The sequence below is a fragment of the Paenibacillus sp. plas6 genome (assembly GCF_057221655.1).
Map to the genome: position 1 here is coordinate 1,296,029 of NZ_CM170151.1, position 57,671 is coordinate 1,353,699.

General features: G+C 39.1%; 44 protein-coding genes and 1 riboswitch (2 of these 45 running past the window's edge). Of the genes, 11 read left to right on the plus strand and 33 right to left on the minus strand.

All coding sequences use genetic code 11. The features are described 5' to 3' along the window. Positions 1-316, minus strand: partial view of a LamB/YcsF family protein gene (locus AC2TDL_RS05835; protein ID WP_484699254.1) — the 5' end (the start) only. Its footprint begins 458 nt before the window's first position; the window shows 316 of its 774 coding nt (coding positions 1-316); the start codon lies at positions 314-316; its stop codon lies off the left edge, out of view. 213 nt (positions 317-529) lie between these two features. Between AC2TDL_RS05835 and AC2TDL_RS05840 the strand changes: the two genes are divergently transcribed. Beyond that, entirely contained in the window at positions 530-958 is a 429-nt protein-coding gene (locus AC2TDL_RS05840; protein ID WP_484701066.1) for a VOC family protein, read from the plus strand. 80 nt (positions 959-1,038) lie between these two features. On the opposite strand, the gene AC2TDL_RS05845 is transcribed toward AC2TDL_RS05840, so the two are convergent. The 3 genes from AC2TDL_RS05845 to AC2TDL_RS05855 all read right to left on the minus strand — a co-directional run bounded on the left by AC2TDL_RS05845 (position 1,039) and on the right by AC2TDL_RS05855 (position 4,194). Next, positions 1,039-2,388, minus strand: coding sequence for an NCS2 family permease (locus AC2TDL_RS05845; protein ID WP_484699255.1), 1,350 nt, complete (start codon positions 2,386-2,388; stop codon positions 1,039-1,041). A 107-nt stretch (positions 2,389-2,495) separates the two neighbouring features. Beyond that, a riboswitch (purine riboswitch) is annotated at positions 2,496-2,596 on the minus strand. A 60-nt stretch (positions 2,597-2,656) separates the two neighbouring features. Next, positions 2,657-3,772: a DUF1648 domain-containing protein gene (locus tag AC2TDL_RS05850; RefSeq protein WP_484699256.1), complete on the minus strand. Its 1,116-nt coding sequence runs from the start codon at positions 3,770-3,772 to the stop codon at positions 2,657-2,659. Positions 3,773-3,804: 32 nt separating this feature from the next. Continuing rightward, on the minus strand, positions 3,805-4,194 hold the full coding sequence (locus AC2TDL_RS05855; RefSeq protein ID WP_484699257.1) for a GntR family transcriptional regulator: 390 nt from the start codon (positions 4,192-4,194) through the stop codon (positions 3,805-3,807). Positions 4,195-4,476: 282 nt separating this feature from the next. Between AC2TDL_RS05855 and AC2TDL_RS05860 the strand changes: the two genes are divergently transcribed. Then, a complete protein-coding gene (locus tag AC2TDL_RS05860) occupies positions 4,477-6,591 on the plus strand; it encodes a stalk domain-containing protein (RefSeq protein WP_484699258.1) in 2,115 nt (704 codons plus the stop codon). Positions 6,592-6,681: 90 nt separating this feature from the next. On the opposite strand, the gene AC2TDL_RS05865 is transcribed toward AC2TDL_RS05860, so the two are convergent. Further along, the gene (locus AC2TDL_RS05865) at positions 6,682-7,017 is read right to left on the minus strand and encodes a DUF4363 family protein (protein ID WP_484699259.1); all 336 of its coding nucleotides are present in this window, start codon (positions 7,015-7,017) and stop codon (positions 6,682-6,684) included. 99 nt (positions 7,018-7,116) lie between these two features. On the opposite strand from AC2TDL_RS05865, the gene AC2TDL_RS05870 reads away from it, so the two are divergent. Continuing rightward, positions 7,117-7,806: a DUF421 domain-containing protein gene (locus AC2TDL_RS05870; protein WP_484699260.1), complete on the plus strand. Its 690-nt coding sequence runs from the start codon at positions 7,117-7,119 to the stop codon at positions 7,804-7,806. A gap of 97 nt (positions 7,807-7,903) precedes the next feature. Here AC2TDL_RS05870 and AC2TDL_RS05875 read toward each other — a convergent pair whose 3' ends face one another. From AC2TDL_RS05875 to AC2TDL_RS05950, 16 genes are all read right to left on the minus strand, one after another. Continuing rightward, complete coding sequence (locus tag AC2TDL_RS05875; protein WP_484699261.1) at positions 7,904-8,557, minus strand: SGNH/GDSL hydrolase family protein; 654 nt, start codon at positions 8,555-8,557, stop codon at positions 7,904-7,906. A gap of 270 nt (positions 8,558-8,827) precedes the next feature. After that, positions 8,828-9,505, minus strand: coding sequence for a beta-phosphoglucomutase (gene pgmB, locus AC2TDL_RS05880; RefSeq protein WP_484699262.1), 678 nt, complete (start codon positions 9,503-9,505; stop codon positions 8,828-8,830). Positions 9,506-9,559: 54 nt separating this feature from the next. Beyond that, positions 9,560-11,839, minus strand: a complete 2,280-nt coding sequence (locus tag AC2TDL_RS05885; protein ID WP_484699263.1) for a glycoside hydrolase family 65 protein — start codon at positions 11,837-11,839, stop codon at positions 9,560-9,562. Between the two features lie 11 nt (positions 11,840-11,850). Next, entirely contained in the window at positions 11,851-13,998 is a 2,148-nt protein-coding gene (locus AC2TDL_RS05890; protein WP_484699264.1) for an amylo-alpha-1,6-glucosidase, read from the minus strand. 28 nt (positions 13,999-14,026) lie between these two features. Beyond that, complete coding sequence (locus tag AC2TDL_RS05895; protein ID WP_484699265.1) at positions 14,027-14,863, minus strand: carbohydrate ABC transporter permease; 837 nt, start codon at positions 14,861-14,863, stop codon at positions 14,027-14,029. After that, on the minus strand, positions 14,863-15,738 hold the full coding sequence (locus AC2TDL_RS05900) for a carbohydrate ABC transporter permease (protein ID WP_484699266.1): 876 nt from the start codon (positions 15,736-15,738) through the stop codon (positions 14,863-14,865). Before AC2TDL_RS05900 ends, AC2TDL_RS05895 begins: the two co-directional genes overlap by 1 nt. Before the next feature lie 93 nt (positions 15,739-15,831). Then, positions 15,832-17,091, minus strand: coding sequence for a sugar ABC transporter substrate-binding protein (locus AC2TDL_RS05905; RefSeq protein WP_484699267.1), 1,260 nt, complete (start codon positions 17,089-17,091; stop codon positions 15,832-15,834). A 212-nt stretch (positions 17,092-17,303) separates the two neighbouring features. Beyond that, the gene (locus AC2TDL_RS05910; RefSeq protein ID WP_484699268.1) at positions 17,304-18,851 is read right to left on the minus strand and encodes a response regulator transcription factor; all 1,548 of its coding nucleotides are present in this window, start codon (positions 18,849-18,851) and stop codon (positions 17,304-17,306) included. Continuing rightward, complete coding sequence (locus AC2TDL_RS05915; RefSeq protein WP_484699269.1) at positions 18,832-20,646, minus strand: sensor histidine kinase; 1,815 nt, start codon at positions 20,644-20,646, stop codon at positions 18,832-18,834. The genes AC2TDL_RS05910 and AC2TDL_RS05915 overlap by 20 nt, the downstream gene beginning before the upstream one ends. 180 nt (positions 20,647-20,826) lie before the next feature. Next, complete coding sequence (locus tag AC2TDL_RS05920) at positions 20,827-21,768, minus strand: hypothetical protein (protein WP_484699270.1); 942 nt, start codon at positions 21,766-21,768, stop codon at positions 20,827-20,829. 407 nt (positions 21,769-22,175) lie between these two features. Further along, positions 22,176-24,305, minus strand: coding sequence for a LuxR C-terminal-related transcriptional regulator (locus AC2TDL_RS05925; RefSeq protein WP_484699271.1), 2,130 nt, complete (start codon positions 24,303-24,305; stop codon positions 22,176-22,178). A 93-nt stretch (positions 24,306-24,398) separates the two neighbouring features. Continuing rightward, positions 24,399-25,448 carry a protein-glutamate methylesterase/protein-glutamine glutaminase gene (locus AC2TDL_RS05930; protein ID WP_484699272.1) on the minus strand — a complete coding sequence of 350 codons (1,050 nt, stop codon included), beginning with the start codon at positions 25,446-25,448 and terminating at the stop codon, positions 24,399-24,401. Positions 25,449-25,453: 5 nt separating this feature from the next. Beyond that, positions 25,454-26,260, minus strand: coding sequence for a CheR family methyltransferase (locus AC2TDL_RS05935; RefSeq protein ID WP_484699273.1), 807 nt, complete (start codon positions 26,258-26,260; stop codon positions 25,454-25,456). Positions 26,261-26,331: 71 nt separating this feature from the next. After that, the gene (locus AC2TDL_RS05940) at positions 26,332-30,054 is read right to left on the minus strand and encodes a methyl-accepting chemotaxis protein (protein WP_484699274.1); all 3,723 of its coding nucleotides are present in this window, start codon (positions 30,052-30,054) and stop codon (positions 26,332-26,334) included. Positions 30,055-30,102: 48 nt separating this feature from the next. Further along, positions 30,103-32,646, minus strand: coding sequence for a chemotaxis protein CheW (locus AC2TDL_RS05945; protein ID WP_484699275.1), 2,544 nt, complete (start codon positions 32,644-32,646; stop codon positions 30,103-30,105). A 25-nt stretch (positions 32,647-32,671) separates the two neighbouring features. Continuing rightward, positions 32,672-33,100: a chemotaxis protein CheW gene (locus AC2TDL_RS05950; protein WP_484701070.1), complete on the minus strand. Its 429-nt coding sequence runs from the start codon at positions 33,098-33,100 to the stop codon at positions 32,672-32,674. A 367-nt stretch (positions 33,101-33,467) separates the two neighbouring features. Here AC2TDL_RS05950 and AC2TDL_RS05955 point away from each other — a divergent pair, with 367 nt between their 5' ends. Further along, complete coding sequence (locus AC2TDL_RS05955) at positions 33,468-34,427, plus strand: IS30 family transposase (protein WP_340834498.1); 960 nt, start codon at positions 33,468-33,470, stop codon at positions 34,425-34,427. A 227-nt stretch (positions 34,428-34,654) separates the two neighbouring features. On the opposite strand, the gene AC2TDL_RS05960 is transcribed toward AC2TDL_RS05955, so the two are convergent. From AC2TDL_RS05960 to AC2TDL_RS05995, 8 genes are all read right to left on the minus strand, one after another. After that, positions 34,655-35,269: a hypothetical protein gene (locus AC2TDL_RS05960; protein ID WP_484699276.1), complete on the minus strand. Its 615-nt coding sequence runs from the start codon at positions 35,267-35,269 to the stop codon at positions 34,655-34,657. Positions 35,270-35,674: 405 nt separating this feature from the next. Then, positions 35,675-36,658 carry an aldo/keto reductase gene (locus AC2TDL_RS05965; RefSeq protein ID WP_484699277.1) on the minus strand — a complete coding sequence of 328 codons (984 nt, stop codon included), beginning with the start codon at positions 36,656-36,658 and terminating at the stop codon, positions 35,675-35,677. 611 nt (positions 36,659-37,269) lie between these two features. Beyond that, complete coding sequence (gene ptsP, locus AC2TDL_RS05970) at positions 37,270-39,012, minus strand: phosphoenolpyruvate--protein phosphotransferase (RefSeq protein ID WP_484699278.1); 1,743 nt, start codon at positions 39,010-39,012, stop codon at positions 37,270-37,272. Next, a complete protein-coding gene (locus AC2TDL_RS05975) occupies positions 39,009-39,275 on the minus strand; it encodes an HPr family phosphocarrier protein (protein WP_484699279.1) in 267 nt (88 codons plus the stop codon). The genes ptsP and AC2TDL_RS05975 overlap by 4 nt, the downstream gene beginning before the upstream one ends. Positions 39,276-39,377: 102 nt before the next feature. Further along, complete coding sequence (locus AC2TDL_RS05980) at positions 39,378-39,827, minus strand: PTS sugar transporter subunit IIA (RefSeq protein ID WP_484699280.1); 450 nt, start codon at positions 39,825-39,827, stop codon at positions 39,378-39,380. 13 nt (positions 39,828-39,840) lie between these two features. After that, the gene (locus AC2TDL_RS05985; RefSeq protein WP_484699281.1) at positions 39,841-41,202 is read right to left on the minus strand and encodes a PTS fructose transporter subunit IIC; all 1,362 of its coding nucleotides are present in this window, start codon (positions 41,200-41,202) and stop codon (positions 39,841-39,843) included. Further along, on the minus strand, positions 41,195-42,184 hold the full coding sequence (gene pfkB / locus AC2TDL_RS05990) for a 1-phosphofructokinase (RefSeq protein WP_484699282.1): 990 nt from the start codon (positions 42,182-42,184) through the stop codon (positions 41,195-41,197). The genes AC2TDL_RS05985 and pfkB overlap by 8 nt, the downstream gene beginning before the upstream one ends. A gap of 20 nt (positions 42,185-42,204) precedes the next feature. Further along, complete coding sequence (locus AC2TDL_RS05995; RefSeq protein WP_484699283.1) at positions 42,205-43,011, minus strand: DeoR/GlpR family DNA-binding transcription regulator; 807 nt, start codon at positions 43,009-43,011, stop codon at positions 42,205-42,207. 405 nt (positions 43,012-43,416) lie between these two features. On the opposite strand from AC2TDL_RS05995, the gene AC2TDL_RS06000 reads away from it, so the two are divergent. Together AC2TDL_RS06000 and AC2TDL_RS06005 are read left to right on the plus strand one after the other, a co-directional pair. Next, positions 43,417-44,220, plus strand: coding sequence for an IS256 family transposase (locus tag AC2TDL_RS06000; protein ID WP_484699284.1), 804 nt, complete (start codon positions 43,417-43,419; stop codon positions 44,218-44,220). Between the two features lie 107 nt (positions 44,221-44,327). Continuing rightward, positions 44,328-44,516, plus strand: coding sequence for a hypothetical protein (locus tag AC2TDL_RS06005; protein ID WP_484701072.1), 189 nt, complete (start codon positions 44,328-44,330; stop codon positions 44,514-44,516). A 275-nt stretch (positions 44,517-44,791) separates the two neighbouring features. Here AC2TDL_RS06005 and guaA read toward each other — a convergent pair whose 3' ends face one another. The 4 genes from guaA to AC2TDL_RS06025 all read right to left on the minus strand — a co-directional run bounded on the left by guaA (position 44,792) and on the right by AC2TDL_RS06025 (position 51,377). Further along, positions 44,792-46,330, minus strand: a complete 1,539-nt coding sequence (gene guaA / locus AC2TDL_RS06010; RefSeq protein ID WP_484699285.1) for a glutamine-hydrolyzing GMP synthase — start codon at positions 46,328-46,330, stop codon at positions 44,792-44,794. A gap of 139 nt (positions 46,331-46,469) precedes the next feature. Then, on the minus strand, positions 46,470-48,959 hold the full coding sequence (locus tag AC2TDL_RS06015) for a transglutaminase-like domain-containing protein (RefSeq protein WP_484699286.1): 2,490 nt from the start codon (positions 48,957-48,959) through the stop codon (positions 46,470-46,472). Continuing rightward, positions 48,943-50,331 (minus strand): DUF58 domain-containing protein, encoded by a 1,389-nt coding sequence (locus tag AC2TDL_RS06020; protein ID WP_484699287.1) that lies wholly within the window; start codon positions 50,329-50,331, stop codon positions 48,943-48,945. The genes AC2TDL_RS06015 and AC2TDL_RS06020 overlap by 17 nt, the downstream gene beginning before the upstream one ends. Then, complete coding sequence (locus AC2TDL_RS06025) at positions 50,328-51,377, minus strand: AAA family ATPase (RefSeq protein ID WP_484699288.1); 1,050 nt, start codon at positions 51,375-51,377, stop codon at positions 50,328-50,330. Before AC2TDL_RS06025 ends, AC2TDL_RS06020 begins: the two co-directional genes overlap by 4 nt. 447 nt (positions 51,378-51,824) lie before the next feature. On the opposite strand from AC2TDL_RS06025, the gene AC2TDL_RS06030 reads away from it, so the two are divergent. From AC2TDL_RS06030 to AC2TDL_RS06050, 5 genes are all read left to right on the plus strand, one after another. Beyond that, a complete protein-coding gene (locus AC2TDL_RS06030; RefSeq protein ID WP_484699289.1) occupies positions 51,825-52,502 on the plus strand; it encodes a response regulator transcription factor in 678 nt (225 codons plus the stop codon). Then, the gene (locus tag AC2TDL_RS06035) at positions 52,492-53,901 is read left to right on the plus strand and encodes an ATP-binding protein (RefSeq protein WP_484699290.1); all 1,410 of its coding nucleotides are present in this window, start codon (positions 52,492-52,494) and stop codon (positions 53,899-53,901) included. The genes AC2TDL_RS06030 and AC2TDL_RS06035 overlap by 11 nt, the downstream gene beginning before the upstream one ends. A gap of 12 nt (positions 53,902-53,913) precedes the next feature. Beyond that, positions 53,914-54,699 (plus strand): DUF3919 family protein, encoded by a 786-nt coding sequence (locus AC2TDL_RS06040; protein WP_484699291.1) that lies wholly within the window; start codon positions 53,914-53,916, stop codon positions 54,697-54,699. Between the two features lie 256 nt (positions 54,700-54,955). Beyond that, positions 54,956-55,990, plus strand: a complete 1,035-nt coding sequence (locus AC2TDL_RS06045) for an ABC transporter substrate-binding protein (protein ID WP_484699292.1) — start codon at positions 54,956-54,958, stop codon at positions 55,988-55,990. A 95-nt stretch (positions 55,991-56,085) separates the two neighbouring features. Further along, positions 56,086-57,671, plus strand: partial view of an ABC transporter permease gene (locus tag AC2TDL_RS06050; RefSeq protein WP_484699293.1) — the 5' portion only. Its footprint extends 73 nt past the window's final position; 1,586 of the gene's 1,659 nt are visible here — the first part of the coding sequence; the start codon lies at positions 56,086-56,088; its stop codon lies beyond the right edge, outside the window.

The window sequence follows — 57,671 nt, forward strand, 5'->3', positions numbered from 1 at the left end:
GACTACTACCTTCAGCAACGGCAAAAGCTTGCAGTGCTCCAATTTGATATAAAACAAGCCCGTATATTTCTTCTGCACTAATATCCATTTTACGGCGACCAAAGCCATGTTTATCTGGCAAACTTGGATGCGCGCCAATTGCTACATTATATTTTAAAGCCAGCTTAACTGTTTTTCTCATCGTTAAAGGATCTCCGGCATGAAAGCCGCACGCAATATTGGCGGAAGTGATATACTTCATCAGCTCTTCATCTTGACCAAACGAATAGATTCCAAAGCTTTCACCCATATCACAGTTCAAATCAACTTTATACATTGTTCTTCTCCTTATGCAATTAAAAATTTCTAACGCTGTAAAATGATTGTACTTCTTATCTACTGTTACAATCAGCAGATCATACCTATTAAATTGTAACGTTATTTTCCTAATAATTGCAATGATTACACCAATGATTGAAGGAAACTTCGAATGGAAATACTGAACATGTTGCATTTGTTATTTGAAATAAATGATGAGAAGGAGATAGTTATGGCAATCGAAGCTTATTTGATTTTTAATGGAAATTGCCGTGAGGCTGTAAAATACTATAAACATGTATTTGATACCCATGAGCCAAAGTTTATGACATTTGGAGATATTCCCGATCACGGGGAAGGCTCTCCTCCCCCAGAAGCTAAAGACTTAATTATGCATACGCGTCTTGTCATTGATGGCAGTACGCTTATGTTCTCCGATAACTATCCTGGCATGGATTATGTTGTAGGCAATAATATTACACTAGCCTACGTTACTCATGATGAAAATAAATTAAAGGATGTTTATAACAAGCTTAAAGAAGGCGGGCAAGTCGTACTCGAATTGCAGGAAACTTTCTGGAGCAAGCTATATGCACAAGTGACAGATCGCTATGGCATTCAATGGCAGCTTAATTTAAATAATGGTGAATCAGCAAACTAATTTTACTTCTCGATAGCATCAAACATAACAAAAAGCAGCGCCGGCCAAGCGCTGCTTTTGTTATATGCAATAATATTTAGTTATTCTCCGCCCATAAATAAATATTTAAAGATGATAATAACGACAAGTACCCAAATTAACCAATGAACTTTATACTTGCCTTTTTTCGTAAGATTTGCTGCTGTAGCAAGAATTGCGTAAAATACAAGACCGAAGGAAATACCATGAGCAATACTGTAAGTAAACGGCATAAATGCGATGATAAAGAAAGCAGGAATCGCATAAACCATATCAGTGAAATCAATTTCCTTAACAGATTGCATCATAAGCACACCAACAATAATTAATGCTGCGTTTGTAGCTGCTGCTGGTACTAAAAGTACTAGCGGGAATAAGAAAATTGAAAGCAAGAAGCAAATACCAGTTGTTACAGAAGTAAGGCCAGAACGTCCACCTTGAGCAATACCAGCAGAGCTTTCAACGAAAGCAGTAATTGTGCTTGTCCCAAGAACAGCACCGCCAGATACCCCAACTGCATCCACAAGCATTGCTTTACCGATACGTTTTTTTCCTTCAACAGGATCTTTCATTAAACCAGCGCGAGTAGCTGTACCAACTAGTGTACCAAATGTATCAAATAACTCGACAAATGTGAACGTTAAAATAACTGTAACTAAACCAACTTCTATTACGCCTGCAAAGTCAAAATCTGCAAAGTGCATAGATGAAAAGCTTGGAACCCAAGAGTTGTTTGAAAGTGTATCTCCAACATTCACATAGCCAGTAATAATTGCGATGATCGTTGTGGCAACAATCCCCCAAAGGAGCGCACCAGGAACGCGAACTACCATTAAGATTGCAATAATCACAAGTGCAATAACTGTATATGCAACACTTGAACTATGCAAATCGCCCAATGAAATTAGCGTACTGCCATCTTCAAAAGCAATGATAGCCATTATACCGCTGCCTTTTAATCCGATTACTGTAATAAACAAACCAATACCAACCGTAATCGCATGTTTTAAGCTGTCAGGTACTGCATCAACAAGCAATTGGCGAATGTGTGTAACTGTCAAAATAACAAAAATTAAACCTGAAATAAACACTGCAGTTAACCCCATCGCAGGGCTAATTGGCGTGTCAGTAGCCTGAGAAGCAACAACTACAGAAGCGAAATAAGCATTTAAGCCCATACCTGGAGCCAAAGCTACCGGGAAGTTGACAAAAAGTCCCATAGCAATTGTGAAAATACCTGCTGCAAGTGCTGTTGCTAAAAATACTCCTTCAAAATTCAATCCCGTACCGTTGCTTAAGATTCCCGGATTCACTGCCAGAATATAAGCCATGGTCATGAAAGTCGTTAGCCCTGCCATAATTTCAGTTCTGACATTTGTTCCTAGTTCCTTTAATCGAAAGAAACGCTCCATTTTGAATATAACCTCCCAAAATATTGATGGAACAAACAAAAAAAGCCATGGAAAATTGTTGTTTCCCTTGGCTTTGCAAAAAGGAGATATGCCGCCACTGGCCCTGTGGAGCTTCTCTCACCTTTCGTAGCCAGATCATTTACGGTGACCTTGTAGAGACTCTCAAGCCAATTCTTGAGATTATACGAAAGAATATGCTTTTGTCGTATTCCAACAACAATTTTATAGATATTGTGACAATTTTGTCAACAAATTTATTCCTTTAGCCCTAAGAACTTAATAGAAAAGCTGGGATTAAAACAATCGCAATTACACCGATAAACACAATCCAGCTTAGTGGATTTCCACAATTTATCGACCAGCCTACACCAAAACGTTTTTCGACAAATATTGCAGGATCTTGCGGATTCCAGTAAAAAATACCTAATTTCCAATACTTATCCAGGTCAGCATTGTTTACTGCGGCATTAGCTTTTTGCTTCCTTAATACAATGCGTGAGCCACCTTGGCCAAGCTTCAAGCTTAATGTTATTGCCCCTAACAATACAAGCCCAATTCCGACAGCAGCGACAAGCATAAAGTCTTTTGGCTCCCACAATTTTAGCGGAGTTAACTGACCAATACACATGATTAAGACAACAATAAAACCAGCGACACAGGTATATACTGACCATGCAAAGCGAAAAATGCGATTGCGCTCTAGTGATCCTTCTGGATCATGATTTTCTACAACCTGCTTCGACTTAATAATTCCGTAATGGTTTACTAAAAATACAATAACTATCGCTAAAGCCACAACCGATAGCATCAGTACCGATTGCAAAGATTTTTCTACTGTGCTTGTAACCGCACCTGAAAAATCGTATTTCATAGGCAATTGCTCAGGAAAATCATCATAACGAATTAAGCTATACGCTGTAGTCATCGCAATTGTTAGAAGATGCGGGATATACCATGCTGTCGAAATAACATAGCGTTTTGGCTGAAAATTCGTTTGTACAACAATCTTCTGAGAAGTTTGCTGCTCCTTAAACCAGGATTGCTGCTGCTTCCAATTTTTTATCGAACGATGTGATGTATAGTATACGACAAATGTTAAAATCATATACAGCAAAATGCCAATGAAATAACTCCAAGTAATTACCGCTTCACTTGATTGCTGTTGTAAAGTGAAATATAAGGTAACTAAAAGGATAACGCCAAGCAGTATTGAGCTAACCATATATCGCTTAATATGTGCTGCAATATATGGTTGACTCTTGACACCTTCAGGTATTGTAACCCCAAACGCTTCTGTTTTACGAGTTATTACTGGCGTAATTGACGTAATAAAAATAACTGGCAAAAGGATAGCTAACATAATCCATAATAATTCCATTGTCATTATTTTCATCTCCTAACCTTTATAATAATCAGTTATTCACTATTAACTTTAAGTTCTTCATATACTTCCTCTAAAAGCTGCATCACTTGCTCACGTTCCATCCCGCGACAGATCGCTTCTGAAATAATTGGCTTTAATCGTTGCTTCTGACGTTGCTTAAAGGTTTCATCTGCACTTGGAAATGCTACTGGCTCAATAATTACGCCTTGCTTACGATTAATTTGTACATATCCCTCTTGTTTCAATAAGTGATACGCCTTGTTAACGGTATGAAGATTTACACCTAGATCGACAGCTAATGAACGAACCGACGGTAAGCTCTCCCCTTTTACTAGCTCTCCTTTCGCGATCCCTTCAATAATTGCCTCGGCAATTTGCGTATAGATTGGAACGTCAGATTGTAGATCAATCGCTAACAGCATTTCATCACCTTCCTCATTTATCTTGTTCCATCAATGAGGCTATATTAGCACTCGTTCTATCTGTTATATATATTGTATAACAGATAGAACGAGCATTTCAACTATTTCCAAAAAAATCTTTTTGCAAAATAACGTCGATTAATAGGCAATGATTTTTGTCACAAAATGTTAACATTTTGAATTTTTTTTATAATTTATAATCTATATCGCAACTAACAAACATATATGCTCGTTAAACCATATGTTGATAAAATATAGTCATAGAAATTGAGGAGATTTATAATGAAACCAATATTTAAAGTAATAACTGTCAGTGCTGCATTGTTAAGCATAAGCACTGCACCTTTAATTAATACAACTGTAAAAGCTGAAAACTCATTACCTGTAGATGGTCATGCAGCGGTAAGCTCTGTGCAATATCAGCTTACTGGAAATGACCATTTTCAATTTACTAAAAACAGTAATATCTACTACGTTAATGGCGTTCAATTAAGCTCGGATGAAAATGTTGAACTAGTCAACGGCACAACTTATGTCCAATTCAAAACGATAGCTCATGCATACGGATTTACAATTAGCTATGATAATTCCACTAAAGAGTCAGTTGCTAAATACGGCAATTTAAAAATTTCCTTCAAGATCAATGAATCCACTATGAAAGTTAATGGAAAATCAATGAAAACAGGCGGAAAGGTCATTTCACGCAATGGCAATCTAATGATTCCGATCCGAGCATGGGCCAACGCTACTGGAAGCACGTTAGATGTGAATGGTTCGTATTTAAAGCTCAACTGGAATACGTTGCCAAAAGCAAACTTCGTTGTTAATGAAAAGAAAATTATTGCCGGTGAAACTCAAGTAACAACAACTGATCATTCTTCAACTAGCCTAGGTTTCAGTATTGTTGAGGAAGCTTGGGAGGGGCTTGAAACTCTTTATCAAGAGCCCGGACAATATACCGTTACTCGTCGTGTAAAAGACAATCGCGGTTATTGGAGTGAGCCATACAGTGTAACTATTGAGGTGAAAAAGCCTAATCAACCGCCAGTAGCTGATTTTACAACTGACAAAGCGATTTATAAAATCGGTGAACCTGTTAACTATACCAATAAAAGCTATGACGACGGTCAAATTATTAGTAATACATGGACAGGCAACGAACCTGCCTTCTTTAAACCAGGGACGTATACAATTAAGTTAGAAGTTCAAGATAATGAAAAAGCTACTTCTTCAATTGAAAAAACAATTACAGTTACAAATGAAGTGATGTATACTCAGGATCAATTTTATTTGAACTTTGCTAAACCAGGTGATAAAGTTCCTGTTGAATCAGGCAGATCATTAAAATTGCCTTCGATTAAGTACGATATTCAATCTGAAGATATTACAGCAGTAAGAACTAATAGTCCTGAGCAATTGACAGGCCCTGCAATTGACTATACTGATACAATTTCTGGAGCTGTACGCTTTAATATTCATAAGCAAAATATGGCAGATAGACCGCTTGAGCTGCACTTAGTTGCAACAAATAATAACGAAACTCCAGTTAAGCTTACTAAGCATCGCTTTACCTACGCAGGTCCTGCAACTTATGTATCGCAAAGCGGTAAAACCGCTGCTAGCCGTTTCTTACAGGAGCTGCTAACGCCAGCTAAGGACGAATATATTACTTTACAGCCTGGGGAAAGCGTTGAATTATTAGTTGGACTTCCTGCAATTTCTGCTGGAAAAACGATGACTATTTTTAGCGAATATTTTAGCCCTGCCCCAATCCGTTATTCTTTAGTAGTAACTGAGAAAGACGGCAGCGGTATTGAAGGCTTAGAAACATTGACGCAATCAGAGCATGACGGCAAACATATTCGTGGTACATTTGCAGGCGGAAATCGTGAAATCATCGTTAACAAAGTTCTCGGCACTGAAGAAAATGGCGAAAAACTTGTCCTTGGCGATAAAACACAGGAATATGATAAGCTTCTTGTTGGTACTGATGCGATAACAGGACAAGAGGTTATTAACTATGGTAATGGCGGTACAGTTTATAATCTGAACCTAAGAGTAGCAGCAAATACAGCGATTTTATTGAATCCTCGTGGCGGACATTATGGCGGAGCATTTGTTGTAAACAATGAGCTAGTGCCGATTACTAATAATAGTATTCTATCTGGGCAAACGGAGGCTGCCTTCTTGTATCGTACAGGTGCATATAGAGAAGTCGTTTCCATTTCATATGTTGTTGCACCTGGCAGTAACATGCCATTGCATTTAATGTTTATACCTATTCCTTCGCTAGACGGTAAACAAAATAACGAAGGTTCAAACAATGAGCAAAAGCAAGAGCAAGAGCAAGTACAACAAGACGATGAAGCTCTTCAGCAAGAGCAACAAGAGCAATAATCATTCGTTCATCGGAATAGATCTTTTACTTTAAAATTAAAGGCTAGCAAGCTTCTTCCAGCACGGAATTAGCTTACTAGCCTTTCTTCACTATAAGGAGTAAATATCGGCAAGAAGACTTTTAATCGTAGCCAGCTCTAAGCTTGCCATTTGATAATCCCTTATCTCAATTGCTGCTTGTAAACGAAGAATGCTTTCATGCAAAGTTTCATATTCTCCTTCATCGCCAAGCAACTGCAGCTTCCATTCATTATTGTCGTAAAGCTTTGTAAATCTATCCATTTGTATTTCTAGTGCATTCCAGTCCTCTGCCAATAACTGCTGCTGGATTACATTAATTTGCCCTTTTAATTCGTTGCTGCCCATACAGCCCGGTAGGAGCAATATAACAGGCACTATCAATATACTTATCCATCTCCTAATCAATTGGCACTCCCTCCGTTTACAAAACACGTATAGTTTTATTTACAATTTCCCATAATAAGCAGTGCTTATTCATCAAATAATGAACTAAGGAGAATCGCTATGCCGGAGCTTGTACTAATATTAATCCGTTCTATTATAGCTTTTTTTGTATTGCTCGGTTTAACGAGAATTATGGGCAAAAAGCAATTATCGCAATTAACCTTTTTCGACTATATCGTTGGTATTACAATTGGCTCGATAGCGGCAACAATGTCCGTTGATCAAAATATTAAAATTTCAAATGGTTTAATATCACTTATTATTTGGGGATTATTGCCTCTTTTGCTCGGTTTTATTGGTTTAAAGTCAGGAACACTTTTACGTATTACAGATGGGACTCCTTCCATTGTGATTAAGCAAGGTAAAGTATTAGAAAAAGAAATGAAAAAAAATCAGCTTGCTATCGATGAGCTGATGATGATGTTGCGTGAAAAAGGAGTCTTTAAGCTTGATGAAGTAGAGATGGCTGTATTTGAAAATAATGGTGAATTAAGTGTATTGAAAAAAACAGAAGTGGACCCGATTACTCCTAAAACGTTAGGAATAAAAGTTAAAAATGAGCATGCTCCGACCTTGCTTATTGTAGATGGTCATATTCTACATAACAATCTTGCAGCTTTAAAGCTTGATCAACAGTGGCTAATGAAAGAAATAAAAAAACATGGCGCTTATGATGAGAAAGATATTTTTATAGCACAAATTGATGCTAATCAAAAGCTTTTTATTGATTTTTATGATGATCACAAATAAAACACCTGTCTCATATGTTAGACTATGAAACAGGTGCTTAAAAAACTTTAGTATATTTTATTACCGATTCAGAGCATAAAATTAGCGTTTAAAGAAATTAGCGTTTCCATTGGAATCCTATTGCATCTAAAAATGCTCTTGCTAGTACCATATGTCCCACTGCTGATGGATGTACACGATCCCAAGCTATCGTTGCAGAATAAAGCTCTTTCAAAACTTCATTAAAAGCCGCCTGCGTATCAACAAATTTTGTATCATATTCGGCAGCTATTTTCCGTACGATTGCACCATATTCATCCATTGTTGAACGCATTTTATCCTCTTCATTGCTTTCAATAAAAAATGGGGTCATTAGCACAATCCCTTTAACTAATGGCTTCGTTTCACTAACAAGTTTACGCAGCGTTGCTTCATATTCATCCTTGTAAACATGCCATTCTTTAATAAAAGGAGTATCATATTGTCGCCATACATCATTAATTCCGATCATAATTGATAGCCATTGTGGCTTCTGTGCCACTACATCCTCTTGCCATCTTGCGTTCAAATCGCGAACTGTATTTCCGCTAATCCCTTTGTTGACTACACGAATGCCCAGTTCAGGATAAACGGCTTGCAGCAATGCATCAACCATTGAAACATAGCCTTTGCCTAGTGCAGCAAACAAACCTTCCCCGTCTGGTCTATTACGCTCACAATCCGTTACCGAGTCTCCGATAAATAGCAGCTTATCGCCTTTTTCCAGTAACATGCCCCTATGTCTCCTTTATGAATAAAATGATAACTCCTCTTCCATTTTACAGCACATTGAAGACAGCTAGCTAGCGATCATATTTAAAATAGAGGCTGAGGTATATCATCTCTTTCAGGTCTATGGGAATATGGTATTTTTTCAGCAATACAGAAATATAAGCTCTTTCGAATACTTTCTCCAGAGCTTATATTCCCTTCGCTAAAAGCGATTTTATTTCATTTTTAACACTATCTTCCTTCGCTTGCATGGGATATTGCAGCTTTCCCCTTAACGATTAACCTTTTCAAATATGCTCACTAATTGCTCATAGTTCAGCTCTGCTGTGCTGCTATAGACATGATGAGCGTGAGGAAAATGTTCTTTGTTGCCGATCGCGATTGCGGTCATATTGGCAGCGAGGATCGCATCGATCCCTGCAGCAGCATCCTCTATGCCTATACAGTTTTCAGGAGCAACTGCTAAATGCTCGGCTGCAGCTAAAAACACCTCTGGATCAGGCTTGGAGTTTTTAATGCTGGCAGCATCAACAATATAATCGAATTGCTGCTCCATCTGTAAATTCGCAACAACAGTAAACGCATTTTTACTTGCAGAGGCAATCGCTGTTTTTATTCCATTTGCTCTTAAATCTGCAAGCAACTGGGGAATGCCAGGCAGTACATCAGATGGTTTAATAGAGGCAATTAACTGTTTATACAATTCATTTTTTCGCTCCGCCAGCTTAGATAACTCTTCTGCACTATATTGCAGCGGTGTCGGCGACAAACTAAGCAGCAAACGCAATGATTCTAGTCGTGATACGCCTTTAAGATTTTCGTTAAATTCTCTTGTAAACGGTAAACCAAGCTCGTCACCAATCGCCTTCCAAGCTAAATAATGATGTTCAGCTGTGTCAGTTATTACACCGTCCAAATCAAAGATTACCGCTTCTAATTCTCTAGTCATCAGTTTATTTCATTCCTTTCATAGCCTCCTGGCCAAAGCTTTGCTAACTTCACTTTAATAAGACAACTTTTGTTGTTCAAGCGGCTTTAATGTTATCACTTGCTCTCGTACTTTAATCGTTAGTTGCTCACCTGAGAGAAGCACTACTTGAATCTCCTCTTTATTAACTGTAACTTGGACTGTACGCCCTTTATATTGCAGCTTGAATGAATAATGTTCCCAATCTGATGGCAGCTTCGGAGATAACGATAACTCGTTCCACTTAATACGCACACCAGCAAAGCCAAATACGATTGCCATCCAGGTACCTCCCATATTGGCTAGATGTAACCCATCCTTCGTATTTCCATGCGTGTTGTCTAAGTCTAATCGAGCAGTTTCTTTGAAATAATGATACGCCTTCTCCTCATAGCCTACCTTTGCAGCCATAATGCTAAAAATACAGCTTGACAGTGAGGAATCATGCGTCGTAATACGCTCGTAGTAATCATAGGAGTTTTTTATAGTTGCCAAAGCCTGCTCGTCTTCTAAAAGAAAATGGGCAAGCACAGTATCTGCCTGTTTACATACTTGATAGCGATAAATCGTCAATGGATGATAATGAAGCAGCAATGGATACTTTTCCTTAGGGGTATGCTCAAAATCCCACACCTTTTTATTTAAAAATGTATCATCTTGAGGATTAATATCTAGCTTCTCATCATATGGCAAATACATCATCTCCGCAGCCTTTTTCCATGCTGCAGGCTCATTATCCTCGATCGCAAGCTTTTGGATAAGCTGTTCATAACGCTTAGCATCATATGCCTTAACTAGCTCTAACGATCTAGCTGCCCATGTTAAATTATGCTTTGCCATTACATTAGTATAATAGTTATTGTTGACGCAGCACGTATATTCATCTGGTCCTGTTACTTCATCAATATAGAAGCTACCTTCTCGCTCATGACCAATCTCGATCCATAGTCTCGCAGTCTCTACAAGCACTTCACAGCCATAGTCAGCAAGAAACTCAAGATCCTCTGTTGCCATAAAATATTGAATATAACTATAGGCAATATCTGCACTAATATGATACTGTGCCGTACCTGATGGGAAGAAAGACGAACATTCTGTACCTGCGATCGTTCGCCACGGATAAAGCGCACCTTGACTATGTCCCATTTCTTGGGCGCGCTGCTTCGCATAAGGCAAAATATGATAACGATATAACAGCAGATCTTTAGCAAGCTGCGGCTGAGTTAACATAAAGACTGGCAGCATATAAATTTCCGTATCCCAAAAGTAGTGCCCCTCATAACCTTCTCCAGATAAGCCCTTCGCCGCAATATTGCTGAACTTATCGCGACCTGCCGACTGCAGCAGTTGAAATAAGTTAAAGCGAATGCCTTCCTGCAATAAAGCATCGCCACCGATCTCAATATCTGAGCGGAGCCAGTAATCATCCATATATTGCTTCTGTAATGCTAATTGCTCAGTAAAACTTGCTTTAGCAAATTGTTTTGCTAGTTGTTTCGCACGCTCCAAGCTTTGCTCGCCCTGACGCAAAGTATCGGTGTAAATATTCCACTTCGTAAAGCTGATTGAAGCGCTGCTTGCAAAGCTAGCCAAATAGCTTACTTGCTGTTGAGTAGCTGTTTGTTCGACATGCTTTGCATTTGAATGGCTGTAAACTGTTGCACAACAAACAGATAGTTTAGAAGTTAATGTTTCATTGCATACAAAATGAACGTCATCCTCAATTCCAGCTGCTATTGTCGTCAACAATTTTGCATGTCCAGAAGCAACTCGTGGATCGTTTACCGCTGTATAGTTTTGTACATCACCTTGCAATGTTGATAGCACAGTAATATCTCCTTGAACTTTAAGCGGTATAATGACTAATTCAATAGCAAAAAGCTCACGTGTTACAAACGAAACGATACGGCGAAAAATGATCTCCAGTTCTTGACCTTGCGGCGACTTCCAATGCACACGTCGTTCGGCATAACCCTCATCTAGTTTAAGCTCACGACTATAAGCAATAATTTCACCTGTAAATAAATTAAACGGTTCCTTAGCTTCACCTACAAAAATTTGAATGCCTTGTGCATCAATAATGTTCACTAACTTTTGCTGAGTGGAAGGAAAGCCAAATAGTTTTTCACCATAAGGAATAGTAATTACATCATGGAAGGCATTAATATAGGTGCCGCGTATACTCTGCATATTCTCTCCATAGCCTTCTTCAAAGTTTCCACGTACACCCAAATATCCATTGCCAAGCGCAAAAATACTTTCCTGATTTAATAAGTCTGTCTGTTCCAGCGACTGATTGTTAATAGACCATGTCATTGCCAAAGCTCCTATCTATGTTCGTTATTGTAATTAACAATTAACCCTGTTGTATTTCTCAGTATAGTTGTCGAGGTTTTTGCTGTTAATTGGTCGAGGGATAAATGTATGTCTAGTTTCCCCGAGCCAACTGACAAGCCTTCTACCTTTAACTCCGTTATACTCGATGGCAAATTCGGTGTTATACTAACCGTTCCTTGTAACACATCTACTTGCAACCCAAGCATCGCTTGTAACATCGCAAATGTCGTTGCTCCTGACCAGGCTTGCGGGGAGCATGTTGTAGGATAAGCTACAAATCTGTCAACTTCCTCCTTGCCATACCCACAAATCAATTCAGGAAAGCGATAATCAGGCAACTCAGCAGCGATTGAAAGCAATCCAGAAACGATCGTACTTGCTTCTTTATAAAGCCCGCTTCGCAAACAGCCTAAAATAATTAAGCCATTATCATGCGGCCAGACGCTCCCGTTATGGTAGCTCATTGGATAGTAGCCAGTTGATTGACTACTCATTGTGCGGATTCCATAGCCATTAAACATATCTTTGGCTAATAAACGCTTGCCAATTTTTAATGCCAATTCGTTCGGCAATAGTCCAGTCAATAAGAGATGACCTGGATTGGAGGTAACAGATTGTACAGGTTTTAATTCCCCATCCAATGCAATACAAAAATATTGCTCCTCCTCAAGCCAAAAGTAGCGTACGATATTGTCCATAAGCTGCTTAGCCTGTATCGCTAACTTGCGTGCTTGCTCTTGTTTACCAAGTCTTTGCCATATATGAGCTAACCCTTGCTTTGCATAGCATATATAGCCTTGAACTTCCACAAGTGCAATTGGTGCCTTTGCAAGTAAGCCATTGTGATGGACAACACTGTTCGCAGAATCTTTCCATCCTTGATTAGGAAAACCTTGTTCCGCTTCCTGTTGATAAGTAAGAAACCCGCAGGCGTTGTCTGCTGAACGTTTATTTATCCAAGCCAGTGCCGCTTCAATATGCTCCTCCAGTTCAGTAACGATGCTTAGATCGCCTGTCCATTTCACGTATTCTACTAGCAATATTAGAAATAACGGAGTAGAATCCACCCCTCCATAATATGGCGAAAAAGGAGACTGTCCTGTTGTCACCAGCTCTCCAAAACGAACTTCATGCATCATCTTGCCAACTTCTTCATCACGCCAAGGTTCATTTGCTTTTCCTTGATAAGCAGCAAGTGTCCGCAATGTGCCTAAAGCATGGGATGGCTGAAGCGGTAACATAAATAACGAGGTAATTAAGCTATCTCTGCCAAATACAGTCGCAAACCACGGCAAACCCGCTACTGTCGTCTGACCGTAGCCAATATCCCTTTGCAACATCCGCAAATCTTGCAAGCTGCGGGCATATAGCGCATTAAATAATGAACTAGAGCTAGTTACTTGTGTATTATTTTTTTCCCATTCCGCATAGCTTTGCTCTAGACTTTGTAAAGCTTGTGCAAACGAGGTATCCCCTTGATGTTCCGATTGCACTGTAATGCAACTTGCTGTTTCCTGTCCATTCTGCTCTAATTTCTGTTCCATCTTTTGCTGCGGAACAATTATCAGCTCAATAATTTCGGTTTGTCCTGGTTTTAAGTGAAGCCTATACTCTAGCATTTGCTCCTGCTTATGCAGCTTTGGCTCACCGCTCCAAAGGATCTCCGTTGTGCGAAGCTGATTATCTTTCCCACGATAGTTCAGTTGTAAGCTATGCTCGGTATAAGTTGTTTGTAACATCTCTCCTACTTCACCTGAACGATAGCGACGGACAATAAACATATCTTGAAAATCAGCAGCAAAATGCAGTGTCAAATCTATGCTTTGCTCAGTAAGAAAGTAGTTTGTAATTTGCAGTTGCTCATGCAGCTTGCCGTCATTTATTAAACTGCTGCGCTTAATTTGAATTGCGCCAATATCTTTTTGTTCGTATTTTAATAGCGTTGATAACATATAGCTTGATGTTGTACTGCTTCCTAACAATTCAGGAATTTGTCCGTTAATCCGAAGCTCATAGTGACTTAAAAAACGTGTATCGTTCATATATAAGCCATGACCAGCTTCTTTGTTCTGATTGGCATTTCCGAACATATCTACGACATAAAACAAGCTATCTTCCATAATTACCTGGTTACTCATGTTGCTCCTTTTCTGTAAAGATAAATCTTTACTTTACAGCTCCCGCTGCAATACCTTTAATAATATATTTTTGAGCAAATGCATAAAAAATGACGACTGGAATAATCGTTAACGTCAAGCCCGCCATTGCCTGATTCCAAACAATTGTAAATTCGCCAAAGAAATAGAACGTGGATAGCTGAATCGTGCGCAATCCTTTATCTGAAAGCACTAGCGATGGCAGCAAATAATCGTTCCATGAGGCAATAACATCGAGAATAGCAACAGTTACCGTTATACTTTTCAGCAATGGAAACACAATCTTCCAAAACACACCGAAAGTGCTGCAGCCATCTAGTACAGCCGCCTCCTCCAGCGCTACTGGAATTGACTTAATAAAGCCATGGTATAGAAATACAGCAATACCAGCATGGAAGCCGATATTCATAAAAATTAATCCTTCATGCGTATTTAGCATTGGCAAATGCAAATACGTTCTCATCCAATCCATCACTTGCATAAGCGGCATCATTAATGTTTGGAACGGAATTAGCATTGTCGCTACAAACGAGAAGAAAATGATGTTACTCATTACATTGTCTCTTCTAACAAGCATCCAAGCTGTCATCGAGGCAAGCACGATAACAAAAAATACTGTCGCAATCGTGACATATAGTGAATTCCCGAACACAGTAAGAAAGTTCATTTTCTTCATTGCGCTAGAGTAGTATTCAAAGCTAAAGCTCTCCGGCAATGCAAGTACATTTTCATAAAGCTCAGCTCTTGTCTTAAACGAGTTGACAAGCATAATATAAATCGGAGATAGAAACAGCAGAGACAGAATAATTATTAATGTTGAAAATACACTGTTTTTTGTTGTATTCATTACATCTCCACCTCTCTCCGCTTTGTAATTACAACTTGCGTTAATGTGACTAGCGCTACAATTACGAAAAATACGATTGCTTTCGCTTGACCAAATCCATAATTACCGTAGCCGAATATTTCATTGAAAATATTCATGGCAAATAATTCTGTAGTATGCATTGGTCCGCCATTTGTTAGCGATAAGTTCACATCATAAATTTTGAATGCGCCTGATAATGTTAAAAATAAGCAAATGGTAAACGATGGCATCAATAGCGGAAAAACAATTTTCGTCAAACGATGCCATAGATTTGCTCCATCCACTTTAGCTGCCTCCATTACCTCATCAGAAATCCCTTGAATACCAGCAATATAAATAACCATTGTGTAACCTGCCATCTGCCAAGTAAATACAATGACCAACGCTATTAATGCATAGTTAGGATCAATGAGCCAATTAAAGAAGATGGAGTCTATTCCTGTAGTAGCACCAATCTGTTTAAACCCATCTGTAAAAATAAAACGCCAAATATATCCCAAAATTAACCCGCCAATTAAATTTGGCATAAACAATAGCGTACGTGCTAAATTACTAGTTTTGAAGCCTGAAGTGACAATTAAAGCAAAAATTAAACCTAGCAAGTTGACACTAATTAGCGCTAATACAGTAAATTTAATCGTACTCCATGCTGAAGTTAAAAAGCGATCATCCTGAAATAACATCGTGTAGTTGTCTAATCCTACAAAGACTTTAGGGTTGCTAGGAATACCATCCCACTTAATAAAGGAATAGTAAATCCCAATTAAAAAAGGAATGACAACAACGATTAAAAATATTAAAAATAACGGCATTGTAAAGATGCAATACCATAGCTTGCTGTTCTTGTTGGTCATTGGTACCATCCTTTCCCATAATCGATCGGTTTAAGATGATGAAAGCCTAACATCCTTATTCGTGTTAGGCTTTCAATATTACAAATCTTATCTTTACTTAGCAGCTTTTACCCATACTTCACCTAGCTTTTCAAGATATTGCTCAGGTGTCATAGATGGATTTAAGAAAAATTCTGATGTAAGTGGAGCAAGGTCGTTCACAATAATTCCTTGTGGGAAGTAGTTAAGCGCCCACGGAATCGTATTACCTGCTTGTGATGCATCAAATACTGCTTGAGATAATGGATCCAAGCCAGTCGGCTCAATAGTTGTAACTGCTGGAATAAAGCCAAATTCATTTACAATCGTATTTTTACCTGTTTCACTTGTATACAGCCACTCAAGGAATGCATTAGCTGCAGTAATTTCCTCTTGGGTAGCTTTATTGTTAATAACCCAACCTGCTGGAATATCAACAGCAAGCTTATCATTACCTAAAAGCGGAAGTGGTGCCATGCCGATATCGATTTGATCATAATCAGCAAGCATACTGTAGCTCCAGTTACCTTGATGTACAATCGCAGTTTTGCCAGTTGCCAAATCACCCATTTGCGTATCGTATGTGACTTCCATTGGATTCACAGAGTATGTGCGAATCGCATCCATTACTTTAGCAAACTCTTGGAATGCAGGAACATCAGCAAGTTTCACTTCTCCTTTATTCACCTGCTCAATAAAAGCAACTGGATCTTCTTGCAATGCAAATGGTGTATTCAAAATATGACCGATTAAAAAGTATGCTTCTTGCGACAAGCTTAACCCGTTAATCCCGTCTGCCTTAAACTGCTCAAGTGCTTTTATTAAGCCATCTGTATCGCTTACTGTAGAAGGATCGTAAAGCTCTTTATTGTATACTAGACCAAAGCCCTCAACGCCGATTGGCACACCAACTACTTTGCCATCAACCTCTAAAGCCATATTTGGGGCGATATACTCGGCATAGGACTGGTTTGTCATATCGTAATAATACGAAGCAAATTTTTCAGCCTCGGCACCAGGTTGAACAGAGAAAATTGTAGGCCCTTCATTAGCGGCAAGCTTTGTTTGCAATTGAGTAATGTATGCATCCCCTGCTGAGCCCCATACTTCAACCTCATTGCCCGTTTCTTGTTTATATTTTTGAACTAAATTTTCAAGATCTTCAGCAATTTCTACCTTACTTTGGAACAACGTAATTTTCGCTAATTTTTCTGATTGAGTTCCACCATTGCTGCTGTTAGCGCCTTCATCTGTTTTAGTGTTTGCGTTGTTTCCGCATGCAGATAACACAACCAACATAACTGATAGTAACGCAAATGCCCATTTCTTCTTCATCAAAAAGCCCCCTCATTGAATTGTGTTTTGCCTTCTTAGTGTTAATTATATTTTTAGTTATTTGTCGCTTACAGGTGTTATATTCGCTCAAATAGGTAATATTTGAATCTCATTGCACTGCTTGTAAACAAATAAGAACACATCACACTATTTATGCACGAATTATCACTGCATCTTAACCCGCCTTCTAAATAGGAGATGTGTTCCTTATGTTACTTCACTTTATATTTTTTTCGATAAGAGGTTGGCGATAAGCCTGTATATTTCTTAAACACTTTGCTGAAATAATTTAACTCTTCAAAGCCGCTTTCACTGGCAATTTCCTGAATTGGAAGATCCGTATGCGCTAGTAACGAACCTGCCTTATCCATGCGAAGCTGAGTTAAATAGTTCATAATTGTAGTGTCATACTCCTCTTTGAACTTTTTCGCTAAATATTGCGGAGAAAAGTGGAACGTTTCTGCCAAACTAGCTAGCGTTATCTCTTCCTTCATATGGTCGACGATATAATTGCGCACAGCGACAATTGGCTGCATTTGGCTAAGCTCGACTTTGCTTCTATCGATCATATCATTAAAAATCTGCTTAAGCTTAGCTGCCCATTCATCAAGCTGCGTCAGCCATAGCGGCATCGTCTCATGAAAGCGAACGTCGCTAAGCTGGGCATAAATTCTCATGAGCAGCAAATTAATTTCAACGGTATAATGTTGCAGCTCTCGCAAACTAACAACACCTTTACTGGTCAGTTCCTCCTTAAAATGGTCGACCAATTCAAAAATAAACGATTTATTGTTAGCAAGCACCGACTCTACAATTACTCGTTCTTTATCCATAAAAAAATGATCCAACTCTTTTTTTTCCTTGAGCTTACTGCTATCTAAAATGTTGCAGCTCAAAATACGTGATTTTTCCTCCAGCAACACGCTATGTAACTGCTCTGCTTTATTACTTTGCAAGAGAAAACCAACAAAGGTCGATAAATGCAATGTGTGTTTCCATGATTCCTGCAGCTTAATAACTGCCGCTTCAAGCTCATTTGAAGGACGGGATGAGCTTAGCAGCACAATAATAAACACGTCATAATGAAGTATATTCCATGAGCCAAGCGGCTCAAAAATTTCCTCGACAATATTTTTAATCGCAAAATTCATTAGCTGCTCGTCTCTAGCATAATAGTGCTTCACAATTGCTTCTTTATTTCTAGGTAAAAAGGTAACAACATAAAACTGCTGAGGATCAATCCCTATTGACGTTAGAAAAGCTGCAAGCTCTGGACTAGCAGCTTCCTCTTCATCAATTAGTCTGGCAAAGCGCTGCTCATTAACAAGATCGTTGACTTCCTTTAATCGAAATTTAGTGCTAAGCTCCTGTAATTTTACCTCTTGCTCCTGTTTCACTTGCGTATATGCTTTTTGTATTGCAGCATCCAAATCACTAATCTTAAATGGTTTAAGTAAATAATCGACCCCATTAGCAAGCAATGTTGCTCTTGCATAATTAAATTGTTGATAGCCGCTTAGCACAATCACTTTAGACGACCAGCCCTCTTCCCGCAGTTTTTCTAAAAAAGCTGGTCCGTCCATAATGTGCATACTCATATCACAAATAATAATCTCTGGCTGATGCTGCCTAACGAGCTCTAACGCCTCTAAGCCATGTTCAGCTGTAAGAATATGTGTAATTTCATACTGACTCCAATCAATCGACAGTTCGATCCCTTCTCTAACATGCTCTTCATCATCAACAATTAGCAGCTTCATGCTTATCCTCCTTAGTTGGTTCAATCGGCATACGCAATGAAATGACAGTTTTCTCATAAGGAATGCTTGTAATGTTCCAAGAAAAGTGACTGCCGAAATAAAGAGACAAACGCTTTAATACATTAGCTAATCCAATACCTTTCCTTTCTGTTACAACAATTTGTTGATCGACATAAATAGCTTTAACTTGCTCTATCTGTTGTTCAGTAAATCCTTTACCATTATCGACTACTTCAATAAGCAGCTCCTTAGTGCCTAAACCTATATTGACAGCAATCGTAATTTGACCGATTCCTTGCTCTAAACCATGGACAATACTATTTTCAACGAGCGGCTGTAATATCATTTTGGGTACACGCATTTGATTAGCTTGCTCAGCACCGTTTAATTCAAATTGCAGCTTCTGCTTATATCTGCCTTGCTGCAGCGCAATATAATGCTGCACATGAGCAATCTCCTCAGCGAGTAAAACATCTTCCTGTTCAATGTCCATTGAGTAACGGAACATTGCGGCAAATTCTGCGATCCGATCACTTACTTCATATGCTCTGTTTTTAATCGCTAATGTCCCAATCGATTGCAACGTATTGTAGAAAAAATGCGGATTAATTTGTGCCTGCAACATTTTTAAACGAGCCTGTGACAACTCCAATTGACTGCGATATTGCTTATTCCATAGCTCATCTAGCTCGGCTGCCATCTCTTGAAATCTTAGCTCCAGTAAATCCAGCTCATCTGGCGTCGCTGGCACTGGCTTACGCTTAAGCTGAAAGTTCCCCATCTGTAACTTTTTAATATGACTTAGCATATGCTTAATTCGTCTTAACATGTAGTAAGAAATAACTGCCGCCAAAATCGAAACAAAAATAATAGAGACTACTTGTATAGACAGCGTTTTGCTTAGTGCAGAGGTTCGAGCTTCATTAATTAAGGATTGTGGAATGAGTTTTACAAGTGTAACCGTCAAATCATCATTCACTTTATAACGATAATAGACATAACTCCCCTCTTGCGTCTGTAGTTCACCTTTGACGATATCTTGCGCAAGATTAGCGAATTGCTGATTAAGAGCAGTTTGCCATGAGGACGCTACTTCCGCGTAATTTTTTGCTGTTATTTGTTCATCAGCGGTCGTATATAACAGCTCCATTTCCTCACCAATAAATAAGTAAACAGGGCTATGCTCTCTAGTAGTCAAAGAATGAAGCACAGTACTAATATAGACTGGCTTTACATCAAAAGTTGTCAGACCGATAATATCTCGCGTGGAAATATCAATAAACGGTTTATTCACCCGTAATCTTCGTTCTCTATTGGTATACGTTACTTGAAATGGCCGCTCTAGCTCACTATGCGCATAAGAAAGCGTTTGCCCATCAAAATCAGGAATATCAATTTTTGAATTATAATTATAGCGTATGTTGAACTGTTTATTCGTTAAGGCGCTTTTATAAGAAACGGAACCGATTTCACTGTACTTTGCATAAAATTGTTCAAGCCTTTGCGCGATATATACACTCTCTGCAGGTGTTTGCACCTCTGTTGAGGATAATAATTTCACTAATGCAGGATCGGAAAAATAAGAAATACCGAGTAACGATAGTTCATGGAAATACGATTGCAGCGTAGACATCGTAATATCCATCGAGTTTTGCGTTAACTCAACTAGCTGCGCTTTTATTGCTTTTCCTGTAATTTGATAGGACAAAAAATTTGAGACAATAAAAGGGATTGTCGTTGCAACAATTAAACTAACAATGATTTTTGAAATGATACTCCCTCTAATGAGCTTCATCGCTGTAGTCCCCCAATACTTACTATTGCTGTACATTGTAGCATAGCAGATGCAGCGATCATAAGTGTGCATCACCATGCAAACAAAAACCCCCAAGCCAGCTATTCATGCAGCGTGACTAGGGGGTGTATAGTCAGAGCATTGCTACCTAATTGTTGTAACGAATGACTATCAATAATATTAAACTGTATTTTCAATATAGTTTAGACGCTTGTTTTTCAACTGTTGCAACTGACGTTCAGCTTCATCATAATCTGCTTCAAGTTTTCGCACAACCATTCTAACTTGATGCAATGCCTCTAATGTTTTCTCCTGCGCATTTACGATTTTCCCTTGTACAAGCCAATCGGTAATCAAGCCATCAAACCAATAATCAGCCATTTTTAGCGTACCGCTTATATCAATATGAATATTTGCACTATGCTTTAAGTCTGCCAGCTCTTTTTGAAACTGCTCCAATTGACGATTTGCATGATGAATAAAATTACTTGCCTCATCAACATAGCTGTGCTTAATATATGTACTTACAACACCACCGCCAGCCCACATATCCCAGTTTCCCCAATTTTCTGCTCGTTGCAAACTATTTGAGGCATCGGTTAATAAGCCCATGACCCCTTTTCCTGCTGATAAAGCTTCACCAATTTCCTTGACTAGCAGGCTTTGCTCAGTTATTTGCGTCTCCATCTCCTCTAGCTCGTGGGCAGACTTTGGAGAATTGCGCAGTGCCGCTTCCTTTTGCGCCATCGCTTGCTCATAATCCGTATGAGCGTTGGCAAGCTCAGTTATTTGCTCGTTAACTGCAATGAGATCCTGCTGCAGCTCAGCAAGTGTTTTCTTCGCCTCCTGCAAGCGAAATGCAGCTGCTAATGCCTCTTGTCGCTCTAGCTCTAATTGCTCTTGCTTACTTCTTAAAATCGTATGAAAGAGATTGGTTAATGACATCCGAGTCAGCTTCTCAATATCCTGCTGCTCCATTTCTAATTCCACTTCAAGTTTAGTAATAAGCGCTTCTTGAGCTCGAATTTGTTTTAAAAGCTCTGTATGTTTGCGCTCTGCTCGTATAAGTGCATGCTTTCTTTTTCGTAATTCGATAAGTTTTTCAAAATCTAGTCCAGACATTCTGAACCTCCCTATTTAAACACTACTCTATCAAGCATTTAGAGCAATAATCTAAACAATCTAGCTACATGTTAACCTCTTTATAAATCTAAGTCTATATCATAAAATGTAAATCCTTACTTTGTTTTAAAATAAAAAACTGCCTTGAACTTCTTACTAATCGTAGATTATCACTAATGATTCAGAAGCAACTTTAAACCACAACAAATCAACGTTTTCCTTAATATTGTCCAATATTGTCTTCAGCAAATAGCTTACCTTTCTCTCAAAGAAAAATCTAGTATCTAAAAAATCCTGAACTTCAAAATCACATAGCTCGGAATATTGTTCTGATTTCAAATAATAATCTATTATGCAATAAAAAGCTGTGACCTAGTATTTTGTCTAGACACAGCTTTCGCTTAAGCTCAGTGCTTATTTTGCTTTTTTAAATAGCTTTGATTTAATTTTAAGGGTGGGGGATTATGTTCATCGTATTTAATACGATAAATTTTCGACATTGCTTGAATTCGATCAGATACATTTAGTTTTTTAAAAATATTGGTGACATGATTTTTTACAGTGTGCACACTTATATTTAAGTAGTCTCCAACCTCTTGGTTATTAAGCCCTTCTAGCACTAAATACAGAACCTCCTGCTCTCTTGAAGTGAGCGGAAAGGAAGAAATAACACTTTTTAAATCAAATTCCTCATCCTTAGCTTGAGCTGATAATGAGTCCTTTGATTTTTTAGATATTGAAATGGCTTTTAATGGTTTAACTTTTCCACTAGCAATCGCCTCATAAGCACTTCTGCATATTTTTTTAAGGTTCGGGTCACTTATATATTTTAATGCTCGATTATTGTCCTGATAAAGAATAGAATATATGTAAGCAAGTGCTTCAATCTCGTTTAAACGTTTTAAATTTTCAACGTCGCCCTTAAGCAGTTGATACATTTCTTCTAGCACTTTCCATTCATTTGTACCAACTAATTTATCTTTTAAATAGTTATAACTATAAGGCATCACTTTACATACATTCTGCAGTATTTGCTTTTTGTCCTCAGTTAGCTGCATTGCTTGAAAAATTGAATTAGCAAGGAGCAGCGTCAACTCAGTCATTTGATACTGCTCAATATTCATTTCCTTCATACTTTCATGTAGAAGCTTGATTTTCTCTGACGCTCCGTTATCTAATTCGAAATGGTCAAAATGTTCTTCTTCTGAAAGAAGTTTATCAAGCATACCTAAAATAATTTTTGCATGCTTAAGATCCGTACATTCCTGAAACTCTACTGTAAAAAAACCATATGTAGTGTGATTCGATTGCAGAATGAAATGAATAAAAGGCGAATTAACCCATAGCTTAGTATTTGGATGTTGATTAAGCTGCTCAACCATCTGATGATGCACAGCTAATCCGTTTTCAAGCGATTCTCCAAGATAAACTAACTCGTTTTCTGGAGTCGAAAAACACGAAAAACAGCAATTATTTAAAGTTTGGCATAGATCCAATATTTTATGAAGCACTTGCTTTTTATCATGTACATAAGTTGTAACGTCAACTAAGTCCAACCAATTAATAAAAATTGACTGGATATGGCCAGAGTTTGCTAATTTAATGTTTATTTCTCTTTTGTGAACGATAATTTGCATAATATTCTTTAATAGCTTCAACAATTGCTCGCTAATATTGTCATCACGAAAATTGCCGCCAAAAAAGATTTCATCCACTGAATTCATTTGGCTAACTGTGATGCCAAATAAATGATCTGGATAAATTCCATAGCGGTGCAAAAATTCTCGACGTGGAATATCAATACCTCTACTCCAGTAAAAATCTTTGCCTAATAAAACAGCTTTCCCAATCAACCCTTCTCCCATATAAAATCTTTTTCCGACAAGTTGATTCAGCTTTTCATCACCAGTGATGTACTTTACTACAAACATGCCATTCTCTGCTTTCGTAGCCAAGCCTAAAAAATCAAATGAATCGAATTTAATAAGCTTTTCAAGCAAACGAACGATATACTGCTGATAATCTAAATCCATACATTCCTCGTCAAGTTCCCCAATAATTTTCAGCAAGTCTGTTAACTGCTCCAAAACTGAAGAGTTACTTTCCACCTTTATTTTACTGTCTAACAATTGCATTAAATTAATAATCTTATTAATACGACAATCTACTTCTTCTTCAGTAAAGGCAATAGGCAATGTTAACAAGGAATTGTTTGGTGAAGAACAATTAGCACTTAGCTGAAACGGCCCAGCAATTAGAAAGCTAGTCTTATTTGCAGCTTTAATCGTTGGCGTAATTATATAGTATAAATTCGTTGATGAAGCAATTTGAGGCGAATCTACAGATATAATTGTCGGGGTAACAATCCGTATAGCAATTTCCTTTAATTCTCTTAATTTCTCGTTAGCTAAATACTGTGGAGATGAATCATTATTGGCGTTGACACTAAGCTCAATTTCGCCATTAAGATTAACTAGTAATAAAGGAAGCTTAACATGATCTGAATAAGCTTCCATTAGATCCATAATAATCTTCATAATTACATACCTCAACATTAACAGTCTTAAATTAAAAAGCAAACATCGCATAGGTGCTATATTATACCAAACACTAAGTGTAATAGTATAATTTTAAATATTTCCAATTATTTCATTGTGAATGAAATGCAGAGGAAATTGCTTATTAACTAATCCTGCTTCATACACAACCTTAGGCATGCCATATACTACACATGTTTCCTCAGACTCTGTAATTATCGTTCCATTTTGCTTTTTTACCTCTGTACAACCTCTTAAGCCATCGTCACCCATTCCTGTTAAAATAACAGTTAATAGCTTTTCCTTTAATTGAGCGGCAATTGATAATAAAGTGACATCGATAGAAGGTTTATATAACGTTTCAATATATGTTGAAATTTTAAGCTTAACGACAAGCTTATCGAATTGGTTTAATTGGACTGTCGTTTGCAGGCCAGAGGGAGCAATATAGATTGTTCCTGCTTCTAATACTTCATTATGCTCTGCCTCCTTAACCTTTAGCTTACACAGACCATCAAAGCGAGTTGCCAGATGCTTTGTAAATCCAGGCGGCATATGCTGAATGACTAAGATAGGAGCAGGAAAATTCTCATTAAATTGAGTCAGAATATGCTGTAAAGCAGAAGGTCCTCCGGTCGAGCTTCCGATAATGATTAGTCGTTTGCTAACCTTCTGCAAGCTTTTCGACTTTGAAAGCTCGATTAGCTGCTGTTGCTGCTCTTTCAGTGATTGAGTAGGCACAACAGATTTTGGAAGCTTAGCATTAGCAGCAGCAATTAAGCGCTTATGAAACTCTTCATGCTGTATTAAACTTTGCGCTCCGATTAGCTCATTTTTTATAACAAAATCGACAGCCCCCTGCTCAATGCAATCCAGTGTAGAGGCTGCTCCATTACTAAGCATTACTACGGGAATAGGATTAGTCCGCATAATTTGCTTTAAAGTTTCCAATCCATCTTGTTCTGGCATTTCAATATCGAGTGTAATTAGATCGGGCTTGAGTCTTTCTATTTTCTCCATCGCATCAATCCCATTTCTCGCCTTGCCTACTACATATAGCTCCGGACAGCTTTCAATAATTAAACCTATTGTTTTACGCATAAATGCAGAGTCATCAACAATGAGTACTCCGTATTGTTTCATTCCATCTATCCCTTTCGATAATAAAACGTCCCATTTGAATTTATCGTTTCAAAGCCAATACCGAGCTTCGAAATCGTTTCAGCATGCCCTAAGAATAAATATCCTCCTGGCTTTAATGCACGATAAAAACGCGTCGCTACATCTTTGATCGTTGCTTCATCAAAATAAATCATTACATTTCTGCAAAAGATGACATCGTACTTTTCAGCAGGAATATAGGCATCTTTATCAAGCAAGTTCAAGTAAGAAAAGGTTACGAGAGAACGGATGTCTTGTTTTATCCGATACTCAGATTCCTCTTCTTGAAAGTATTGAGTTAACCACTGACAAGGAATTCTTCTAAATGATAACGATTTTTTGCTATAAACTCCTCTTCTAGCAATTTGCAATACTTTTTTATTAATATCAGTTGCATCAATACTTACTTGACATGCCAGATTTTCCTCTTCTTGAGCAGCTTTGGTCAAAATAGCTAAGGAATAAGGCTCCTCTCCTGTTGAACAGCCTGCACTCCATACTTTTATTTCACATTGCTGTGCTGTCAATAAAGGTAATATCAGGTTTCGATAAAGCTCTAATTGCTTATCTTCTCTATAAAAATACGTCTCATTAACTGTTAACAGCTCTATAAGCTTATCCCATTCTTCCTCATGCTCTTGTAAATATTGAATATAACTCCACACTGAAGCGAATTGCAGTTCATTGATCCTTTTATTAATTTTCAACTCAAGTGAGGACAAGTTTGATAAATAATTTAGTCCACAGAAGTTATATACTATTTGTGCTAAATGAGTGAGTGCTGAGTATTCCATTACAGTGCTGTACCTTCCTAATATGTTGTTGATCAAATCGAGGATGGATATCCATCCTCGATTATGAATATTTATTTCATAGAGAATACAAATTTACTAAGATTGCTTTGTTTTTGCTGTAAAGCTTTCACAGAGTTTTTAATATTATTTACAGATTGATTCGTCTGGCTAGACGTTGTTGCAATTTCACCAACAGTGCTTGTTACTTGCTGTTGATTTAATTGTTGTTCGGAGTTGAGAGCTTGAAGCTCCTTAATGCTCTGATGAACACCTTCCAGATTACTTAACAGCTCTGTTCGGTTATTAGAAATTTGCTGTGTAGCTTCATTAACTGCTTTAATCTCATTGGAAATCGATACAATTCGATCAATAACGGAATCAATCGAAGCTGCTTGTTCTTCCGTAGATTGAGTAAGACTTTCTGCCTGCGTTGTCATTTGAACAGTCATATTAACGATCGAACTCGCTTCCTTCGCCTGACCTTCAACCGCGGTCGCTACCTGCTCCATTTGCTGCTTCGCATTAATCATTTCATTTTTTATGCCTTCAGTATCCTCTGCCTGTAAAACCATCGCTTCAGACACTTGTTTGGTTTGAACGGTTACTGACTCAATTGCAGTTACTAAAGATTCGGTATTCATTACGAGCTCTCCAGCCGCTGCATCAATTTCTTTCATCTGATTGCGAATATCAAGCATTTCTGAATTAATATTATTAATGGCAGTCGCCTGTTCACTTACGGCAGTTGTTACTTGTGAAGCCTGATCTGTAATGTTGTTAATGCTTATAACAATATCTTGTGACTTTTTCGCTTGCATTTCCATTGCAGTTGTAATTTGAGATAGCTGTTCTTTCGCTTGAATAATCTCATTCATAACGCTTTGTGCGCCGATTCTTTGTTCTTCGGTTGCCTGAGCTACCTGTTCAGCTTGATTTGAAACCATTAACCCTGATTTAGCTAAAATTTGAACCTGCTTCGACTGTTCTTGAGCAGCCATCGAAATTTGCGTCACTTGCTCTCTTGCATTTACAATTCCAGTGACGATCTCAGTTACACCAGCCGCTTGCTCTTTTACTGCTTGCGTCACTTGGTTAGTTTGTTCTACCATGCTTTCAACTTCTGCAACAATTGTTTTTGATTGAGCAGTTTGCTCTCTAGTTGCTGCACTAATTTGTCTCACTTGTTCCCGTGCATTTTCAACAGCAAGAACGATCTCATCGATCGCTGTCGATTGCTCATTAGTAGCATGAGTAACCAACTCTGTTTGCTCTGATATGCCCGATGCAAGTTTAACAAGATTTTGCAGTTGTTTTGCTTGTTCATCAGTAGCAACCGAAATTTGTCTTACTTGCTCTCTGGAGGTAATGACGCTCTTAATAATGTCTTCCACACCTGCAGATTGTTCCTTCACAGCAACATTAACTTGTTCAACTTGCATTTTCATGCTCTCAACAGATGCAACGATCTGCTCAGATTGGGCAGCCTGATCGTTAATCGCTTCGCTAATTTGTCTTACTTGCTCACGAGAATTTACAACACCTTGAATAATTTCTTGCACAGCAGCATTTTGCTCTGCAGTTGCCTGTGTTACTTGACTTGCTTGATTAGAAACACTTTCAGAAAGTTTTACAATTTCTTGGGCTTGTACCGCTTGCTCAGATGTCGCTGTAGTAACTTGTAAAATTTGCAGGTTAATATTTTCTATACCTTCTACGATCTTCTCAATCGCCTCACTAGCTTGCTCGGATAGCTTATTACCACTTTCCACTTTTTGCTCGCCGATTTGAATTGCTTTAATCGCATCGGAAGTTTCCATTTGAATTCCTTTAATTAATAACGCAATCTCTTTCGTTGCTGAAGCAGAGCGTTCTGCAAGTTTGCGCACTTCATCAGCTACAACACTGAAGCCTTTACCATGTTCGCCGGCACGAGCTGCTTCAATCGCTGCATTAAGTGCCAACAAATTCGTTTGCTCCGCAATATCATCAATCACTTCAATAATGCTGCCAATTTCATCAGAGCTTTTACCTAGATTTTGCATAACCTCTGATGCCTGTTGAATAACTTTGCCGATTTCCTTCATACCGTCTACAGATTCTCTGACTGCTTCTCGACCATTAATTGCATCCTTAGTTACAGCCGCTGCAAAGCCTTTTACATTTTCTGCATTGGCAGCAACCTGTTGAATCGATGCAGCCATCTCCTGAATGGTTGAACCTGTTACATTAGCTGCTTCTGTTAGGCTTTCAGCATTCATTGCCACACCTTTAATTGATTTACCCATTTGCTCAATGGATGCGGAAACTTGTTCAATGGATGCAGCAGTGCTACCTGCATTACCAGATACCTGTTGAACAGATGCTGCCATTTGTTGAATAGCAGATGAGATTTCAAGTGTGGAATTTGCAAGGGAATCTGCATTTAATGCTACTCCTTTAACTTGACTGCCCATTTCTTCAATTGCAGCTGAAACTTCTTCAATTCCCTCAGAAGTTGTTTTTGTATTTCCCGCTACTTGCTGTACAGAAGCTGCCATTTCTTGAATCGCTGAATTGACGTCTTTCACATTGTCCGCTAATACTTCAGCATTGCTGGCAATTCCTTTACTGTCCTTGTTCAAACGTTCCATTGAAGTAGAGATTTGCTCGATAGAGCTTGCAGTACTATCAGCATTACCAGCAACCTGTAACACTGAAGCTGACAATTGCTCAATTGATGAACTCGTTGTACTAACGGAAAGAGAAAGCGAGTCTGAATTACGCATAATCCCTTGAATTTGACTGCTCATTTCTTCAATTGCTGCCGATACTTCTTCTACTGCTGAAGCAGTATTAACCGCATTTCCTGCAACTTGTTCAATGGAAGCTGCTAGCTCTTGAACACCTTCTGCATTTTCTTCAGCGCCTTCGGTTAAATTTTTTGCATTATGTGAAATTTGCTCAATTGATGCTGATATTTCTTCCATTGAGGCTGTCACTTGCTCAAATGATTCCGCTGCATTTACAACATTAGCAAAAACTTGTTGCGTAAATTCATCCATATTTTTAATAATTTGATTAGATTCCAAAGCAGAGCTTGTCAAGCTTTCTGCGTTAACACGTACACCTTCAACAGAATGTGCAATTTCTTCTATAGCCGCTGTAATTTGATCAATGGATGTTGCCGTCAAAGATGCATTATTTTCTACAAGTTTTACAGACTGAGCAAAATCATTCATCGTTTTATGCATGCCATCTGTTGACTGATTTAAACTTTTCGTATTATCTACTACGCCAACGATCGATTTGCTCATTTGCTCCAATGCACTCGCAACTCTATTAATCGAATCTGTTGTATTAACTGCATTGCCTGCAACCTGTGTAACCGAAGCTGATATTTCTTGAATTGAATTTGAAACTGTACTTGCCGATTCCGTCAGCGTCATTGCATGGCCTGCAATATCTTTAATTTGCACAGACATTTCTTCTAAAGAAGCTGTGATTTCTTCAATAGATTGTGAGCTAGCAAAAGTATTATTATCAATTTCCTTCAGTTGACTAAGTACTGTTTCTAATATAGTTAAAGCAGAAGTACTAGATAGTAGCAGATCTGTCGCTTTACGATCTGTCGTATTCAGCATTTGCTGCAATTGAGCAAGCAAATCTTCTGTATGTTTGACAATTTCTTTTCCTTGAAGATTCCCATTATCCACTAGCTGAGTTAAATCATAAAGCTGAACTAGTTCGCTGCCCATATCATTGGATAAACGTAATAGTTCATCTTTTTGGATTTTAGATTTGTTTGAAAATAACATAACTACTACCTCCTGATGTCTTAACGAGAATGTATTCTTCAATAATGGCTAAAATCTCTTATCCATGAGCTCATCTAGCAATCTGTTGAACTCTAAAATTAGTACCATTCGTTCATTTAAATTACTAATTCCTTGAATTAAGCCAGAATCATTATAATGATGATCTGCATTTGGTTTTTCAATTTCATTTTCATTTAGGCTTAGCACCTGTGTTACTTCATCGACTAATATCCCAATATCCTGATTTCCATTTTCTACAATAATGATTCGTGAAGCTTTAGTAGTCTGTTCTGTATCATGAAGCCCAAATTTTTTCTTTAGGTTGAATACAGGTAACATATCTCCTCTTAAATTAATGATGCCAAGCATTTCTTCAGGCATATTAACGGCTTTAGTAATCGTAGGAACTCTAATAATATCTTTTGCTTTCTCAATCTCAATTCCATATTCTTGCTCTGTTAGTTTAAAGGTTACGATTTGCTTTTCATTTTGTGAAGTTTTTTGCTTTTCATCGCTTATATATTCTTGTACTTCGATCCCGCATTCGCGGACGATTGAAGAAACATCTAAAATCAATGCAACGCTACCATCTCCCATAATTGTGGCTCCTGAAATAAATGGCGGACTTCCGATATAGCTGCCAAGCGATTTAATGACAATTTCTTGATTTCCAATCATTTTATCTGCAATTAAGCCGACCCGCTTCTCTGCGATACCAATCACGATGACAAATTCACGTTTTGCTGATGTTGTATTTTCTGTATTTGTTGTTAATCCTAATCGTTCTTTCATTCTTACTAGCGGCAGCACTCTTCCTCTGACCATACCAACCTCTTGGTTGTTGACCATTTGGATATCTGCTTGCTCCAAGCGAATAATTTCTAATACATTAATTAGCGGTATCGCAAACGTTTTATTCGCAAGATTTATCAGTAACGAACGAATAATTGCAAGTGTCAGCGGAAGCTTTATGGTGAAGGTTGTACCCTCATCTATTGCTGAATTAATATCGATAATTCCGTTCAACTTCTCAATATGTGAGCGTACAATATCCATTCCGACACCGCGTCCAGAAATATCAGTTACTTTATCAGCAGTCGATAATCCTGAGCGAAATATTAAAAAGACAGCATCCTTATTGGAAATTTTTCTTGCCTCTTCTTCGGTAATAATTCCTTTTTCGATTGAGGCTCTTTTAATTTTCTCTGGATTAATGCCTCTGCCGTCATCCGTTATTGTAATAACAATATGATTTTCTTCGTGCGAAGCTTTCAAAATTACTTTACCTACAGGCGACTTTCCTTTGCGAATTCGTTCCTCTGGCAGCTCAATTCCGTGATCAATTGCATTGCGCAACAAATGAATAATCGGGTCACTGACCTCTTCGATTAATGTGCGATCTAATTCGGTCTCTTTACCTTCCATCACAAATTCCACTTGTTTATTAGCTTTAAGACTTGTATCGCGTACCATTCGTGGAAAGCGATTAAATAATTGCTCGATAGGAAGCATTCGAGTTTTCATCATGCCTTCTTGCAATTCCGCAATTATACGACCAAAATGATTAGTCACCTCATCTAGCACTTCAAATTCTGTCCCATCACTAGCAACACGCTCTCGTAATCGTCCTTTTACATCGATTAAGCGAGTTTGATCGATTACTAGTTCTCCAACAAGATTCATCAAATGCTCTAATCTATTAATATCAACTCGAACAGTAGTAGAGACTTTCGTTTTTTGCGGTACAGACAATGTAACGTTGCTGTTAGCTTGCTCCCTATTATTTTCCTGCTCCTGCCCCATCTCTGAAGTCACTTTATTTACATTCGACTTGTTCTCATCGTCACTGCTCGTAATGTTATTTACTGTAAAAGCTGAAATATCGGCTATATGATTCAGCACTTCGACAATATCTTCTTTCAGCATCATCGTTAGCATAATGAAGTTTATCGAGCCTGCACATTGTTCATCCTTTTCCAGTACTTCAACGCTTGGATCTGCAGCAATAATTTCTCCGACTTCCTTTAGTTGATTGTAAATTAATATTGCTCTTACATTTTTCATTAAGGCATTCGCGTCCAACTGTATATTAATTGCTAACGCATGATAGCCCATATCCAAACCTTTGCGGAGGACCATTAATTGATACTCATCCAGTTCTTTTACATCACTCGTTACAGGAACACTATTATTTTCTACTGACTTTGCAGCAGCTATCGTTTCCAGTTGCTTGATGTAATTGCTTATATCCATCTGCTCAAGATTTTTATCTATAATTGCTTTTTTTAAATCCCTAATTACATCAATACAATCAAAGATGACTGTAATGAGTTCGGGCGTAACTTCAATTTTTTTTGATCTAATCTGATCGAAAATATTTTCTAAGTGGTGAGTAAACTCCTTCATCTTTTCAAAGCCCATTGATGCTGACGAGCCTTTTAGTGTATGGGCAGCTCTAAAAATATTAACAATTGTCTCCATATGTCCAGGATTTTTTTCTAGATTTAAAATTTCCGTATCTAAAATTTGAAGTTGTTCGTCTACTTCGTCCAGAAATACACCTAAGTAATTCCCCATATCAAAGTCATTCATCGCTGCTGGTCCTTCCTAACATCGTTCACTTTTTGTAAAGGATTTTTTCTAAGTTGAGTATGCCTATTACCTGTCCTTCATGCTTGGCATATCCTTTAAAGATTTCCTTTTCAAGATTTTCACCTGATACAGGCTCAACGCTGCTATCACTAAAACGAGTTACCATTTTTACTTCATCCACCATAAGCCCTATGCTTTCATTTTGTCCTTGTACAATAACAATTCGGTTTTTCGGACTACTCTGTTGCATCGTTAAATTAAATATTTTATGTAAATTTACAACAGGAATAATGCTCCCTCTTATATTGATAACACCTTCTATTCTATAGTTCACACCAGGCACAGTCGTTATTGATGGAACTCTTAATATTTCAACAACCTCTTCTATTAATAGTGAATATAGTTGGTTACGAATAGAAAACACGACATATTGAGAATCACTAGCCTGTTCCACTAAGGACAACTTTCTCATCTCCTTCCTGACTATTTATTGTGAAGCAAAATAAGAAAATTTGGTATTAGAACGGCTTCCTATATACAACATATATAAACGATTATTTACAGGAATTAAGAACTATATTTTTTGCCGATTATTGGCCATTTTTTTGTGTCTTTCATAATTTTTATATGTCCTTTTACCTAGTTTTAAAAGAAATATAGTTAAAAAATATCTATATCCATATCGTTTTTCAACTTAGTACCATAGTACTAGTTTATTTAAAAGAAAGATTGTAATATGAAGTGCGACACCTAAAAAAATAACTCATGACGAATTCGTGTAGAATGAAGTTACCAGACACCACCTACAAGGAGAACTCGTCATGAGCTATACACATCTTACCATAAACGAGCGTACAAAAATAGAAACATTATTACATTTAGGATGGAGTGCAAGAGCCATTGCACAGCAGATCAAGCGCCACCATTCTACGGTTTCTCGTGAAATACAACGCATGAATAACCACTCTTCTACTTATGAGGCTAGCGACGCACAAGCCGATTATCAGCACAAGCGGATGCAAAGTAAACCAAAAGGAAAGTGGAACAAAGACAGAGCACATTACCTTACTCAAACTCTGGCTGCAACATGGTCTCCAGAACAAATTGAAGGTCGAATGAAACAAGACGATCCTGAGCACGCGGTATCCTTTAAGACCATCTATCGCTGGATTTACCAGGGGAAGCTCGTCCAAGGAAACACCATCTTCTTGCGACACAAGGGAAAGCGTAGAAAGCCTCGTGAAAGCAGAGGTCGCTTTAATCTTGGATTATCCATCAGGCAACGTCCAAAAGAAGTGAAGCAACGTGAAACCTTTGGTCATTGGGAGCTTGATACTGTCGTTTCTAGCCGTGGTAAAAGTAAAGGCTGCTTGGCTACCTTTGTCGAACGAAAAACACGCTATTACTACGCTGTAAAAATGCCTGACCGTTCAGCCTTGTCTATGGAGAAAGCTGTTGCTACGGCTTTAGAAGAACTTGCTTTACCTATGTTTACAGCTACCGTTGACCGTGGGAAGGAATTCGCTTGCCATCAAGCATTGTTAGAAGAACACGGCTTGATGGTTTACTTTGCTGATCCTTATTCATCTTGGCAAAGAGGCAGTAACGAAAATGCCAATGGGCTTCTCAGAGAATTCTTTCCTAAGAAGTTCGACTTAAACACGATAGATCAAGCTGAACTTGAATGTGCTTTAGATTTAATCAACCATAGACCACGTAAATGTCTAGGTTGGAAAACTTCTCACGAAGCGATTATGGACGAGTTGTCGCACTTAGCTTGACAATCTATCAAAACAAAAATAAACTGTTCAAATCACCAATAAGCAGCCAAGGAGGTTAAACAGTTTGCACAATCACTATAAAATTAAAAGATATTCCAGAACCTTGAAATATATAGAACTTTTTATGAGATAATTATTTGAATTAAATTAAACAGCTTCTTTGTTAATAAAATAGGCAGTGTTCAGAATAGCTTCTGATCACTGCCTGTTCATCATTATTTTCCTAATTAATTCACTTTTAAATTAATAATATTTGATTGCAGTAACTGCTGAGAATAAACTTGTGCTGCAGTTTTATTGGCATAAAGTTTGCCGACATCATTCGAAGAGGATTTCTTCCACTTTTTATCTTTCTTTTCATTTTCCATTGAATTTGGCTTTTCCTTATATTCCTCAGTTGCCGTATACTCTGCAACGGCATCCTGTAACTGTCTGCTGCGCACTTCAACCTCTTCTGCATTTGGACTCTTACTAATTTGTTTGGAAGCACTAAGAGCAACAAGATGAACTCCCATTTTTGTTGGAGCTGCCTTCATTGCTTGCTCATACATTACACGCTCTTGTTGAATCCGCTCTACAGCTGCAACTAGTCCAGGAGCATGCTTACGTAAATAATTCATTTCTTCCGCCGTTAGTTTCTTACCGAATTTAAATTTAAGTATTATCTCTTGAACTTTTGGATTATTCTCTCCCTTACTATTGGCTGCAGCCTGAATATTAGCAATGGTCTTGTTTACTTCATTTCTTATTTTTGACTTAGCATCCTCACTTGATTTCGCAAAGTTTTGCTCCTGCTTTATTGGATACATCGTTAATGAAGACGGAGCTAAATGAATTTTCATAATCCTTCTCCTTATAGAAAAATGGTAACATCCGTAACAGCTGATATTATATTGTTAATATCGGAGCATTTTAATGTTAAATGAAGCAAAATCAATAAATTAATTTTGAATATTTTAACCTATTATGTTGCACCTTCAATCCTATTGATCGATCACATAAAAAATATAAAAAGCTTGAAGATATTCGGGATTCCACAGTCTTCAAGCTTATTTTACGTATTTCTCTTTTTGCTTTAGTTAAGCAAAGCTAATTTAGATTTTAAAACAACCTAAATCAAATCATGTTTCTCTTCTCAATAACTTACAAAAAAAATACAGCAATCAGAAATAAATCTGATTACTGTATTCTAAAAAAGATCAACCGTTTATTCGGTTTGCTAATTTTCCTAGTCATATTATCAAAAATTAATAGGAGCCACGAATATGTTGATGTACCTGTTCATTATAAAACTGCTTTATACGTTCAAGCTCCTCTTCCGTAAAAGAAGGTACATTAACTGCTGCTAAGTTGTTTAGTACTTGATTCTCATTTTTAAAGCCCGGAATAACCGTAGTTACCGCTGGATGATCTAATATCCACCGCAAAGCAGCCTGTGTCATTGTACGCTCATTCGTTTCAATCCATCTTAATTGCTCAGCTAGCTCCACACCTTTTGTGAAAGGCAGACCTGCAAATGTTTCACCTACATTAAAAGCTTCGCCGTTAGCATTATATGTACGATGATCACCAGCTTCGAACGTTGTATTTGCTGTAAATTTACCTGTTAATAGACCGCTGGCTAAAGGTACGCGCGCTAAAATGCCTACCTGTTTTTCTGCAGCTACTGGTAATAACTCATTAGATACCTTTTGTCTAAAAATGTTAAAAATTACTTGCAGCGCACTTACTCCAGGCTGCTCCATGCAAAATAGTCCCTCTTCCACACTTTCAACGCTTACGCCATAATAGCGAATTTTTCCTTCTGCTTTAAGCTTATCAAGCACTTCAAATACTTCGCCCTGCTTCAAAATTGAAAATGCAGGGCAATGAATTTGATAAAGATCTATGCTATCGCGTTGTAAACGTCTTAAACTATCCTCACAATACTGGCGCACTGTAGCTTCGCTGTAGTTTTGCGGATCATGAATATCGCCTTTACGACAAAATTTAGTAGCAATATAGATTTCATGCTCTTTGCCTTTTGTAGCTTTTGCTAATAACTCTTCACTATGACCGTTACCATAGACATCTGCTGTATCAAAAAAGTTCACACCGTGATCAATTGCAACTTGTAATGCTCGTAATGATTGCTGATCATCAACCGTGCCCCAGTCTCCGCCAATTGCCCAAGTTCCAAAGCTTAACTCACTTACTTGCAAATCTGTATTTCCTAATTGTCTATAACGCATATTCATTCTCCCTTCATTCAGCAATTTGCTTTGCACAAAGAATCTCTTCGTTCACTTGCTTAGCGTTAGCAATACTCTCTTACTGCATACATTTCGCATTTTGCAGCCGAATGTTGACAGTAACTCTATGCTTACAATAGTTATACTGGATTTTTAGATATAAAAAAAGCCCCTTAATTCAAGCAGGGATACTCCAGCAGTGAAAGTTTCTCTATCTTTTCTCAAGGGGATGTTTCTTTTTTACTATTATATCCTATGGTCGTGCTTCAACAACATCTGTAAAAATGCAAGAAACTGCCATTTCCTTTTCATATTCAAAATTATATTGTGTGATAATTCACCGTAATAAAATGAGTGATAACGTACAATTAAGTTCGCAATTATAAAAAGAAACTAGCAATACTTCCCGCAATAATAGCAACAGGTGTTTTCGTAAATTCAATAGAAAATAGCCAACCTGAAGGTTAGTATAAAGTAGTGGTCACAAAAAGGAGGTGGATAAAATTGTCGTAAAAATGATTTATACATAAAAAGGAGCCCGTAGGCTCCTCAGTTAATGGAAGTTTATATAATTTTTGATCATTTACTGAAAACAGATCATCCAGTCGCTTCTAGTTTTGATGCTTTAACATTTGGTGGATTTCCTGGCGAACTTCCTTTGAAGTGGTACAAGTCAGAATGGAATCCATCAATCTCTCACAGTCTTCCTTTTTAATTTTGGACAGCTGGGCCTTCACACGATTGATCGCTCCCGCTTCCATGCTCCATTCATCAAGACCGAGTGCCAGTAGAATCGGAGCCGCCAACGGATCGCCTGCCATTCCGCCACACATACCTACCCACTTGCCATGCTGATGTGCTGCTTGAATGATTGTCCTTACCGAACGTATGACAGCAGGATGAAAATAATCATACAGGTAGGAAACCTTTTCATTCATACGATCCACTGCCAATGTATACTGAACAAGATCATTGGTACCAATGCTGAAGAAATCGACTTCCTTCGCAAATAAATCTGCAAGCTGAACGACAGATGGAATTTCCGCCATAATGCCAACTTCAATATCGTTGTTGTAAGTAATCCCTTCTGCCTCCAACTCAGACTTGATTTCTTCAACCATCGACTTGGCTTTTCTCCATTCCTCCAAAGAGGAAATCATTGGAAACATAATCTTCCCATTACCAAAAGCACTTGCTCGCAAAATGGCTCGAAGCTGAATTCTAAGCACGTCCGGCTGATTTAGGCCAATTCGGATCGCGCGATAGCCCAAGAAAGGATTCATTTCCTTATCGAGTGGAAGATACGGCAACTCCTTATCACCGCCAATGTCCAGCGTGCGGATCACGACCGGCTTGTCGCCCCATATCGATAGAATTTGCTTATAGATATCAAACTGCTGAGCCTCAGAGGGCATTTGATGTGCATCCATGTACATAAACTCTGTTCGGAACAAACCGACTCCCTCTGCTCCGCTGTCAACAGCAGCTTTAGCATTGGCCACAGAACCGATATTGGCACACATCTCCACCTGAAATCCGTCCGCACTTAGAGCTGGCTTGCTCTGAAACTGCTCAAGGAGCGCCTTCTCTTCCAGATATACTTTTCGTTTTTGCTCGTACTTCTCCAACGTCTCCTCATCAGGATTAACAAAATAGTATCCGCACTCTCCGTCCAAAATTAACAGATCCCCGTCCTTAACTTCTCGCAGGCTGTTTCCTGCCCCTACGATCGCGGGAATTCCGAGAGACTTTGCCAAAATGGCCGTATGCGACGTTTTTCCGCCAATTTCGGTCACAAAGCCCAAAATAACATCCGGATTAATCTGGATCGCATCGGATGGCGTAACGTCGTGTGCTACCAGAATACGCTGCTCCCGAATACTCGCAAGGCTTATACGCTCTTTACCGAGTAGCGCATCCAACCATCTTCCGCCGATGTCCCGCAAATCCTGAGCGCGTTCTCTCATATACTCCTGATTCATACTTTCAAAAACTGCAACAAATTTTTGTATTGATTCCTGAACAGCTCGTTCAGCGGAATACTGCTTTGTTCGGATCAGTTTTTCGATTTCTCCTTTAAGAGAAGGATCATTGAGCAAACCTTCATGTCCTTTAATGATCGCCACTTGCTTTTCATCATACCGATCTTTATTCGTCTCTAAAATTCGCTCGAGCATATCATATACATGCTGCTTCGCTGTATGAACCCGTTCAATTTCTGATTCAATTCGATTTTCTTCTATGACAACCGGGTAGGAATCCTCCTCTTGCTTATCCATTCCATATCGGAATGCTCTCCCGATCGCGATTCCTTCTGAAGCTCCAATTCCGTTTAAGATCGTTTGGTCGTTCATTCACCAAACCCGCTTTCAATTAAAGATACCAGTTCATTCACTGCTTGTTCCTCATCAGTTCCATTCGCACTGACCGTAAGCTCAGCCCCTTTGCCTAGCCCAAGAGTCATAAGGCCAAGGATGCTCTTTGGATCAATCTCGACACCATCATTTGTCGTAACAGTCAGAGCAGACTCAAACTTGTTCGCTAACTCTGAAAATAGCTGAGCAGGGCGAAGATGAAATCCTTGCTCATTTTGGATAACAGCTATTTTGGAATACATGGTGGCAACTCCTTACTTACTGTAATTTAATGATTATTAATATTGTAAAAATTAATTCGCATTTGACGACGTTACCTCAGTTCATCTTGCAGCAAAGCTAAATTAGAAATCAAGCACTTTCAACACTTCCGCTGCAGACGAGGCATTAAATAAATCATTTCTAAAGGATTCATGGATCAGTTTTCTCGCCAAGGTCGTCAAAATTTGCAAATGCTCATTTCCCGCTTGTTCCGCTGGCACGCCAATCAGAAATGCCATGTTGACTTCCTTACCATCCAGCGCTTCCCAATCTACTGGTTGTGTGAATTTTGCAAAGGCAAGGGAAGGCTTACTAATCCCGGTGGACTTGCCATGAGGGATGGCAACTCCAAAACCAATTCCCGTAGAACTGGTTTCCTCACGCTTTTTCACATCAGCAACAAACTGCTGAAGGTCGGTTACACTGCCTTCTCCATCAATCAGCTTTGCCATCTCTTCTATCGCTTCACCTTTATTGGATGCATCCAGTTGCAGTTGAATGGTCTTCTCTGTTAATACATCGGTGATTTTCATCGTTCGTCATCCTTTATTCTTTTATTTTTCTTTTCAATGCCAGAGTAATAAGCGCTGTCACAATCGTTCCTATTAAAATAGCTACAGCATACATTCCCAAATTTCCTACTGCATTTGGAATAGGCAAGACAAAGATTCCACCATGTGGTACACGCAGTGTTGTATCAAAAATCATAGCCAGCGCCCCTGTGACAGCTGAACCAGCCACGATGCTAGGAATAATACGGACAGGATCAGATGCTGCGAATGGAATAGCTCCTTCCGTTATGAAGGACAAACCGAGTAAAGAAGCTGCCTTGCCTGCTTCCTTTTCCTCCTGGTTAAATTTTTTAGGTGCTAATACCGTTGCAAGCCATAATCCAAGCGGCGGCGTCATTCCGGCAGCCATCACCGCAGCCATCGGGCCGTATACATCGCTCGCCAGCAATCCAACGGCAAACGCATAAGCAGCCTTATTTACAGGACCTCCCATATCAAATGCGATCATACCACCCAACACAAGACCTAAAATAACAGCATTGGAAGATTCCATGCTAGTTAGCCAGTTCGTCAACCCGTCCATAATCGCTTTCATTGGAGTACCCACAACAAATACCATAAGCAGACCAACGATGAGCGTAGATAAAAACGGAATAATCAGAATTGCCTTAAGTTTGTCAAACGATTTGGGCACTTTAATATAGTCCCTAACTGCTCTTGCGATATACCCTGCGAGAAAACCGGAGATGATCCCGCCGAGAAATCCTGCCCCAGTCTGGGCTGCCAGCATACCACCTACAAGACCAGGTGCCAGTCCTATACGATCAGCAATGGAAAATGCAATAAATCCAGATAAGACTGGAATCATAAGAGCAAATGCAGCACTTGCTCCAATTTGTGAAAGTCCCTGAGCCAACGTACCTTTGACTTCAATTCCTCCGAACGCAAAGGATAAGGCAATGAGCAATCCACCTGCAACGACAAGCGGAAGCATATTGGAAACACCTGTCATCAGGTGCTTATAAATCTCGTTACGCTGCGGCTTTCTTGTTTGTGCCTCTTGTTTTGATTCCTCTTTGTTTGGTGCCGCTTCCTTCGCCAATGCTTCCTCCAGCAATCCCTTTGGATTCCGAATGGCCTCCGCCACAGGAACTTTAACGATCGGCTTTCCTTCAAAACGCGCCTCCTGAACATCCGTATCTGCAGCAATAATGATCGCATGTGCAGCTTGAATTTCTTCCTCCGTAATGCCGTCCTCGACTCCCATTGCCCCCCGCTTTTCAACCTTCAAAGAAATATTCATCTCTTTTGCTGATTGCTCTAAGGCTTCAGCCGACATGTAAGTGTGGGCAATCCCTGTCGGACACCCTGTTACCGCTAGTATTTTTTTATCCATTAATTTTCCCCCTTATTTTGAAATTAGCGTATTCATCCATATCTGTGATACGAATCACTTCCACATCTTCATATCTTTGCGAGACTTCTTTCAATGAGCACATTTGGGTCCCTTCCTTGGAGGCGGTAATTGTGCCGGCCGCTGTAGTCCAGGCCGCAATCTCTTTCAATTCCTTACCCTCAATCAGCGCATGGATCAACGCAGCAACCATCGAATCCCCTGCGCCCACTGTACTTTGCACAACGATGGGAAAAGGCTTGGAACGATAAATCTCGTCACGGGTTATAAATAATGCACCATCACCACCCATGGAGATAATAACAAGCGAGGTTCCTAATTGAAGAATTTCACGAGCCCCTATAATCACTTCCCGTTCAGTTCGCAACTCTCGGCCCAACCACTGCTGCAGCTCATGAATATTTGGCTTGACTGCATAAGGTTTGGCTTTCAATCCTTCCTTCAATGCTTCACCATCTGCATCCAAAACAGTCTTGACCCCCATTTGCTCCGCGAAGCGAATATAGTCTCCATATATAGAAGAAGAAACTCCCGGAGGCACGCTACCTCCCAGCACCAAATATGAAGCGTATCGCAGTTCTTCTTCGAGAACTTGGCGAAACTGGTTTGCTTCCTGTAAGCTCACACTTGCACCGGGTTCATTCAATTCTGTTGTGATGCACGTATCTGCAGCAAAGATTTTCAAATTAGTTCTCGTACGATCTTTAACCCGAATAAATTCAGATTCAATTTTCGCCTTGTCCAGCAGATTCAACAGTTCTTCGCCATCTCTGTCGCCAACATATCCAAGTGCCTTCACATTCACTTGGAATGATGTGAGCAGCCGAGCTACATTGATCCCCTTTCCCCCTGCATCGAATCGGACCTGCTTGATCCGGTTAACACTTCCTTCTGCAAGGGTGTCGACGACCACCGTTTTGTCTAGCGATGGATTTAACGTGATGGTGATAACCTTAGGTAGCATAAATTTTCCTCATCCTTTGTTTAATTTGCGATAACCACGCGAATCCCTAGTTCTTTCATACCTCTTACATAATCTTCCTTAATTCCTGAATTTGTAATACATGTATCCACTTCGTAAAGTTCAGCAAATTTGCAAAAGCTGGACTTACCGAATTTTCCTGAATCGGCAAGAAGGTAAACTGATTTGGAAGAAGCAATCATCTTCTGCTTTATCTCTGCTTCCACCATATTTGGTGTCGTCAACCCAATATTCAGATCGACTCCGTTCGTTCCAATAAAGCATTTGTCTACCCGAATCATATTTAAGCAAGTAGATGTAAATGGACCAACTAATGCCTGAGTTCGCTTTCGAAATGTTCCTCCAAGAAAGATTACTTCAATCCCTTCATGATGCTCCAGCAAAGCAGGGGAAATTAAGGCATTAGTCACAACCGTTAAATTTGTAAACGCTTTTAATTCATGTAATAAATAAAGTGTTGTCGTTCCCGCGTCAAGAAGAATTGTATCCCCATCCTGAATCAGTTCGATAGCTTTGCGGGCAATCGCCTGTTTTTCCTCACGAAATTGGATTTCTTTTTCCGGGAAAGCTGGCTCAAAATTAACGGCTGCTGCCTTCGAGGCAAGCTTCAACGATACAGCGCCACCATGCGTTCGCTTAATTGCGTTTTGCTCCTCCAGTTCCTTGAGATCTCTGCGTATTGTTGATTCTGAAACATTTAACAATTTGCTTAATTGTGCAACATCTACACGCTCAGACTGATCAAGCTGTTCCATAATTTTATTTTTTCGTTCCTCACTAAACATGTATGAGTAATCACCTCTCTTCATCTGATACACGTTTTTCATGAAATGCGTCAAAACGTTGCAATTGATCATTTGTGATCATTTGTGATCATTTGTGATCATTTATGATTATATATGATTGAACGATATTGTCAATCGTTAATTCACAAAAATATATAGCAATAAATAATCAAATATAATCAAATTCTGTCACAATAGTTTGCCGTATGGTAAATATAAGTAATCACTTATAGTCTACTTGAGAGGATAAAATATTTTGTGTAAATGAATAAATAGCAAAAGGAGGACCTTTTCTTGTAGAATTAAGTCACCACAACACAATTCACAGAAAAGAGGTCTTCCCTATGATCATTTTACAACAGATTTAGTTCAGATCTATTTACAAAACAAGATGTAATTGATATTTTTCGTATTCACCTTGAACAAGCGATGAATCACTTATTAGAAATCCGAATTAACAGCTTACCTGGAATTATGAAAAATACGACCGTGCAGGCTTTAATAGCGGCAACTCACGTAATGGGAGCTACTTACGAACGATTCATACCGAATATGGGAGATTTAGCGCTACACATCCCTCGTGATCGTAATGGAGAGTTTAAGCAGCAGACTGTCGCACCCTACAAACGATCAAATGACACGCTAGAATCGTTTGTCATTCACATGTTTCAAAAGGGTGTAACGATGGCTGAAATTGCTGATTTGATTGAGAAGATGTATGGTCATCACTATACACCGCAAACCATTTCTAACATGACACAAGTGATGGTGGAACATGTCGATGCCTTCTTGAAACGTCCGTTAGATAAGCGTTACGTTTGTGTTTATTTAGACGCAACCTATATTGCTGTAAAGCGAGAGACCGTCTCTAAGGAAGCCGTTTATTTAGCTGTAGGCATTCGTGAAGATGGATCTAAAGAGGTGTTAACCTATGTCATTACTCCAACCGAATTGGCTTACGTGTGGAAAGAACTCCTACACGATCTTCGAGAAGGAGGCACCGAAGAAGTGCTACCCTTTATTTCTGATGGTCTAAAAGGGATGGTTAACACCATTTCCGAGATCTTTCCAGCTGCCAAATACCAAACCTGCTATGTTCATCTTGCTCGTAATCTTGCTCACAAAGTCCGCGTGTCGGATCGTTCTGAGATCTGTAATGATTTCAAAACCGTGTACCGTGCAAAGGATGAGCAAGCTGGTCGTGAAGCATTAGAACGCTTCTGTGACAAATAGAGATCTGCTTATCCTAAAGCCACCAAAGCCTTACTAGAGAATCCTTATATCTTGCGTCTTACAGTTTCCCACAAGCAAGATGGAAGAGTATCTATTCTACCAATCTCATTGAATCCTTCAATAAACAGATTAAGAAATACACGAAGCGCAAGGAACAATTCCCTCATGAAGAAGCACTTGAAAAGATCCTTGTTTCACAATTTGAAGGGTATAACCAACGCTTTGCTACACGCTGTCATATTGGCTTTGACAAAGCACGTGCAGAGTTACAAGCCATGTTCAAAAGCAATACGTAATTCTACAAGTAAAGGTTATTCTTATTTACACATAATTCTTGACACTGTTGTCTACTTGCTTCTTTACCTTTGTTTAGAAAACAATGATTCATCTTTAATCATCATTGAATTCATTAATTTTAAACTCAAAAAACTCTCTTTTATTTGTTGAATAACACAAATAAAAGAGAGTCATTTTTTAAAGACCAATAGCTGCAGATGAATGAGTGAATACTCAATTAGAAGCCTTCAAAATCGTGCTACTACTGGGATAGAGAATAAATAGTAAATTTTACCTACTCCCACTCAATCGTTGCAGGTGGCTTAGAAGTAATATCGTACACTACACGGTTTACGTTATCTACTTCGTTAACGATGCGGACAGAGATTTTCTCTAGTACTTCCCAAGGGATGCGTGCCCAGTCTGCAGTCATACCGTCAATTGACGTTACTGCACGAATACCTACAGTGTAAGAGTAGGTACGAGCGTCACCCATTACGCCTACAGATTTCATATTAGGAAGTGCAGTGAAGTATTGCCAGATCTCACGATCAAGGCCTGCTTTTGCAATTTCTTCCCGAAGGATATAGTCAGAATCACGAACGATTTTAAGTTTTTCTTCGGTTACTTCACCAAGTACGCGAATCGCAAGACCTGGACCTGGGAATGGTTGACGCCATACGATTTCTCTTGGCAGACCGCATTCTTCTCCGACTTTACGAACCTCGTCCTTGAATAATGCTTTAAGCGGCTCGACTAGCTCAAACTTCATATCCTCTGGCAATCCGCCAACGTTATGGTGAGACTTAATTGTTTGTGCAGTTGCTGTACCACTTTCTACGATATCTGTGTAAAGTGTGCCTTGGGCAAGGAATTTGAAATCGTCAAATTTCTTAGATTCCTCATCAAACACATAAATAAATTCATTACCGATAATTTTGCGTTTTTTCTCAGGATCATCAACGCCTTTAAGCTTGCCAAGGAAGCGTTCGCGAGCATCAATTTTAACAACCTTCATGTCAAATTTGCCAACAAAGGTCTCCATTACGCTCTCAGCTTCACCTTTACGCAACAAGCCATGATCGATAAACATACATGTTAATTGATCACCGATAGCTTTGTGCAATAGAATTGCAACTACGGATGAATCTACGCCACCAGATAGTGCGCAAAGCACTTTTTCTTTACCGACTTGTTTGCGAATATCTGCAATTGTATCCTCAATAAAGCTTTCCATTGTCCAATTGCCTTCACATTTACATACGTTGTAAAGGAAGTTTTTAATCATTGCGTCACCATTCACAGAATGACGAACCTCTGGATGGAATTGAACCGCATAAATACGACGCTCATCGTTGCTAATTGCAGCAATTGGTGCATGTTCAGAGCTTGCCACAACTTTAAAACCAGCCGGCAATTCAATAACTTTATCGCTATGGCTCATCCATACCGTTTGATCTTTTTCTAGACCATCAATAATTGGGCAGTCTGCAGTAAATTTCACTTCTGCTTTACCATATTCACGTTTGCCTGCACGATCAACTTTACCGTTAAGCTGATGTGAGATCATTTGCATACCGTAGCAAATACCGAAAATTGGAATATTCAAATCGTATACGCCTGGATCAACAAGCGGAGAATTTTCCTCATACACGCTTGCAGGGCCACCAGAAAATACGATACCTTTTGGATTAATTTCACGCAAACGTTCGACAGGAGTATTATAAGGCAACAGCTCACTATATACTCCCAAATCGCGAATACGTCTTGCGATTAGTTGGTTGTATTGTCCTCCAAAATCAAGAACAACGATAATTTCATTTTGCTTTGTCATGACCGATCCTCCCACAATTAATGTGATAATTATATCTATTGCGCTTTATGATAGTCAAGGTTGTCCCACCGTATTATGTAAAAACGTCGTGTAATTTGGCAAAACTTTGTCAAATTACACGACTGTTTTTTGCAGATAATTAGTATTCTTCCTGCTTAGACAGCTTTTCGCTTTCACTTGTCCATGTTGCAGGTAAGTTTTTCCGTTTTACTTTGTAAAGGCTCGATTTATGCAAAGCTAACACAGTTGCTTTTAGCTCTTGTGGAGTAAGCGCAACTGGATGATTGCTGTATTGTAGCTGCTCAAGCGCAGAAATAAATCGGTTAAGCTGCTGCAAATTTTGTGCCTGCTCGGCTTCACTATTGCTCCAATAGTGAACAATTGGATTTATACGTTGTCGCCAAGTACGCCATAGAGATGAGCTGTCTGTGATGCCTAGTTTTCTCTCCCATTTGCTCAACAAATCCTCTGCCAGCCATTCCAAGCTTGCTTGCAGCCGTTGCTGCAGCTTACTTACTCTCACTTGTGTTTGCTTATTCCAAGTTAACCGCCTGCTGCTACGCTCAGGTAAGCTTGCTGCTCCAATAACTTGCTCTAAAGATGAAACACTTTTTTCAAGTTGCTGATACGCTGCTCTATAGTTACGTAAATATAACTTGCGCTTAAGGGCAGGCCAAGAAATAAACAGTGTTAACCAACCGATAAGTAAAGCAAATGAGACAGCTATTAGCCAAAGCCATTGGTTAATTGTCAATAGGCTGCTCCACTTCTTAAGTGCAGTAAGCAATTGATCATGGAGTTTATGTAATGGAGCTAAAACAGCTGATGATTGATTGTCTGAAGCTATGTCAAGCGGCGTCGGATCAAATGGAACCCAGCCTACTTCAGGAAAATAAACTTCAACCCAAGCATGCGCATCATTTTGACTTACTTCATATAGAGTCTTTGTTACTCCGTCTGAAATACGTTGCTCGACTGGTTTGCCGCTTTGATACCCTTTCACCCAGCGGGCAGGAATATCTTGAGAGCGAAGCATTACAACCATTGCTGTAGAAAAATGAACGCAATAGCCTTGCTTCTGCTCAAACAAAAAATGATCAACAAAATCCTCACTATCGTCTGGCAGCTTACTGTTAAGGCTATAGGTGTAGCTGGTTTGCAAATATTTTTCGATTGCTTTAACTTGCTCATAACGTGATGTCAAACCGCCGCCCGCTACCTCTGCAGCAAGAGCTATAACCCGTTCAGGCAAGTCCTCAGGTAATTGTAAATACTCGCTAAGCATATCAACTTCCCAGGCACGCTCTGCCAATGACTCAGTCGGCTTATTCAACTCAGCTTGCAAATCAGCTTGCTTAATGGGCAACTCTGTCATTAATGTGTAGCTTTTCACCTCAGCATCCGTTGTGGGAGGATAAATTGCTCCTGTAGCTGGTTCAACAATATAACTGCTTAATTGGCGATCGGGATTGCTCGCTTCAAGCTGTAATACTACCCCTTTTATTCCTCCTTGTAATAGCGGCATGCCTGCTGTTGGCTCTTTAAAGGTTACTGTTTGCAATATTTGTTCTCTTTTCTCCCTACTGTCTAACTTAGCTAAAGCAGTATCTACATCGTCTGCTGTTTTATGTAACATTAACGTTTCTTCTTCATCGACCCAACCTTTTCCAGTATAAGTTGACTTTGACTCACCACGCCAATAACTTTTTTCAGACGACCAGCCGTAAAATACGACCTCATCTGCATTTTTACTCATTTTAGCACCTAAGCGGCTATCATTCAGGTCATAGCCTGCATAGGCTACTGAATTATTGCGAAAACTGCTGCTCGTTACATTTTTTAACGGTACTCCGCTCGACTGTTGACTCCATGCTGCTAATTCATCAGCCACCGATTTTGTAAAAAGTTCTGCCCAAGCGATTGGCTCACTTTGCTTCTCTTTATTTTCACTTAATAAGTAGCCTCCGCTTACGATAATCGCAGTCAAGACGGTAACGCTAATCCAACGATAGAGAAATAACTTGCTTCCGCTGGTCAGCGGCATATAGCGCTTTAGCTTTTGACCTGTAGTTACAGCTATAAGCAATAAGCTTACTCCTATCACACGCAACAAGCCAAGCCATATATCAAAGCCTAGCACGGTATGAAGCATCAGCAAATAAGCTAATGTAGCTGCAACTAACGCTAGTGAAAAATGATATTGCCAAATAACAGACTGTAAAGCTGGTGCAAGCAGTAACCAACCCGTAAACAGCAGCATCGTACGAAATTCATCAGACATAACTGCAATCCCAAATTCCATCATCTCTGACAGATTGCTAATTAGCGATGGAATAAAATTTATTAACCATTCACCGATATACTGTTCCTCGCTGCGAAACAGTAAATATAAGCTAATCAGCAGAAGAGATATACCTGCACTAACGAACAAATATAGCCTTGGACGTAATAAACCAATTGCTAAAATAATAACTGTCATCCATATTAAATACTGTGGATGAAATAACATTCGCCATTCGCCCGCATCCAGCCAAGGAAATAACCATTCTAGCAGTAAAGCAAGAAGTAACAAGGTCGTAAGCATGCGAAATAAGTTACTAGGCTCAAACTCATTATGTTGCTGTTGCATACTGCTCACTCCCTTGTGCTACCTCTATAATGGTGGCTGGCTTCTCTGTGCTGTAACGCCATACAATTGGGATACCTGCTGTTTCTAGCACCTTCTGCTGCTCTCGCATCGCATAAGTCATGACACGATTAGTTGTAACAAATTGCAGTTCTACTGAACTTCCTTTTAGCCTTGCCGCTTCCGCGAGTGCAATCCATCCGTCACTATCCTTCCATGCACCTGAATAAACAACAATATGTCCGTTGCTAGGAAATAGTGGAGCGAAAAAGTCAACCCGCTCCCTCATCTTAAGCGTCACATCAGGTCGAGTTAACGCAAGTAACGTTTTTAGCTCCTCATTGTGCTCGCTGCTACGATATTCAAAGCTCCAATTGTCACTTAAAATCGAAACATTTTGCTTTGCTCCTGCATGGATTGTATCCGCTAAGCACCAATCGATTAACGAGTGAAATAATTGATCCTGCTGTGACTCCTCATAAGGCAAATCATATTGATCGAGCAGAAAACATAGCTTAGGCGGGGAATCCTCAGTCTCGGCTAATTTCGTATACCAACCGATTCCTCTGGCTGCTGCACGACTATCTAATCGACGATAGTTATCTCCTGCAACATATGGTCGTATTGTAAAGCTGCTGCCTTCCTGCTTAGAATTGCTTTTTCCCAACTGACCATCCCCTTCATTATCTAGCAATGATTGACTGGTATGAAGCAAAACTGGCTTTATTGTGTTGCTATTTGCTTTAAGCCATTTACTGCTCGTATTGCGCGCAACATAGCTTTCTTCTGTCGGCTCATGGTATTGCGGAAGCACAATAAACGATGCTGCATTTTCTAGCTCAAGCTTAATGCATGTCAGCCCTAACCAATCAATAATATTGATGATCGTTGGTTTAGAGACGTAATTTCCCCTCTCCAAATCCTTAATCGCAAATGACATAGACATTTTTCTATGAAAGAGAGGCATGAAACTTGCACGCAGCTTAATCTTTTCTCCTCGCATTGTACTGCTGTTCAATAATTGATCATTAACGGAGTACCATACACTAGGCACAGGAAGTGCACGAGTTAACATTATATCGACTTGCAGTTGTCCCTCCTTCACTGTGGAGGTTAAGATTGTTCGGTTGTAGTTTAATTTGTAGGCTGCAAACACTGGAAGCAAGCCGCTGCTTAAGCAAACTAAGCTCAACGCTGCAAACAATAGCCATTCAGGAGCTGCTCCACGCCAAACAATTGCTCCTAGTGAACCCGACCATAATAGTAAAATCCCGATCCATGCGACATATCTTGTCCGATAGCGAGCTTCTAGCTCGATTACTGTACTAACAGGTTCCGTACGCTTTACTTGCTTTGGAGTTACTTGCTCACTCATTGACCTCTCCCCTTCTTACACATTGACATAGGGACCAACATTAATAAGCGTTCAATATATTCCCGCTTATCATTAATCGCTTGCTTTGCGCCTTGAAGTTCAATTCGATGAGCTAACACTGCTTTGCCAAGATCAAGTAAATCATCGGGTACAACATAACCTCTTCCTTGCATATAGGCATTGGCTTGCGCCGCCCTTAACCAATCACGCATAGCACGCGGACTTAAACCTAGTGTCAGTCTTTCATCCTGTCTAGAAAAAGCGGCTACCTCTGTCATATAAGCGATTAAAGTCGGGTGTACATAAATACGTTCGACTTCTCTTTGCATTTGCAGCCAATCTACTTGCGAAACAACGGTTCGCAAGTGTTCCCCTGTTTGTCTCGCACCATCTGCAAACTGTGCTAGCAATGCTTGCTCAGTCCGAATATCAGGGTAACCTATACTAATTTGCATCATAAAGCGATCTAATTGAGCTTCCAGCAAACGATTTGTTCCTTCATAGCACAGCGGATTTTGTGTAGCAATAAAGGCAAACGGTGTTGGTAAAGGATAACTTACTCCTTCTATACTTACACTTCCATGCTCAAGTGCTTCTAAAAGTGCAGACTGTGTTCGTGTGCTTGCTCTGTTCAGCTCATCAGCCAGCACGACGTTTGCCATAATTGGACCTTCACGATAAACAAGCCCTCTCCCACCTTGATCTAGCACCATTCCGCCAACAATATCTGCTGGCATTAGATCAGAGGTAAATTGGATGCGATGAAACGTTCCGCCTAGCAAACTTGCAATTGATGTTGCTAGCAACGTTTTTCCGACACCTGGAACATCCTCAATTAATAAGTGCCCTTTCGCAAGCAGGCAGACCGTTGCCTGATAAACAACCTCCTGCTTACCAAGTAACTGTTGCTCTAATCTAGTGCAAAACCTTTGCAGCAGCATTTGTGGCGGCTGCACCCACCCATAATCCTCTGTCATTCGTTGTGAGCTGGCACTGGCATAAGATGAGACTGGCATTGAGGAACTAGAAGGAGAAGATAGATTCATATAAACCCTCCTAAAACTTTTCATGTAGACTTCCTGAAATTACTTCTCTATACATGAAAAGTACTTCGGAAGCATTTGGCTTAACTTTTCATGTTGACTTCCTGAAATTACTTCTCTGTACATGAAATCTGTACATGAAAAGTACTTCAGAAGCATTAGAAGCATGAACAATTAACTTTTCATATAACAACATGAAATACTTTCAGTAAATGAAAGCACCAAAGAAGCATAAATATTTCATATCTATGTCCTCCAGTATTGCCACTCTGCTAGTCTTTTATCCGCTATTTTCTTCCAGCGGATTATGTTAACGCTGTTAAATTGGATCAAGACTAACTTAATTACCATGCTTTACTACAAAGTCATACACTTTACAAAGCGCTTTCATTGTCCAATAATATAGAGCAAGACAGTCCTCGTTTATTAGGAGAAAATGGGTGATGACGAATGAAAATTTTAATTGTTGAAGATGATTCCAGCATCCAAATGCTGCTCAAACTTAGTTTGCAAGTAGAAGGGTATGAGGTTGCTGTAGCAGGAACAGTACGTGAGGCAACAGAGCAGTTGCAAACACAGTCAGTTAATCTTATCCTGCTTGATTTGATGCTCCCTGATCAATCTGGATTTCAATTTCTGCAAGCGCTTCAAAAGCAGTTTTCTCAAATCCCTGTTATCGTACTTACTGCAAAAAATGCAATGAACGATAAAATTCTTGGATTTCAGCTTGGCGCAGATGATTATATGACCAAGCCGTTTGAAACACGCGAGTTAGTTGAACGGATTAAAGCAGTGATGCGAAGAATGAAACCACTGGCAGATAATAAAGTTGTTCACATTGGGAATATTGAAATTGATAATGATGAACGAACGCTAAAAATTAACGGCAAACTGATTAAAACGACAACAAAGGAATTTGATTTTATGTGGCTGCTATGCACCAATCCGAAAAAAGTATTTACCCGTGAACAACTGCTTGACATCGTTTGGGGCTACGACTATTATGGTCCGACGCGCTCTGTCGATATGATGGTTAACCGTCTCCGGGAAAAGTTAAAGCCGTATGATTCAGTAGTTGCTACGGTGCATGGCAAAGGCTACAAGCTGGAGGTAAGCGATGAGGCTTAGAAGCAAGATGTTTATTCAAAACTCGCTAACCATTGCCATGCTGCTCATTGTGATGTACTTTGTTGTGCAATATTCCTTAAATAAAGGAATGTTGGAAAAAGAAACAGGCACGCTCAATCAATATTACGCTTTGCATAGAATTGAGACACTTAAGCTGATTAACGATCGAAAAATAAGTGTCGAACAAATATTTACAGGAAATTATGCTCCCTTTATTGCTTCTCATCTTGCAGCAAACAGTAATATTAATGTTCAGCTTTTTTCAAATGACGAAACGATTGTCGGCAGCAGTGATAAAAATCTTTTACTCAAGCGTGATGACATCGCTGCTGCGCTTAAAGGAAATACGGCAACGATTATCGCTCAGGAAAACAATACTCGCTATTTTATTTATTCTGCTCCCTTTATGTATAAAGGAGAAACGGTTGGCGGAATTCGCTACCTTATTGACCTTAGTCAACATGATGCTACGCTTAACGAAATGCGGTATTGGTTTATTGGTGTCTCCTTAGCCTGCTTACTACTTACTTTGTTAGCCGGTATATCCTTTTCTTCGGCATTGCTTAAGCCGCTCCATGATTTGCAGCGCGCCCTTAAGCATGTCGCTAAAGGTAATTACAGCATGAAGATTAAGCAAAGCAGCAAGGATGAAATTGGCGAGCTAAGTCATGACTTTAACCAAATGTCAGACTCATTAATGCATCATGTCGCTTTATTAGAGTACGAGCAAAATAAGCAAAAAAAATTTTATGATAATATGACCCATGAGCTTAAAACTCCGCTCACCTCTATCATTGGCTTCTCTAACCTAATTGATAAATTACAGCCGAGTGACGAAATTCGTGAAAGCAACGCCTATATTCGCAAAGAAAGTACGAGATTGCTGCATATGGTTGAGCAATTGCTTCATAACTCGCTAATGAAAAATGAAGTCTGGAATATTCAACGAAAATATGTCGATCTTGGAGAAATTACGGAGGAATGTTTAAATATTCTTGCTCCGACGATTATGAAGTCTTCAATTAAGCTGACCATACGCAAACAGTCTTCTATCGTTTACATTGATCCGGAACGTACCCAACAGGTTATCTTTAATATTATCGACAATGCGTTAAAGCATAGCGATTGCAGTGAAATAGAAGTCGCTTTGCGGGAAGATGCATTGCATGGAATTATCAGCATTTCTGATAATGGGAAAGGAATGAGTCATGAACAGTTATCTGCAATGTTCAAACGTCCAAAGAAGCCACGTACCGTTTCTGCTAATTCTCATGGACTAGGAATGCCACTTGTTAAAGAGCTAATGGAATTACAGGGCGGTTCCATTTTTGTAACAAGCGAGCCAAGCATTGGCACGAAAGTAGAGCTATATTTTAGTAAATACGAGGAAAATTTATAGGAGGAGGATGCTGTGCGCAACTTAAAAGCTTTGCCCTGGCATAGACTTATTATGCTGCAAATCGTTATTGGCTGCTTGCTAATCGGCATCTGCGCTTATTTTCTTCGTATACCGGTAGAGAAAGTTCATATCGTTTCCAGCAATGAACTGTCTTTAGATACAATGTCTGGGATGCCGATGAAAATTGAGGTAAGCTACCCAGGGTTAGGTACGGTTTCTATTGAAGATCCAAAAGAGCTACTGCAATATAAAACAATATTTTATGAGCTGCTTGCCTCTGGGCAAAAGGAAAGCTTTACGAAACGAGCTAACTTTTCAATTAACGGGGTAATGTATTATTTAGATCAAGATCCAATTCCTTTTGTAATTGATGCTCAGAGCTTTACCTTTAATGATGAATACGTCAGCTCACTAAATATTAGTGCAATTATTCGTAAGCTGCAAAGTAACTTTATTGATAAGTTGCTCACCCAGGATATGATTGTTAAAGCGTTAAACAGCGATCGCAATCATGTTGCCACACTTGTCGATGGTAAGCTCATTCCGTTAACAGAAGACGAACGTTTGCAGCTTACAAATGATATGAGTACAGCTGCTCGTGTCATTGACTTTAGCCCGATTACACAGCTTAATCATCAGTCGATAGCTCACTATGTGGTTCAGTTAGAAGATTCAAGTGAGCAATATAAACATTGGCTGCATATTGACGCTTACAGTAGCGGATATTTTGTCATTTACGACCTGTTGGATGAAACGAATCATCATGCATATTTTAAGCTGGATTCAGCCAACACTTAAATCTATGGCTAGTCGCATTTAAACTGCGGCTAGTCTTTTTTTATGTAACATTTTGTTGCAAGTTCAATAATAGTAAAGCGCTATCACCCTTGTGTATCAAATATGTAAGCGCTGTTACAAAATTGATACAATTATTCAATTTTTTTAAGACATCTAAGGAGTAAAGTAAAGGCACGAGGAAAAAGAAAGGGCTTTCAAAGAGTCGCTTAGCTTTCTTATTCCTACAATCAAATATTATTAAAAGGTGGGAATTTCAATGGCTAGAAGAAAAAATAATTCATCAATTATTTTAATTGCTGTCATTGCAGTAGTGTTAATTGGAGGCTTTTTCTTGTACAAAAGCGGAGTGCTTGGCGGAAAAGAAACTAAAAAAATTACCGTCTACTCTATTTTCCAAGAAGAAGAAGCAAGAAAAATATTAGATAAATTCAAAGAGGAAACAGGTATCGATTATGATATTTTACGCTTGCCAAGCGGTGAAGCTGTAGCTCGTGTGCAAAACGAAGCTGGAAATCCTCAAGCAGACTTTCTAATGGGTGGTCCTGCTGATTCTCATGAAGTGCTTAAACAAGCAGGCGTACTAGAAGCTTATATTTCGCCAAATGCATCAGACATTGCTGATAATCATAAAGATGTTGAAGGTTATTGGACTGGCTTCTATCTAAATCCAATTGCGATCGGTATTAACGAAGAACGTTGGAAAACACTTTATGGAGACGACCCATATCCGCAAACTTTTGAAGAGTTACTGGATCCAAAATTTAAAGGGGAAATCGGTATGTCTGACCCAGCTACTTCTGGTACAGCTTACACTGCAGTTGCTTCCCTGGCACAAGTTTGGGGCAAAGACAAAATGCTAGAGTACATGGAACAACTACTTCCTAATATGAAGGAAAGACCAAAATCTGGTATTGAGCCAATTCAAAAAGCGGCGAACGGGGAATATACAATCGGTGTTACTTTCCTTGGCGACCAATTAAAAATTAAAGCTAAAGGCAATCCAATTTTCAGTATTGTACCAGAAAACGCAGGTTATGAAGTAGGCGCTCTATCCATTATTAAAGACGGACCTAATACAGAAGCAGCAAAAAAATTAATGGACTTTATGTTAACTGAAGAACCTGGTGTTATTTATACATCTTCTGCTTACTCTGTTTCTGTTAAGCCAACTGTACCAGTGGCTGAAGGCGGCATTGACATTAAAGAAACTAACTACAATGTGAACTACGATTTATGGAAAGCAGCTGCTGAACGTAAAGAACTTCAAGATGCTTTGAAAGATTTGAAATAAGCTGGAACAACTAACGTTCAAAGCATTCGGCAATAAAGTCGGATGCTTTGAACTTCCTTACACAATAAATGAAGTGAAAGGTGGTTTAATACACCATGATCAAAGAAAAAAAGGGAACCGGTGAGGCGCTCAAACGGCTGTTCAAAGACCCTTCTTCTCTCACATTAGTTTTAACAAGCTCTATCTTTCTAATTTTATTTGTAATCTATCCGTTAATTGTCATCGTGTTCACCACAAGCGGAAGTGATTGGACTACCTTTTTCACTAAACCGCGTTATGGAACTGCATTATTAAATACGATTGTTAGCTCATCGCTTTCAGCCTTAACGGCGACGGTATTCGGCTTTATCTATGCGTATGCTATTAACTACAGCAATATTAAAGGAAAAAAGTTTTTTAGATTTATTGCATTTTTACCATTGCTTGCTCCTTCGGTAATGAGCGGCTTGGCATTTCTATTACTATTCGGTCGCGGCGGCTTTATCTCTCAATGGCTTCGCTCTAATTTTGGAGTTGAGCTCGATTTATATGGTCTGCCAGGTCTTTGGATTGTTCAAACGATATCCTATTTTCCGTTAGCTTATATGACAATAACCGGTGTGCTTCGTTCCATCTCTCCTAACCTTGAAGTAGCAGCGCAAAATTTAGGTGCACGCGGCTTCAAGCTATTTAGAACGATAACGCTTAAACTAGCAATGCCAGGCGTCGTTAATGCATTTTTGCTAGTTGCGATTAACTGTTTTGCTGACTTTGGAAATCCCAAGCTAATTGGCGGTAACTACTCGCTGCTAGCTGTAGAAATATACGGGGAAATTATTAATAACGAGCCTGGTTTAGCATCAGTAATGGGGATTATTCTAGTAATTCCGGCATTACTCGTATTCTGGATGCAAAATAAAGTATTATCCAAAGGCTCTTATTCAACAGTAACCGGTAAACCAGTATCTGGCTTAAAGCGTGTTACTACATCTAAACGTACAGACTGGATGTTGTTTATTTTTAACTCACTCATTTCATTAATGATTATCTCTATGTTCTTAATCACTATTTTATATGCATTTACACGGAACTTCGGTAAAGACAATACCTTTACGCTAGACCATTTGAAAAGTGTAGTATTTAGCTCTTCCAGCCCTGCTGTACTAAATTCATTAGTGTTATCGCTTATTAGTGCATTGCTAGCTGTCGGCTTTGCTTTAGTGCTTGCTTACATTATTACTCGTAAACCTTTCCCAGGCAAGAAAGCGCTTGATTTTGCAGCAGTATTGCCGATTGCTCTGCCAGGTACATTTGTCGGTTTAGCATTAATTGTAGCCTTCAGCAAAGGTCCTATCGTCTTGCAAGGTACCGCAGTATTGATTGTTATTGCTATGCTGCTTAAGCAAATGCCAGTCGGTTATCGCGGATTAACCGCTGCCTTTAAACAAGTAGACAAGTCAATTGAGGAAGCATCGACGAATCTTGGTGCAAATAGTAACCAAACATTGCTTACGATTGTATTTCCAATGCTGCAAAAAACGATTGTCGCTAACTTTGTATATGCTTTTATGAAAAATATGAATACGTTAAGTACAATTATTTTCCTTATTACACCAAAATGGGTCGTTGCAGCTGTTTCCATCTTTAACTATGCAGAAACAGGAACCTACTATTGGGCTGCAGCTGTAGCAGTTGGTTTGAT

What these genes read in the sequence shown, in the direction of transcription:
- AC2TDL_RS05915 (WP_484699269.1), bottom strand. Translation starts at nt 20,646, where the DNA reads ATGAAGCTCATTAGAGGGAGTATCATTTCAAAAATCATTGTTAGTTTA.
- AC2TDL_RS05945 (WP_484699275.1), bottom strand. Translation starts at nt 32,646, where the DNA reads ATGAATGACTTTGATATGGGGAATTACTTAGGTGTATTTCTGGACGAA.
- AC2TDL_RS05930 (WP_484699272.1), bottom strand. Translation starts at nt 25,448, where the DNA reads ATGAAACAATACGGAGTACTCATTGTTGATGACTCTGCATTTATGCGT.
- AC2TDL_RS05975 (WP_484699279.1), bottom strand. Translation starts at nt 39,275, where the DNA reads ATGTATTCCAAAATAGCTGTTATCCAAAATGAGCAAGGATTTCATCTT.
- AC2TDL_RS05960 (WP_484699276.1), bottom strand. Translation starts at nt 35,269, where the DNA reads ATGAAAATTCATTTAGCTCCGTCTTCATTAACGATGTATCCAATAAAG.
- AC2TDL_RS06000 (WP_484699284.1), top strand. Translation starts at nt 43,417, where the DNA reads ATGAATCACTTATTAGAAATCCGAATTAACAGCTTACCTGGAATTATG.
- pfkB (WP_484699282.1), bottom strand. Translation starts at nt 42,184, where the DNA reads ATGCTACCTAAGGTTATCACCATCACGTTAAATCCATCGCTAGACAAA.
- AC2TDL_RS06015 (WP_484699286.1), bottom strand. Translation starts at nt 48,959, where the DNA reads ATGCAACAGCAACATAATGAGTTTGAGCCTAGTAACTTATTTCGCATG.
- AC2TDL_RS05875 (WP_484699261.1), bottom strand. Translation starts at nt 8,557, where the DNA reads ATGTTACTGGAAAAAGGCGATAAGCTGCTATTTATCGGAGACTCGGTA.
- AC2TDL_RS05910 (WP_484699268.1), bottom strand. Translation starts at nt 18,851, where the DNA reads ATGAAGCTGCTAATTGTTGATGATGAAGAGCATGTTAGAGAAGGGATC.
- AC2TDL_RS05925 (WP_484699271.1), bottom strand. Translation starts at nt 24,305, where the DNA reads ATGAAGATTATTATGGATCTAATGGAAGCTTATTCAGATCATGTTAAG.
- AC2TDL_RS05895 (WP_484699265.1), bottom strand. Translation starts at nt 14,863, where the DNA reads ATGAATACAACAAAAAACAGTGTATTTTCAACATTAATAATTATTCTG.
- AC2TDL_RS05855 (WP_484699257.1), bottom strand. Translation starts at nt 4,194, where the DNA reads ATGCTGTTAGCGATTGATCTACAATCTGACGTTCCAATCTATACGCAA.
- AC2TDL_RS05920 (WP_484699270.1), bottom strand. Translation starts at nt 21,768, where the DNA reads ATGTCTGGACTAGATTTTGAAAAACTTATCGAATTACGAAAAAGAAAG.
- AC2TDL_RS06025 (WP_484699288.1), bottom strand. Translation starts at nt 51,377, where the DNA reads ATGAATCTATCTTCTCCTTCTAGTTCCTCAATGCCAGTCTCATCTTAT.
- AC2TDL_RS05860 (WP_484699258.1), top strand. Translation starts at nt 4,477, where the DNA reads ATGAAACCAATATTTAAAGTAATAACTGTCAGTGCTGCATTGTTAAGC.
- AC2TDL_RS05890 (WP_484699264.1), bottom strand. Translation starts at nt 13,998, where the DNA reads ATGAGTAACCAGGTAATTATGGAAGATAGCTTGTTTTATGTCGTAGAT.
- AC2TDL_RS05840 (WP_484701066.1), top strand. Translation starts at nt 530, where the DNA reads ATGGCAATCGAAGCTTATTTGATTTTTAATGGAAATTGCCGTGAGGCT.
- AC2TDL_RS05995 (WP_484699283.1), bottom strand. Translation starts at nt 43,011, where the DNA reads ATGAAGAGAGGTGATTACTCATACATGTTTAGTGAGGAACGAAAAAAT.
- AC2TDL_RS06045 (WP_484699292.1), top strand. Translation starts at nt 54,956, where the DNA reads ATGGCTAGAAGAAAAAATAATTCATCAATTATTTTAATTGCTGTCATT.
- AC2TDL_RS05850 (WP_484699256.1), bottom strand. Translation starts at nt 3,772, where the DNA reads ATGACAATGGAATTATTATGGATTATGTTAGCTATCCTTTTGCCAGTT.
- AC2TDL_RS05985 (WP_484699281.1), bottom strand. Translation starts at nt 41,202, where the DNA reads ATGGATAAAAAAATACTAGCGGTAACAGGGTGTCCGACAGGGATTGCC.
- AC2TDL_RS05935 (WP_484699273.1), bottom strand. Translation starts at nt 26,260, where the DNA reads ATGGAATACTCAGCACTCACTCATTTAGCACAAATAGTATATAACTTC.
- AC2TDL_RS05955 (WP_340834498.1), top strand. Translation starts at nt 33,468, where the DNA reads ATGAGCTATACACATCTTACCATAAACGAGCGTACAAAAATAGAAACA.
- AC2TDL_RS06035 (WP_484699290.1), top strand. Translation starts at nt 52,492, where the DNA reads ATGAGGCTTAGAAGCAAGATGTTTATTCAAAACTCGCTAACCATTGCC.
- ptsP (WP_484699278.1), bottom strand. Translation starts at nt 39,012, where the DNA reads ATGAACGACCAAACGATCTTAAACGGAATTGGAGCTTCAGAAGGAATC.
- AC2TDL_RS05900 (WP_484699266.1), bottom strand. Translation starts at nt 15,738, where the DNA reads ATGACCAACAAGAACAGCAAGCTATGGTATTGCATCTTTACAATGCCG.
- guaA (WP_484699285.1), bottom strand. Translation starts at nt 46,330, where the DNA reads ATGACAAAGCAAAATGAAATTATCGTTGTTCTTGATTTTGGAGGACAA.
- AC2TDL_RS05980 (WP_484699280.1), bottom strand. Translation starts at nt 39,827, where the DNA reads ATGAAAATCACCGATGTATTAACAGAGAAGACCATTCAACTGCAACTG.
- AC2TDL_RS06020 (WP_484699287.1), bottom strand. Translation starts at nt 50,331, where the DNA reads ATGAGTGAGCAAGTAACTCCAAAGCAAGTAAAGCGTACGGAACCTGTT.
- AC2TDL_RS06030 (WP_484699289.1), top strand. Translation starts at nt 51,825, where the DNA reads ATGAAAATTTTAATTGTTGAAGATGATTCCAGCATCCAAATGCTGCTC.
- AC2TDL_RS05885 (WP_484699263.1), bottom strand. Translation starts at nt 11,839, where the DNA reads ATGACATGGTCTATTAACAATCAGTCGCTGGAACAGACAGACTTATTA.
- AC2TDL_RS05905 (WP_484699267.1), bottom strand. Translation starts at nt 17,091, where the DNA reads ATGAAGAAGAAATGGGCATTTGCGTTACTATCAGTTATGTTGGTTGTG.
- AC2TDL_RS05870 (WP_484699260.1), top strand. Translation starts at nt 7,117, where the DNA reads ATGCCGGAGCTTGTACTAATATTAATCCGTTCTATTATAGCTTTTTTT.
- AC2TDL_RS05845 (WP_484699255.1), bottom strand. Translation starts at nt 2,388, where the DNA reads ATGGAGCGTTTCTTTCGATTAAAGGAACTAGGAACAAATGTCAGAACT.
- AC2TDL_RS05940 (WP_484699274.1), bottom strand. Translation starts at nt 30,054, where the DNA reads ATGTTATTTTCAAACAAATCTAAAATCCAAAAAGATGAACTATTACGT.
- AC2TDL_RS05965 (WP_484699277.1), bottom strand. Translation starts at nt 36,658, where the DNA reads ATGCGTTATAGACAATTAGGAAATACAGATTTGCAAGTAAGTGAGTTA.
- pgmB (WP_484699262.1), bottom strand. Translation starts at nt 9,505, where the DNA reads ATGACTAGAGAATTAGAAGCGGTAATCTTTGATTTGGACGGTGTAATA.